Annotated in this window: 50 protein-coding genes (2 of these 50 cut by a window edge); 25 read left to right on the forward strand and 25 right to left on the reverse strand. The window is 38.0% G+C overall.

Features of this window, described 5'->3' with window-relative positions; genetic code table 11:
• Positions 1–136, forward strand: partial view of a GNAT family N-acetyltransferase gene (locus H4J76_RS02845; protein ID WP_182215734.1) — the 3' portion only. Its footprint begins 305 nt before the window's first position; only the last 136 of its 441 coding nucleotides appear in the window; the start codon falls outside the window, past its left edge; it ends in the stop codon at positions 134–136.
• A 4-nt stretch (positions 137–140) separates the two neighbouring features.
• On the opposite strand, the gene folD is transcribed toward H4J76_RS02845, so the two are convergent.
• From folD to H4J76_RS02895, 10 genes are all read right to left on the reverse strand, one after another.
• Complete coding sequence (gene folD / locus H4J76_RS02850; protein ID WP_182215732.1) at positions 141–1,001, reverse strand: bifunctional methylenetetrahydrofolate dehydrogenase/methenyltetrahydrofolate cyclohydrolase FolD; 861 nt, start codon at positions 999–1,001, stop codon at positions 141–143.
• A 141-nt stretch (positions 1,002–1,142) separates the two neighbouring features.
• Complete coding sequence (locus H4J76_RS02855) at positions 1,143–1,652, reverse strand: YcgN family cysteine cluster protein (protein WP_070373998.1); 510 nt, start codon at positions 1,650–1,652, stop codon at positions 1,143–1,145.
• 42 nt (positions 1,653–1,694) lie between these two features.
• Positions 1,695–2,750, reverse strand: coding sequence for a lytic transglycosylase domain-containing protein (locus H4J76_RS02860; protein WP_182230084.1), 1,056 nt, complete (start codon positions 2,748–2,750; stop codon positions 1,695–1,697).
• 10 nt (positions 2,751–2,760) lie between these two features.
• Positions 2,761–3,051 (reverse strand): YcgL domain-containing protein, encoded by a 291-nt coding sequence (locus tag H4J76_RS02865; protein ID WP_182215728.1) that lies wholly within the window; start codon positions 3,049–3,051, stop codon positions 2,761–2,763.
• Between the two features lie 52 nt (positions 3,052–3,103).
• Positions 3,104–4,243 (reverse strand): ribonuclease D, encoded by a 1,140-nt coding sequence (gene rnd, locus H4J76_RS02870; protein ID WP_182230085.1) that lies wholly within the window; start codon positions 4,241–4,243, stop codon positions 3,104–3,106.
• A gap of 52 nt (positions 4,244–4,295) precedes the next feature.
• Complete coding sequence (rluB, locus tag H4J76_RS02875; RefSeq protein ID WP_070374002.1) at positions 4,296–5,156, reverse strand: 23S rRNA pseudouridine(2605) synthase RluB; 861 nt, start codon at positions 5,154–5,156, stop codon at positions 4,296–4,298.
• 110 nt (positions 5,157–5,266) lie between these two features.
• A complete protein-coding gene (scpB, locus tag H4J76_RS02880) occupies positions 5,267–5,848 on the reverse strand; it encodes an SMC-Scp complex subunit ScpB (RefSeq protein WP_182230086.1) in 582 nt (193 codons plus the stop codon).
• A complete protein-coding gene (locus H4J76_RS02885) occupies positions 5,845–6,654 on the reverse strand; it encodes a ScpA family protein (protein ID WP_182230169.1) in 810 nt (269 codons plus the stop codon). The genes scpB and H4J76_RS02885 overlap by 4 nt, the downstream gene beginning before the upstream one ends.
• Positions 6,655–6,714: 60 nt before the next feature.
• Positions 6,715–7,335, reverse strand: a complete 621-nt coding sequence (locus H4J76_RS02890) for an L-threonylcarbamoyladenylate synthase (RefSeq protein ID WP_070374004.1) — start codon at positions 7,333–7,335, stop codon at positions 6,715–6,717.
• Between the two features lie 133 nt (positions 7,336–7,468).
• Positions 7,469–8,353 (reverse strand): RNase RNM, encoded by an 885-nt coding sequence (locus H4J76_RS02895; RefSeq protein ID WP_182215725.1) that lies wholly within the window; start codon positions 8,351–8,353, stop codon positions 7,469–7,471.
• A 329-nt stretch (positions 8,354–8,682) separates the two neighbouring features.
• Here H4J76_RS02895 and H4J76_RS02900 point away from each other — a divergent pair, with 329 nt between their 5' ends.
• The 6 genes from H4J76_RS02900 (at position 8,683) to trpA (ending at position 15,608) form a co-directional block, all read left to right on the forward strand.
• Positions 8,683–10,347, forward strand: a complete 1,665-nt coding sequence (locus tag H4J76_RS02900) for an anthranilate synthase component 1 (RefSeq protein WP_182215723.1) — start codon at positions 8,683–8,685, stop codon at positions 10,345–10,347.
• Positions 10,340–11,002 carry an aminodeoxychorismate/anthranilate synthase component II gene (locus H4J76_RS02905; protein ID WP_182230087.1) on the forward strand — a complete coding sequence of 221 codons (663 nt, stop codon included), beginning with the start codon at positions 10,340–10,342 and terminating at the stop codon, positions 11,000–11,002. Before H4J76_RS02900 ends, H4J76_RS02905 begins: the two co-directional genes overlap by 8 nt.
• On the forward strand, positions 10,995–12,026 hold the full coding sequence (trpD, locus tag H4J76_RS02910) for an anthranilate phosphoribosyltransferase (RefSeq protein ID WP_182230088.1): 1,032 nt from the start codon (positions 10,995–10,997) through the stop codon (positions 12,024–12,026). The genes H4J76_RS02905 and trpD overlap by 8 nt, the downstream gene beginning before the upstream one ends.
• A gap of 1 nt (position 12,027) precedes the next feature.
• On the forward strand, positions 12,028–13,416 hold the full coding sequence (trpCF, locus tag H4J76_RS02915) for a bifunctional indole-3-glycerol-phosphate synthase TrpC/phosphoribosylanthranilate isomerase TrpF (protein ID WP_182215718.1): 1,389 nt from the start codon (positions 12,028–12,030) through the stop codon (positions 13,414–13,416).
• A gap of 93 nt (positions 13,417–13,509) precedes the next feature.
• Positions 13,510–14,757, forward strand: coding sequence for a tryptophan synthase subunit beta (gene trpB, locus H4J76_RS02920; RefSeq protein WP_182215716.1), 1,248 nt, complete (start codon positions 13,510–13,512; stop codon positions 14,755–14,757).
• Positions 14,754–15,608 (forward strand): tryptophan synthase subunit alpha, encoded by an 855-nt coding sequence (gene trpA, locus H4J76_RS02925; RefSeq protein WP_404842392.1) that lies wholly within the window; start codon positions 14,754–14,756, stop codon positions 15,606–15,608. The genes trpB and trpA overlap by 4 nt, the downstream gene beginning before the upstream one ends.
• 369 nt (positions 15,609–15,977) lie before the next feature.
• Here the strand turns inward: trpA and glnS are convergent, their stop codons facing one another.
• From glnS to H4J76_RS02940, 3 genes are all read right to left on the reverse strand, one after another.
• Positions 15,978–17,648 carry a glutamine--tRNA ligase gene (gene glnS, locus H4J76_RS02930; protein ID WP_182215714.1) on the reverse strand — a complete coding sequence of 557 codons (1,671 nt, stop codon included), beginning with the start codon at positions 17,646–17,648 and terminating at the stop codon, positions 15,978–15,980.
• 291 nt (positions 17,649–17,939) lie between these two features.
• Positions 17,940–19,790 (reverse strand): DUF885 family protein, encoded by a 1,851-nt coding sequence (locus H4J76_RS02935; protein ID WP_182230089.1) that lies wholly within the window; start codon positions 19,788–19,790, stop codon positions 17,940–17,942.
• A gap of 297 nt (positions 19,791–20,087) precedes the next feature.
• Complete coding sequence (locus H4J76_RS02940) at positions 20,088–20,744, reverse strand: DUF1456 family protein (protein ID WP_182215710.1); 657 nt, start codon at positions 20,742–20,744, stop codon at positions 20,088–20,090.
• A 177-nt stretch (positions 20,745–20,921) separates the two neighbouring features.
• Here H4J76_RS02940 and mfd point away from each other — a divergent pair, with 177 nt between their 5' ends.
• The 3 genes from mfd to H4J76_RS02955 all read left to right on the forward strand — a co-directional run bounded on the left by mfd (position 20,922) and on the right by H4J76_RS02955 (position 26,360).
• On the forward strand, positions 20,922–24,461 hold the full coding sequence (gene mfd, locus H4J76_RS02945; RefSeq protein ID WP_182230090.1) for a transcription-repair coupling factor: 3,540 nt from the start codon (positions 20,922–20,924) through the stop codon (positions 24,459–24,461).
• A 73-nt stretch (positions 24,462–24,534) separates the two neighbouring features.
• On the forward strand, positions 24,535–26,058 hold the full coding sequence (locus tag H4J76_RS02950) for a CsiV family protein (RefSeq protein ID WP_182215707.1): 1,524 nt from the start codon (positions 24,535–24,537) through the stop codon (positions 26,056–26,058).
• Between the two features lie 14 nt (positions 26,059–26,072).
• Positions 26,073–26,360 (forward strand): DUF1244 domain-containing protein, encoded by a 288-nt coding sequence (locus H4J76_RS02955; RefSeq protein ID WP_182244405.1) that lies wholly within the window; start codon positions 26,073–26,075, stop codon positions 26,358–26,360.
• 14 nt (positions 26,361–26,374) lie between these two features.
• On the opposite strand, the gene H4J76_RS02960 is transcribed toward H4J76_RS02955, so the two are convergent.
• Positions 26,375–26,710, reverse strand: coding sequence for a hypothetical protein (locus H4J76_RS02960; RefSeq protein WP_182215703.1), 336 nt, complete (start codon positions 26,708–26,710; stop codon positions 26,375–26,377).
• Between the two features lie 180 nt (positions 26,711–26,890).
• Here H4J76_RS02960 and H4J76_RS02965 point away from each other — a divergent pair, with 180 nt between their 5' ends.
• The gene (locus H4J76_RS02965; RefSeq protein ID WP_182230091.1) at positions 26,891–27,640 is read left to right on the forward strand and encodes a DUF2189 domain-containing protein; all 750 of its coding nucleotides are present in this window, start codon (positions 26,891–26,893) and stop codon (positions 27,638–27,640) included.
• A gap of 524 nt (positions 27,641–28,164) precedes the next feature.
• Positions 28,165–31,866 carry a response regulator gene (locus H4J76_RS02970; protein ID WP_182230092.1) on the forward strand — a complete coding sequence of 1,234 codons (3,702 nt, stop codon included), beginning with the start codon at positions 28,165–28,167 and terminating at the stop codon, positions 31,864–31,866.
• A 363-nt stretch (positions 31,867–32,229) separates the two neighbouring features.
• On the opposite strand, the gene H4J76_RS02975 is transcribed toward H4J76_RS02970, so the two are convergent.
• From H4J76_RS02975 to H4J76_RS02985, 3 genes are all read right to left on the reverse strand, one after another.
• The gene (locus tag H4J76_RS02975) at positions 32,230–32,925 is read right to left on the reverse strand and encodes a pseudouridine synthase (RefSeq protein ID WP_182215698.1); all 696 of its coding nucleotides are present in this window, start codon (positions 32,923–32,925) and stop codon (positions 32,230–32,232) included.
• 243 nt (positions 32,926–33,168) lie between these two features.
• The gene (locus tag H4J76_RS02980; protein WP_182215696.1) at positions 33,169–34,050 is read right to left on the reverse strand and encodes a U32 family peptidase; all 882 of its coding nucleotides are present in this window, start codon (positions 34,048–34,050) and stop codon (positions 33,169–33,171) included.
• 141 nt (positions 34,051–34,191) lie between these two features.
• Positions 34,192–35,187, reverse strand: a complete 996-nt coding sequence (locus tag H4J76_RS02985) for a peptidase U32 family protein (protein ID WP_182215694.1) — start codon at positions 35,185–35,187, stop codon at positions 34,192–34,194.
• 289 nt (positions 35,188–35,476) lie between these two features.
• Here H4J76_RS02985 and H4J76_RS02990 point away from each other — a divergent pair, with 289 nt between their 5' ends.
• The 5 genes from H4J76_RS02990 (at position 35,477) to H4J76_RS03010 (ending at position 38,171) form a co-directional block, all read left to right on the forward strand.
• Positions 35,477–35,941 (forward strand): SCP2 domain-containing protein, encoded by a 465-nt coding sequence (locus H4J76_RS02990; RefSeq protein ID WP_182215692.1) that lies wholly within the window; start codon positions 35,477–35,479, stop codon positions 35,939–35,941.
• Between the two features lie 179 nt (positions 35,942–36,120).
• Complete coding sequence (locus tag H4J76_RS02995; protein WP_182230093.1) at positions 36,121–36,756, forward strand: LysE family translocator; 636 nt, start codon at positions 36,121–36,123, stop codon at positions 36,754–36,756.
• A 24-nt stretch (positions 36,757–36,780) separates the two neighbouring features.
• The gene (locus tag H4J76_RS03000) at positions 36,781–37,089 is read left to right on the forward strand and encodes a DUF962 domain-containing protein (protein WP_182215688.1); all 309 of its coding nucleotides are present in this window, start codon (positions 36,781–36,783) and stop codon (positions 37,087–37,089) included.
• Positions 37,090–37,495: 406 nt separating this feature from the next.
• Positions 37,496–37,954, forward strand: coding sequence for a hypothetical protein (locus H4J76_RS03005; protein ID WP_182230094.1), 459 nt, complete (start codon positions 37,496–37,498; stop codon positions 37,952–37,954).
• A 1-nt stretch (position 37,955) separates the two neighbouring features.
• A complete protein-coding gene (locus H4J76_RS03010) occupies positions 37,956–38,171 on the forward strand; it encodes a helix-turn-helix transcriptional regulator (protein WP_182221563.1) in 216 nt (71 codons plus the stop codon).
• A gap of 25 nt (positions 38,172–38,196) precedes the next feature.
• Here the strand turns inward: H4J76_RS03010 and H4J76_RS03015 are convergent, their stop codons facing one another.
• Entirely contained in the window at positions 38,197–41,064 is a 2,868-nt protein-coding gene (locus tag H4J76_RS03015; protein ID WP_182230095.1) for a response regulator, read from the reverse strand.
• 99 nt (positions 41,065–41,163) lie between these two features.
• Entirely contained in the window at positions 41,164–41,997 is an 834-nt protein-coding gene (locus H4J76_RS03020) for an ion transporter (RefSeq protein ID WP_182230096.1), read from the reverse strand.
• A gap of 338 nt (positions 41,998–42,335) precedes the next feature.
• On the opposite strand from H4J76_RS03020, the gene H4J76_RS03025 reads away from it, so the two are divergent.
• Positions 42,336–43,673, forward strand: a complete 1,338-nt coding sequence (locus H4J76_RS03025) for a sodium-dependent transporter (RefSeq protein ID WP_182215680.1) — start codon at positions 42,336–42,338, stop codon at positions 43,671–43,673.
• Between the two features lie 248 nt (positions 43,674–43,921).
• Here H4J76_RS03025 and H4J76_RS03030 read toward each other — a convergent pair whose 3' ends face one another.
• The 4 genes from H4J76_RS03030 to H4J76_RS03045 form a co-directional block, all read right to left on the reverse strand.
• The gene (locus H4J76_RS03030) at positions 43,922–45,121 is read right to left on the reverse strand and encodes a diguanylate cyclase (RefSeq protein WP_182230097.1); all 1,200 of its coding nucleotides are present in this window, start codon (positions 45,119–45,121) and stop codon (positions 43,922–43,924) included.
• Between the two features lie 50 nt (positions 45,122–45,171).
• On the reverse strand, positions 45,172–46,524 hold the full coding sequence (locus H4J76_RS03035) for a DNA recombination protein RmuC (RefSeq protein ID WP_259366327.1): 1,353 nt from the start codon (positions 46,522–46,524) through the stop codon (positions 45,172–45,174).
• Positions 46,525–46,749: 225 nt separating this feature from the next.
• On the reverse strand, positions 46,750–46,968 hold the full coding sequence (locus H4J76_RS03040) for a TIGR02922 family protein (RefSeq protein ID WP_070374026.1): 219 nt from the start codon (positions 46,966–46,968) through the stop codon (positions 46,750–46,752).
• A gap of 129 nt (positions 46,969–47,097) precedes the next feature.
• A complete protein-coding gene (locus tag H4J76_RS03045; RefSeq protein ID WP_182215677.1) occupies positions 47,098–48,621 on the reverse strand; it encodes a fumarate hydratase in 1,524 nt (507 codons plus the stop codon).
• 169 nt (positions 48,622–48,790) lie between these two features.
• On the opposite strand from H4J76_RS03045, the gene pabB reads away from it, so the two are divergent.
• From pabB to H4J76_RS03060, 3 genes are all read left to right on the forward strand, one after another.
• The gene (gene pabB / locus H4J76_RS03050) at positions 48,791–50,212 is read left to right on the forward strand and encodes an aminodeoxychorismate synthase component I (RefSeq protein ID WP_182230098.1); all 1,422 of its coding nucleotides are present in this window, start codon (positions 48,791–48,793) and stop codon (positions 50,210–50,212) included.
• A gap of 39 nt (positions 50,213–50,251) precedes the next feature.
• Positions 50,252–50,821 carry a CoA pyrophosphatase gene (locus H4J76_RS03055; protein WP_182215674.1) on the forward strand — a complete coding sequence of 190 codons (570 nt, stop codon included), beginning with the start codon at positions 50,252–50,254 and terminating at the stop codon, positions 50,819–50,821.
• Between the two features lie 132 nt (positions 50,822–50,953).
• On the forward strand, positions 50,954–52,345 hold the full coding sequence (locus H4J76_RS03060; RefSeq protein WP_182215672.1) for an L-serine ammonia-lyase: 1,392 nt from the start codon (positions 50,954–50,956) through the stop codon (positions 52,343–52,345).
• 556 nt (positions 52,346–52,901) lie between these two features.
• Here the strand turns inward: H4J76_RS03060 and cysB are convergent.
• On the reverse strand, positions 52,902–53,876 hold the full coding sequence (gene cysB, locus H4J76_RS03065) for an HTH-type transcriptional regulator CysB (protein WP_182215670.1): 975 nt from the start codon (positions 53,874–53,876) through the stop codon (positions 52,902–52,904).
• 326 nt (positions 53,877–54,202) lie between these two features.
• Between cysB and H4J76_RS03070 the strand changes: the two genes are divergently transcribed.
• The 4 genes from H4J76_RS03070 (at position 54,203) to H4J76_RS03085 (ending at position 57,430) form a co-directional block, all read left to right on the forward strand.
• Complete coding sequence (locus tag H4J76_RS03070) at positions 54,203–54,970, forward strand: hypothetical protein (protein ID WP_220465241.1); 768 nt, start codon at positions 54,203–54,205, stop codon at positions 54,968–54,970.
• Positions 54,971–55,043: 73 nt separating this feature from the next.
• Positions 55,044–55,427 carry a ribosome recycling factor family protein gene (locus H4J76_RS03075; RefSeq protein WP_182215669.1) on the forward strand — a complete coding sequence of 128 codons (384 nt, stop codon included), beginning with the start codon at positions 55,044–55,046 and terminating at the stop codon, positions 55,425–55,427.
• A 78-nt stretch (positions 55,428–55,505) separates the two neighbouring features.
• Entirely contained in the window at positions 55,506–56,039 is a 534-nt protein-coding gene (locus H4J76_RS03080; protein WP_182221566.1) for a YaeQ family protein, read from the forward strand.
• 32 nt (positions 56,040–56,071) lie between these two features.
• Positions 56,072–57,430 carry a M20/M25/M40 family metallo-hydrolase gene (locus H4J76_RS03085; RefSeq protein WP_182221567.1) on the forward strand — a complete coding sequence of 453 codons (1,359 nt, stop codon included), beginning with the start codon at positions 56,072–56,074 and terminating at the stop codon, positions 57,428–57,430.
• Between the two features lie 158 nt (positions 57,431–57,588).
• Here the strand turns inward: H4J76_RS03085 and H4J76_RS03090 are convergent, their stop codons facing one another.
• Positions 57,589–57,671: the end of a GNAT family N-acetyltransferase gene (locus H4J76_RS03090; protein WP_259366328.1), read on the reverse strand. The gene runs 367 nt beyond the window's last position; the window shows 83 of its 450 coding nt (coding positions 368–450); the start codon falls outside the window, past its right edge — the gene reads right to left on this strand; its stop codon occupies positions 57,589–57,591.

The following is a 57,671-nucleotide window of genomic DNA, read 5'->3' on the forward strand; positions in this document are numbered from 1 at the left end:
TCACTTTTATCTGCAAAATGGCTTTGAAAAAATATCTGAACAACAATTACCTGAGCCACTGCTAGGAAGATTTCTAAGAGTAAAGAAAGCTAAAAAAAATTTATTAGCTTTCACTTGTAAGCCGCTTATTTTATAGAAAATTAACCATTAGTGCTTGCGGCTATAAGGGTGTTTTTTAATAAGCAGGCAATGGTCATTGGGCCAACGCCACCCGGTACCGGTGTTATCGCACCACAAACCGGTGCAACATTAGCAAAGTCGACATCACCAACAAGTTTAGCTTTGCCGTTCTCATCTTCTATATGGTTAATACCGACATCAATAACAGTTGCGCCTGGTTTTACCCAACTGGCTTGAACAAAATTAGCTCGGCCAACCGCCGCAATTAAAATATCGGCTTGCTGACAAATACCTGCTAGGTTTTTAGTGCGGGAATGAGCAATGGTTACTGTGCAATTTTCTTGTAGAAGTAACAAAGCAACAGGCTTACCAACGATATTAGAGCGACCAATGACAACCGCATGCAATCCTGATAAGTCTTCGCCTAAATGTTGTTTAACCAATATAATGCAGCCTTGCGGCGTACAAGGCACTAATGCGCCTGGCTCGCCATTTAACAAGCGACCCGAGTTCATCGCATGAAAACCATCAACATCTTTATGTGGAGCAATAGCCGCAATAATAACGCTTTCATCAATGTGCTTTGGCAAGGGTAATTGTACTAAAATACCGTGCACCGCATCATCACTATTTAACTGTTGCAGCTCGGCTAATAATTGTATTTGGCTAGTGTCATGAGGCAATTTAATTTCGTTAGAAATCATGCCGACATCACGTGTCTGCTTTATTTTATTACGCACGTAAACTTCACTTGCTGAGTCTTCCCCAACGAGTACCACAGTTAAGCCTGGTACAATTCCCTTATCTTTTTTAAGGTGGGCGACTTGAAGCGTTAGTGTTTTTCGTAAATCAGCAGCTGCCTGCTTACCATCAATGATCATCTATATTTCACTTTATTAGAATTATAATTAGCGTTGGAACCATGGGCAACGAGTCACGACTCAATTAAGCGTTAGCCGTCAATCCTTGTTGCTATCACTCTTTGCACTTACCTTTTAGATAGAGGAAAGCAAAGCATAAAATTAATCGATATCATTTAGCGGCCATGAAACAATAAAATCTTCAAAATATTCTATCGCAACATCGTCATCTTTAACTATTTTTCCTCGAACCGACATCCCCGCTTTATGCATGGCTGTCTTTTTGCCGTTGTTAAGCAGTGGATGCCACGAAGGCATGCCACGTCCCTCTTTTAGACGACGATAGGTACAACTAGGCGGCATGAAAAAAACACCGTCTAAATTTTCTTGTGTTAAGCGCACACAATCAGGCACTAAAGTGGTACGTTGTTCGTATTTTGAACATTGACAACTTTTTTCATTCAGTAAATGGCAAGCAATATTGGTGTAATGAATCTGCTCACCTTCGTTGATATAAGTGGTTGGCAGTAACTCAGTTTCCTGGGTTGTTTCATCATCATCAATAAATTTGTTTAGACAGCATTTAGCACAACCATCGCAAAGAGACTCCCACTCAGGTCGACTCATTTCTTCTAATTTTTTGGTTTGCCAAAAAGGAGCTTGTTCGCTCATAAATATCTTCTCTTTTATTTTCTCTGGTGAATCGAATGAATTTTACTGAATAGGTGGAAATTTTATTCTGTCTGATAAATGACCGACCGAGCTAACAAAATAATAAGATAGATTCCAATGCATTAGACTCTTATAATTATTATAAGCTAAATAAACACGGCCATTTTCGTCATCAGGAAACACTAGTGCAGCCTTAATATCGACTTTAGGTAAGTGAGTACCATCGGCACGCCTAACACCTAAAGCTTGCCACTGTGCTAAGGTTTTTTCTGTTTTTTCCCAAGCTTTTAACCAGTTTGCTCGACTACCCGTATTTTTAGGAATAGCCAACGACTTATCGAAATCTGCTGGTAATTTAACCTGTCTACCCCAAGTTAATTCGTCGCTCCAACCTTCTTTTTTAAGATAGTTAGCCATAGACGAAAACACATCGTCTAAATTACCCCAGATATCTTTCTTGCCATCGCCATCTCCGTCGACCGCAAAAGCAACAAACGAGGTTGGCATAAACTGATTTTGCCCCATAGCACCCGCCCAAGAGCCTTTCATCTTTTCAACACTGATATGTCCTTGCTGAACAATAGTTAACGCAGCCCAAAGTTGTTTCTTAAAAAACACTTCACGGCGGCCTTCATACGCAAGCGTGGTTAATGCCGAAATAACATTATAATTACCCATGATTTTACCGAAGTTTGTTTCTAACCCCCATAACGCCACGATAAAACGGGGTTGAACGTTATATTCTTTACCAATTTTTGTTAACAAGGGTAAATGTTCTTTATACAGTGCACGCGCTTTATTAACTTTCCAGTCAGGAACACGTTTTGGTAAATAAGTATCTAAAGTTTCAACAGTTTCTGGCTGAGAACGATCGGCTTTTACCGCACGCTGGTGAAATTTGACCTGTGAAAAGGCGTTATTAACAAGTGCCGTGTCATAGCCCTTGTCCAGCGCTTCTACTTTGAGTGTGGCAACATATATCTCAAAACCCGCTGCGCTTAGATTTTTTTTTGCCGCTTGAGCAGAGCTAGTTAAACAAAGCAAAATACAACAACTCATTAGCACACTATATTTTTTAATATCAAAGCAAAACGACATGTAACACTCCTTAATCATCATTGTTATTTTTTATTTTCATTTCCGTTTTATGTTGGTCAAGTAAGTTTTCTACGGGTGGTGGAAGCTGTAAGTAAAACCCTTGCTCATTTAAATTTGCTTTTACTTTTTCAATGTCTGCTAGTGCCAGCTTTTCTTTTTTTGCTAAATTCATCACAGTAACAAGTGTTGGCGTACCAAAAATCGACATCAAGGGTGCCGGTACTGATGAGAAATCATTACGTTGTTTAACAAAAAGATATGTTTGCGCTTTTTTAGTACTTTTATAAATGGTACACAGCATAAAGTAGACCTATGTTTTTAGTTGTAGTGTTTTAAAATGCCTAATAGACAGTTTATTTAAAATCATTTTTAGCGAATAAATTTAATTGCTCACCGAACAAGGTTTTACGCCAGCCCGACAATATATCAATTGATTCACTATACTCGGGCGCATTATGTAATTTAAAATGCCATGACAAAAATTGATTAATTTGTTTTTTCGAGGCTAAATTTTCAGGGATAAGTTCAGCGTTTAGCGCTTGTTCAGCGACAAAGTTTTTCACTTTCTTAAAGATTTGTTTATAACCCGGATATTCATCAAGACGAAAAATTTTCTCTGGGTATTGACCACAATCTTCTTGCTCAGCCTTTTTTAAAACCATCAACATTGTTTTGCCCTTGTGGCGAACATCAAGCATTTCGACGCCTTCAAGGTTGGCCATAACCGCAACGTTATCAGGGTTATGAACCGCTAAAGCAAATAAGGTGTGATCTTTGGCAATGAAGCCTATCGGCATATCACGACTCTTCGCTTGCTGAAAACGCCAACTGGCTAAGTGTTGCAAGATGTACAGTTGCTTAGCGCTGAGTTTCCAGCTTAACTTGATATTACGATATAATTTACTTTCATCGATAGGCGTAAATTTTTTCTCTATCAGTAAATCACTTTCTTCCTGCGCAGCATCGAGCCAGCCTTTTTGCTCAAGTTCATCACGAATACGCGGGTAAAGTTGAAATAGATACTCGACGTCTGCTTGCGCATAATCAAGCTGTTTAGCACTTAAAGGACGCTTCATCCAATCGGTTCTAGACTCTGACTTATCAACTTCTATATCAAGATAATGGTTGACCATTGCGGCATAGCCCATTGATAAACCATGACCAAGAAACGACATCATTATTTGACTGTCAATTAAGTTAACCGGACGACAATTTGCCGCAGTCAGAAAAACTTCTAAGTCTTCTGAGCAAGCATGCAGTACCTTACAAATTTTTTCATCGGTTAGTAGCTGCCAAAAGGGTGATAAATCATCTATCGCAACGGGGTCAATTAACGCTAAATTTTCCCCGTCGTTCACTTGAATAAGACCTAATTTTGGATACAAGGTACGAGTACGAACAAATTCGGTATCTATTGCCAAAAAGTCTGCTTGCGCAAGTTTCTGACAAAGCACAACCAATGAGGCATGATCTTCTACGTAAGTTTTATTCAAGTTTATCCCTTAAAAAATTAATGACAGCTTATGCAACAATATCAACAAAAGACTAACGGCGACGACGCGTTGCTTGTTGACTTCTTTGTTGATGTTTTTTCACTGAGCGGCGAATACGACGGCTTTTGGCATTATCCATCACTTTTTCGTCCACTTTTACTTTGCTTTGTGTTTCAACAGGCAAACCCACTAATTTACGGTAGTAATTGACTTCAGGTAAAGCTAACTCAGTCCAACCACCATTAGGTAATTGTCGTTTCATTTCCATATCGCCATAGCGCACACGAATTAGACGGCTGACTTGAACTTCTTGGCTTTCCCATAAACGGCGAACTTCACGGTTACGCCCTTCAGAAAGTACCACATGAAACCAATGATTACGGCCTTCACCACCTTTGTAAGTGATCTTTTGAAACTTCGCCGGTCCATCTTCCAATTTAACACCCGCACGCAATGTTTGCAGCATGGCTTCATTGACTTCGCCAAAGACACGCACTGCATATTCACGTTCAACTTTTTGTGAAGGATGCATTAAGCGATTAGCAAGCTCACCATCTGTGGTAAATAACAGCATACCCGAGGTGTTAATATCTAATCGACCAACAGCAACCCAGCGACTATTCTCTAGTGGCGGTAAACGATCAAAAACCGTTGGACGGCCTTCAGGATCTTTACGGGTACACATTTCGCCTTCGGGCTTGTTGTACATAATGACACGACATAAATCGTCTTCTTTAGGTTTTAACTTAACGATGTGACCATCAAGACGAATTTGCTCACTTCCTTCGATGCGATCCCCTAAAAAAGCGGTTTTTCCATCAACACTGATACGACCAGCACTAATGAAGGTTTCCATTTCACGGCGTGAACCTTTACCGGCACGGGCAAGGACTTTTTGTAATTTTTCAGACATGGCTTTAACTCTCTTTACGTCAGTAACTTCACGGTATTTTCCGCTACGTTGCTGTCTCTAAAATAAATAGTGTTTGTATATTTTTATTAATACGGGTGCTGTTGCTATAACTAAACCAATGCTTGCAAAGGTTTATCTATAGCGCCTAAATCAGCCATAGGCAATAATTCGGGTAACTGGCTTAATGAAGTTAATGAAAAATAATCTAAAAATGCTTTTGTGGTCGCATATAACGATGGCCGCCCAGGCACTTCTTTATTACCAACCACTTTCACCCAGTTTCTTTCTAATAATGTTTTCATTATATAACTACTTACCGCTACTCCGCGAATCTCTTCAATTTCGCCGCGGGTTATTGGCTGTTTATAAGCAATAAGGGCAAGCGTTTCTAAAAGTGCTCGCGAATACTTAGGCGCTTTTTCTTTGGTGAGCTTAGCAACAAAAATAGCTAAGTCTTCATTAAGCTCACTAATCGTTTCAAATCGGTAACCTGAAGCAACCTGCACCAAGTTAACCCCTGAATTTTTATATTTTATCACCAATTCACCGATGACATCACGAATTTGCTGGTGATTTAGCTGATAATTAACTAATAACTCTGTTTTTATTTGCTTAACACTCAAAGGTCCATCACTAACAAAAAAAGCCGCTTCAATAAGTTTAGCTATTTTTATTTTTTCAACCGTTGTCATACTGGTAAACGCACTCTTAATTGACCAAAAATGGTAGTTTGTACACATTCTATCAAACTTTCTTTGATCAACTCTAAAATAGCTAAAAAAGTTACCACAACACCTTGTCTGCCCTCAATGACTGTAAACAAAGCGCTAAATTCAACAAAAGCTGAGCTATTTTCGGCAGCACACTTTAACTGCGCTAATATTGATGACATCCGCTCTCTGGTTGATAAAGATTCTTTTTCTATATGGTGATGTTCGAGTGCTTTGGTACGTTTAAGTACTCCTTGTAAAGCACTAACAAGTTCACTTAAGTCGACATCAGCCTGAAAAACGGCGGCTTGAAAATCTTCAGATAATTCAACATTCCCTTGAAAAAAATCACGTTCAAGACGAGGAATTTGATCAAGTTGTTGTGCAGCACTTTTGATCACCTCATATTCTTGTAAACGACGTACTAATTCGGCACGTGGGTCTTCATCCTCATCAGCTACCGCTTGTTTTGGTAATAACAAACGTGACTTTATTTCCATTAAAATGGCAGCCATGACTAGGTATTCGGCCGCTAATTCCATTTTAATTTCTTTCATCAATTCAATGTATTGCATATATTGTGTGGTAATGGGCGCAATAGGCATATCTAGAATATCAAATTTTTGCTTACGAATAAGGTAAAGCAATAAATCAAGTGGTCCTTCAAATGACTCTAAAATAACCTCTAAGGCATCAGGCGGAATAAATAAATCTTTTGGCTTATTAACCACCACTTCACCACGGATCAATGCCAGCGGTAATACTTGCTGAACCATCTCTCGTGGCATAGTTTTTTCTTTTGAATTAGCGGGCTGACTCACTCGTTATTAATCCATAATAAGTTGTAGTTATTCAAAAGGGCTTGGGTCGCCTTCACCGACTCGAATAACTTTCACTTCATCATCAGAAAAATCAATGACGGTGGTTGGGTGCTCACCCAAGTGCCCACCATTAATGATTAAATCAACTTGGTGCTCTAAAATATCGCGAATGTGCTCAGGGTCATACTCTGCTCGTTCTTCACCCGGCATAATTAGCGTTGTCGACATAATAGGCTCTTGCAGCTCAGCCAGTAAGGCTTGCACTATGGCATTATCAGGCACCCGAATACCTATGGTTTTTCTTTTCGGATTTAATAACCGTTTAGGTACTTCTTTTGACCCTTTAAAGATAAAGGTATAAGGACCTGGGGTATTACTTTTTAATAACCGATAGGCGCTGTTATCAACACGGGTATACTCAGATAATTCAGATAAATCTCGGCACACTAAGGTGAAATTATGATCTTTATCGATATTTCGGATATTACAAATACGTTCAAGCGCTTTTTTGTCGCCGATATGACAACCTAAAGCATAGCCTGAATCGGTAGGGTAAACGATGACACCACCTTGTTGAATAATAGCCGCCGCTTGCTTCATCAAACGACCTTGCGGATTATCTGGGTGTACATAAAAAAACTGACTCATAAATTTTCTCCACTAAGATGTTGATGTTAATTTCGGTGTTAATTTAAGTGTTACTTTAGGTGTTAATACGGTTGTTAAGCTTACTACTCACTTACGACTAGCTCGGGTATACCTATCTTGCTCAATTAGTAACTCACTTAACGGCGTTAGGCCAAAGATCCCAAATGGGTTTCACCTGATCGGGCATACGTAAATTACGTCCTAAATCACTCCATCGTGTTGGATAATGAAAGTCTGAGCCCATAGATGCATGTAAATCATATTCTAAACAAAAGCTTAGCATTAATTTTCGTTGTTCGTTAGCCATTTGCGGTAATACTATTTCTAAACCATCACCTTTTGCCGCTTTAAACTGCACCACTAAGCGGCGTAACCATTTGGTTGATAAGTCATATCTAACCGGATGGGCAATCACCGCATTACCACCGGCGTGATGAATCGCGGCAATCGCTTCTTCAATAGAACACCAGTTTGGCTTTACAAACGCGCGTTGGCCTTTGCCAATGTATTTATCAAAGGCTTTTTGCATATGATCAACATGGCCTTCTTGCAATAATATTTTAGCAAAGTGTGCCCGCGTTATAGAGCCTTGCCCTGCAAGCTCTTTCGCTTGCTCGTAGATGCCAGGGAAGCCACATTTGGTGAGTTTTTCACCCATGGTGGTGGCACGTAATTCTCTTGCTGCTTGCTGGCTGGCAATTAACGTTTGTAATTGTTCATTATTTTCATCGATGTTTAAGCCAACAATATGAATTTCAAAACCATGCCAGCTGGTTGATATTTCGATGCCATTGATGATGGTTAATGGATGATTTTTTTCTAGAATATAATCTTTAGCTATAGATAAACCTTTAAGCGTATCGTGATCGGTAATAGCTAAAACATTCAATTGGAAGTTAACCGCCCGTTCAACAAGCTCTTGCGGCGTCAGTGTTCCATCAGAACATTTGGTATGACTGTGCAAATCGACCCGTAGGCTATAATAATCAGCTAAATCAGAGGTTGACAATACAGTCATAATCGGTTCTTCTATAGGGGAATTAATTGCTAAGGCAATTTTACTGAGATGAAGACAATAATGATACAAGTAAAACAAACTATTTCGATGAATTGTTGGTGGCATAAATCTGCATAAGTGGGTTGTGATGTTTACTTGTACGTAAAAATTCAAAAAGCCTGCTTATTTCATAATGAGTGGGCTTTTTACTTTTTAGCTCAAAGCTAAAGTACTATGGCGAGAAAAACATGATTATTACGCGCGTTAAAAGTTGGTTTATATGGTGGCTATTGCCTATTTATGCAGGTTGACCATTAATTTAAATTAGACGTTAAAAGCTAGGAAAGAATATGAATCATCAGAATACGCTTACCATAGATAAGCAAACTGGCAGTGTTACCACACTATCAGAAACCGTTAAATATCAGACCGATCCCCTGGCGATATTTCACCAGTTAAGCCAAAACAGTGATAACAACTTATTATTAGAATCGGCTGAAATTGATAAAAAACATCAATTAAAAAGCTTATTACTTACCGATGCGGCATTAAAAATAACCTGTCATGGTAATCTTGTTACGTTTGAAGCGTTAACAAACAATGGTCAATCGGCCCTTGAGTTTGCTCAACAGCATTTAGCTGAACACGCTACGTTAAGCGTTAAAGATAAAACACTTAGCGCCATTTTCCCTGAACTGACTCAACAACTGGATGAAAAATCGCGCTTACTCGCTATTAATCCTTTTCAAAGTTTACGCTTATTTAATAAGCTTAAAAATAGCAATAATCACCCTTTTGCGATATTTTTAGGTGGTGTCTTCGCCTTTGATATGATGTCGATGACCGAGCAATTACCGACAGTAAGCCAAGGTGATAATACCTGCCCAGACTTCGTCTATTATTTGGCTGAAACTGTTGTGGTTATCGATCATGAAGCGCAATCAACTGAAGTTATTGGTAATATTTTTTCAGGAGAAGCGGCCAATCATAATCTAGTGACAATTCGTCAACGGTTAGCCGATATAAAAAATATTTTGGCCCAACAATATATTGCTCAAGAAAGACCTTATGACAAGCCGATTGAAAAAAGTGAAGTTAGTAGCGACATCTCAGATCAACAGTTCTGTGACACGGTTAATCAGTTAAAAGAAAATATTCGCGCCGGTGATATTTTTCAAGTGGTACCTTCTCGTACCTTTACGCTAAAGTGCTCAAATACCTTAAATGCTTACAAAGCGTTAAAGCAAAGCAACCCTAGCCCTTATATGTTTTACCTAAAAGACAGCGAATTTTGTATTTTTGGTGCTTCTCCAGAATCTGCATTAAAATATCAACATAAAAATCGTCAAGTAGAAATTTATCCCATTGCCGGAACTCGTCCGCGCGGACTTAATAAAGACGGTTCAATTTCACTTGATTTAGACAGTCGTATTGAACTTGAATTACGATTAGATAAAAAAGAATTAGCCGAGCACACTATGCTGGTTGATTTAGCCCGCAACGATATTGCCCGCGTTAGTCAAGCAGGTACTCGCTATGTTGCTGACTTATTAAAAGTTGACCGTTACTCTCATGTTATGCATTTGGTCTCTAGAGTTTGTGGCACCTTAGCGCTTGATCTTGATGCTCTGCACGCTTATCAGGCTTGTATGAATATGGGCACTTTATCGGGAGCCCCCAAAGTAAAAGCGACACAATTAATTCGAGAAGTAGAAGGCAAACGTCGAGGGAGTTATGGCGGCGCGGTTGGCTATTTAACCGGTGACGGTGAAATGGATACCTGTATTGTTATCCGCTCTGCTTTTGTTAAACACGGTATAGCGCATGTTCAAGCGGGTGCCGGTGTTGTTTACGACTCAGATCCTCAGTCAGAAGCCAATGAAACCAAGCAAAAAGCACAAGCGGTCATTAATGCCATTCAACATGCAGAACGGTTTACTGTTGAGATCACCGCCGCACCGAGTAGCGACAGCGCTAACCTAAACACCCCGTGCAAGGAGAGTAATCATGCATAGTCATCAAGAACCCGCTATTAATGGCAATGTTAGAATCTTCATGCTCGACAACCTCGATTCTTTTACTTACAACTTGGTCGATGAATTTCAATGTTTAGGATTTGAACCGACCATTTATCGAAACACTCTATCGGCAGATTTTATCTTTGAACAAATGCAAAAATCCACCGATCGAGTATTACTCGTATTATCGCCCGGCCCAGGAGAACCCAATAAAGCCGGCTGTTTAATGGCATTAATAGCCAAATGTGCCGGTAAATATCCAATCTTAGGCATTTGTTTAGGCCATCAAGCCTTAGTTGAGCACTATGGCGGTAAAGTTATCCGTGCACCTGAAATTGTCCATGGTAAAGCGTCGAGTATTACTCATCGTCAAACCGGTGTTTTTGACCAGATAAATCACCCCTTACCTGTGGCGCGCTATCATTCACTGATAGCAAGTGAAGTCCCTAATACCATTGATATTATTGCTGAATATATAACATCTGAACAAATCAGTTTACCAATGGCCATTGAGCATAAGACGGACGTAGCCTTAGGATTTCAATTTCATCCAGAGTCAATCCTAACGACTTATGGCGGCACGTTATTAGCGCAAACTATTGATTATTTACTGGCTTCACCACACAAAGCAGCGGAAGGTTCTTATGAGTAAAATTTTACAACAACTTGTTGATGGAAATGATATTAGTCAGACTGAAGCTGAAGATTTTTTTAAAAATATGATCAAAGGTGAAGTTGAGCCCGTACTGTTAGCAAGTGTATTAACTGCCTTAAAAATAAAAGGCGAAACGGCTAACGAAATTTCAGGTGCTGCCCTAGCTGTAAGAGGCTCAGCAACACCATTTCCACAGCAAGAGCATAACGTTGCTGACTGTGTAGGTACCGGTGGCGATGGCGCGAATACCATTAATATATCAACTACCGCGGCAATTTTAGCCGCGGCATGTGGCTTAAAAATGGCGAAACACGGTAACCGAAGTGTTTCTAGCATGTCTGGATCCGCAGATTTATTGGAAGCCTTTGGCGTCAATTTAATGATGTCGCCAACGACAGCAAGTGCGTGTTTAGCGCAAACAAATTTATGTTTCTTATATGCTCCGGCTTATCACCCGGGTTTTAAACATGCAGCTCCGGTTAGAAAATCTATGGGTGTGCGCACTTTATTTAATATATTAGGGCCATTAGTAAATCCTGCTTCACCGAGCACTATGTTACTCGGTGTTTATACACCAGCGCTTATCGATGTAATGGCAAAAAGTTTACTGTTAACTGGGGTTAAACGTGGTTGGGTCGTTCACGGTAGCGGTTTAGATGAAATTGCCTTACACGGCGAAACGCAAATTAGCGAGATAGCCAATGGTCAGTGTACAAGCCGAACCATTTCTCCCGCTGATTTTGGTTTACCCAGTTACACATTAGAAGATATTAAGGGCGGTACGCCACAAGAAAATGCTGAGTATATTCGCGCAATTCTTAGTGGTAATGGCAAGGCTGCTCATAATGCCGCCGTCATTATTAATTGTGCCGCATTATTGTACCTACATGATAAAGCAACTGATTTAAAAATAGCCGCTAACATGGCAAGAGAAGTATTAGCTTCAGGTAAAGCATTAACGACTTTAAAAAATATGGTCGTGATTTCAAACTCAAATTTAGACTCAAAGGCAATGGCATAACATGGCAAATGTATTAGAAAAAATTGTTGCTGATAAACGTATCGAAATAGCGCAACGTAAAATTGATTTTCCATTAAGTGAATTTATTGACACTTTAGTACCCACTCAAAAAGATATGTACGGTGCACTTGATAGAAAAAAAGGTCACGCGCATGCTGGCTTTATTTTAGAGTGTAAAAAGGCTTCGCCATCGAAAGGTTTAATACGCGAAAATTTTGACCCTAAGGCTATTTGCCAGATTTACGATAAATATGCTGCCGCTATTTCTGTTTTAACCGATGAAAAATACTTTCAAGGCACTTTTGAATATTTAAAAATAGTGACTGACTCGGTAAATTGTCCAGTACTTAATAAAGATTTCTTTGTTGATGCCTATCAAGTTTATTTGGCGCGATATTACGGTGCCGATGCGATTTTATTGATGCTAAGCGTTTTATCAGACCAAGAATATAAAGACTTATCTGCTATCGCTGAGCAATATAACTTAGCGGTCTTGACTGAAATATCTAATGATGAAGAGCGCGATCGAGCCATTGATTTAGGCGCTAAACTTATTGGCATTAACAACCGAGATTTACGCGACTTATCCACCGATATCGCTCGAACCTTTGACTATGCGCCGACACTGCCTGCTGATCGCATCGTTATATCTGAATCGGGTATTTATACCAACGAACAAGTTCGCGAGTTAGCGCCAGCAGTTGATGGCTTCTTAGTGGGTAGTTCAATCATGGCAGAAGATGATATTGATTTAGCTTGTCGTAAACTCATTTATGGCAATAATAAAGTCTGCGGCTTAACACAAGTTGACTATGCCCAAAGTGCTGTTGATGCCGGCGCACAATTTGGTGGCTTAATTTTCGCTGAAAAGTCGCCAAGGTATGTTAACGAACAACAAGCAAAAATGATTGTCGAGCAGGTTCCCTCTTTACGTTACGTTGGCGTGTTTGTTAATCATGCCATTGAAGAAGTGGCGAAACTTGCACACAAGCTAAACTTATTTGCGGTGCAACTTCATGGTAATGAAACTTCACAATATATCGCTTCATTGCAGCCATTACTTCCAAAAGGCTGCCAAAGTTGGAAAGCTTTGCCGGTCGAAAACGAAGTACCTGAGTTAATAAGTAATGCGCAGTTTTATGTCTTAGACGGCAAAAATGCCGGCAGTGGTGAAACCTTTAATTGGCGAGCGTTAGCCGATTCTGGGCAAGACTTAAGTCATTGTTTTCTAGCGGGCGGGTTGTCTATCGATAATATAGCGCAGGCGGTTAGCCAGAAAACAACACTAGATTTATTTGGCTTGGATCTCAACTCAGGCGTTGAAACAAGCCCCGGCGTTAAAAGCCGCGAAAAACTTCAACAAGTTTTCGCCGCCATTAGACACTATTAATAAGACCGAACACACAAATTAAGTGAATATTTATACGCTATAAATAACTCACTTAATTCATGTAACTCGTATAAAGCATTAGGAATAAAGAAAATGACAGATCAAACAATTAAACAAGAGACAACCCAAGTAAAAGCAACTTTACCAGCCTATTTTGGCGAATTTGGTGGTATGTTTGTTGGTGAATTATTAGTCCCTGCCCTTGAGCAGTTAGAGCAAGCATTTATTGACTCACAACAAGACGAGAGCTTTTTAACTGAGTTTAATGACCTACTAACAAATTACGCGGGACGTCCGACCCCCCTGACCTTAACCCGGAATTTATGTAAAAATCCATTAGCTAAAATATATTTAAAGCGCGAAGACTTATTACACGGTGGCGCGCATAAAACCAATCAAGTCCTTGGCCAAGCATTACTCGCTAAACGTATGGGTAAAACAGAAATTATTGCCGAAACAGGTGCTGGGCAACACGGCGTAGCTACAGCTATCGCTTGTTCACTATTAGGTTTGAAATGTCGAGTTTATATGGGCGCATTAGACTGTGAACGTCAACAACCCAATGTATTTCGCATGAAATTAATGGGAGCAGAAGTTATCCCTGTTACTGCAGGCTCCGGCACCTTAAAAGATGCCGTAAATGAAGCTTTGCGTGACTGGTCTGCAAACTATGAAAACGCTCATTACTTGTTAGGCACAGCCGCAGGTCCTCACCCGTTTCCAACTATCGTTCGTGAATTTCAAAAAATGATTGGCGAAGAAGCTAAACAGCAAATCCTTAAACAAGAAGGTCGCTTACCAGATTATGTCATTGCTTGTGTGGGTGGTGGTTCAAACGCCATTGGTATATTCCATGATTTTATTAAAGAGAGCAGTGTAAAATTAATTGGTGTGGAAGCAGGTGGCAAAGGTGTTAATACCAACCAACATGGTGCAACTTTAGTTGCCGGTACAAAAGGTATGTTACACGGTAACTACACTTATATTATGCAAGATAAATCAGGACAAATAGAGGAGTCGTACTCGGTTTCAGCCGGTCTAGACTACCCAGCTGTTGGTCCGCAACATGCCTTTTTAAAAGATACGGGTCGAGCTCAATATGTGCCTATTAATGACGACGAAGCGTTATCAGCTTTTAAACTGTTAGCAATGAATGAAGGTATTATTCCAGCACTTGAACCATCACATGCCCTTGCTCACACGATTAAAATGGCGGAAGCAGTTACTGAGGAAACCGTATTTCTTGTTAATTTATCAGGGCGCGGTGACAAAGATTTAGCGCATGTGCAAACAGTGTTACAAGCTGAAAATGAAGCAAAAATTCAAGGAGAAGCAAAATGAGCTTAGACACAACGTCAAACAAGCAGATGACCACACGTTATCAGCAAACTTTTGCTGAATTAGCAAAAAAGAATCAAGGCGCTTTTATTCCGTTTGTGACCGTAGGCGATCCAAGTATTGAGCAGTCATTTGAAATAATCAAAGCTTTAATCGATGCTGGCGCAGATGCATTAGAATTAGGTATTCCATTTTCAGACCCAAGTGCTGATGGTATTACTATTCAAATGGCGGCATTGCGTGCACTCAACGCTGGGGTAGACACTGATGTTTGCTTAACTATTTTAGCAAAAGTTCGTGCTTACGCGCCTGAAATCCCAATCGGTTTACTACTTTATGGAAATTTAGTTTTTGCTCGTGGTATTGATGATTTTTATAAAGATATGGCTGCTGCTGGTGTTGATTCAGTGTTAATTGCTGACTTACCTTTGCGTGAAAGTGCCCCGTTCCGTGCTGCTGCACTAAAGTATGGTGTTGCGCCAATATTTATTGCTCCGCCTAACGGCAGCGAAGAAACATTAAAGCAGGTTGCAAAATATAGCTACGGCTATACCTACGTATTAAGTCGTGCGGGTGTAACGGGTGTGGATACGCCTAAAAGTGCATCGGTAGAAGCCACTAATCCTGCTATTCACTTAATTGAAAAGCTAAAGGCAAATAATGCCTCACCTGGCGTGATAGGGTTTGGTATTTCTAACCCAGAACAAGTTAAAGCAGCACTTGCAACGGGTGCCGCTGGCGCAATAAGTGGTTCTGCCGTGGTTAAAATCATTGAAAATAATCTTGATGATAACCAAGCAATGTTGGCGGCATTAACACGTTTTGTTCAAGAAATGAAAGCAGCAACGCGTTAATAAAAAACGCCTGTTTATTACCTATAAAATTAAATAAAGCCAGCTGAATTAACATAAGCTGGCTTTATTTTTATCACTATGTTTTGTTAACTTGCTAATAAAATCTTATTAACTATCACGTTTAAATAATAAATATAACGCTATTGCATTATTTATCACTAGCGGACGTTTAACTTCGTTAGTTTTTCAAAAATAGCTCGTCTGTTATCTAAACTTTAAAATCACACACCTAAATATATTAAGAATTACGATACCATTCAAAACAAGCTATATGATGAAAAAATTAAAGTATAAATTTAGATAAAAAAAAACCTTTATATACCGGTGAGATTCCAGTAAATAAAGGTTTTAAACGTAATAGTAGGGTAATTAGTTACCCATTTTAGCCCAAGTATCGCGCAAACCTACCGTACGGTTAAATACTAACTTATCACCTTGTGAGTCTTTATTATCACGACAAAAATAACCTTGGCGTTCAAATTGAAAGGCTTGTTCAGGTTTAGCATTGACCAATGATGGTTCTACTTTAGCGTGACTAATGGTAATTAACGAATCTTCATTCATCACACTCTGAAAATTTTCTGCAGCAGCAGGATTTGGTACATTAAATAAACGGTCGTATAAACGAATTTCTGCATCAATAGATTGCTGAGCAGCAACCCAATGAATTACACCTTTTGGTTTAGTACCATCTTCAGGGTTTTTACCTAAGGTATCGGCATTATAATTACAATAAACGGTCGTAACATTGCCTTCGCTGTCTTTGTCACAACGTGTGGCGGTAACAACATAAGCTCCACGTAAACGCACGGCTTTATCAAGTACTAAACGTTTATATTTTTTATTAGCTTCTTCACGAAAGTCTTCCGCTTCAATATAAAGTTCTGCGGCGAAAGGAACAATGCGAGTACCTTGTTCATCATCACTTGGATGATTTTTTACTGTTAATTCTTCTACTTGATCTGCTGGATAGTTTTCTATTACCAATTTAATCGGGTCAAGTACCGCCATAGCACGAGGTGCATTGTCATTGAGGTCTTCACGAATACAAGCTTCTAAAACTCCAATTTCAACGGTATTGTCCATTTTAGTAACGCCAATACGTTTAGCAAACTCACGTAATGAGCTCGGAGTGTAACCGCGACGACGAAAAGCAGCAATCGTTGGCATACGCGGATCGTCCCAACCATTTACAAGCTTTTCATCAACTAACGTATGAAGTTTACGTTTACTCATCACCGTATATTCAAGGTTTAAACGTGAAAATTCATATTGATGTGGTACAACATCAATCGATACATTTTCAAGTACCCAGTCATATAAACGACGGTTATCTTGAAATTCTAATGTACAAAGTGAATGGGTAATACCTTCAATAGCATCAGATAAACAATGGGTAAAATCGTACATCGGGTAAATGCACCATTTGTCGGCTGTTTGATGATGATGAGCAAAACGAACGCGATAAAGAATCGGGTCACGCAAACACATAAAGCTTGATGTCATATCAATTTTAGCGCGAAGAACACATTCGCCTTCTTTACATTTACCGTCTTTCATTTTGGCAAAAAGTGCTAAGTTATCTTCAACACTCGTATCACGATACGGGCTATTTTTCCCTGGCGCTTTGAGCGAACCACGATGTTCGCGTGCTTCATCCGCATTTAAGAAACAAACGTATGCCAAGCCTTTTTCAATTAATTCAACAGCAAAACCATGCAATTGATCAAAGTAATCAGAGGAGTAATGAACCTTACCCGCCCAATCAAACCCTAACCATTTTACGTCTTCTTGAATTGAGTTAACGTAATCAATGTCTTCTTTTTCAGGGTTGGTATCATCGAAACGTAAATTACATAAGCCTAGGTAATCTTGAGCAATGCCAAAATTTAAACAAATTGCTTTCGCATGGCCAATATGTAAAAAACCATTGGGCTCAGGTGGGAAACGAGTTTGTACACTCGAATGTTTACCACTTTCAAGATCCGCATCGATAATTTGACGAATAAAATTTGTTGGGCGTTTTTCAGCTTCCGACATCCACAAAACCTCTAAAAAGAATTTAAACTACGTTATTTTTCGGCATTATAACAACTGTTAATCAAAGGGAATAGCGCTTATCTCGGCAAATTATAAATTTTACGCATTAAGGGCAAAAGTTGCTTAAGAATTAAATAAATATCGGCTTATTCCTAGAAAAATCAATTAACGTCTGATTATCATCAATAGGTATTTACCTAATCCCCATAAAAAAGAGAAGTACCGAACGGCACTTCTCTTTTATAAAGATTTTTTACTGCAATAAGACTTTAGCTTAAGCTTTTTTATTCGCTATTTTTTATTCGCTATATAGGTATCAACTAATTGCGCTAAAACATTTAAGGGTACTGGACCATTACGAAGTACCACATCATGAAACTCACGAATATCAAATTTCTCAGCAAGTTCGACTTTAGCGTGTTCACGTAGCTCAATAATTTTTAACATGCCAATTTTATATGCGGTTGCTTGTGACGGCATAACAACATGGCGCTCTACCATTTTTACAGCGTCAGACTTAGCATTTGGCGTATTTGCTACATAATATTCAATACCTTGAGCTCGCGTCCATTTTTGTGTATGGATACCGGTGTCAACCACTAAACGACAAGCTCTCCATAACTCCATAGCTAAACGACCAAAATCAGAATAAGGGTCTTGGTATAAACCAATTTCCTTCGGGATCATTTCTGAGTACAAACCCCAACCTTCGGTGTGTGCGGTATAACCACCAAATTTACGAAATTTTGGAATATTTGTTAGCTCTTGTTTTATCGCTATTTGCATATGATGACCAGGGATCCCTTCGTGATACGCAAGCGCTGCCATTTGATAAGTTGGCATCGCTTGCATATCGTAAAGGTTAGCGTAATAAACTCCTGGACGAGAGCCATCAGGTGCAGGCTGTTGATAAAAAGCTTTACCTGAAGATTGTTCTCTAAAAGCTTCAACCGCTTTAACCTTTAGCTTAGCTTTAGGTTTGGTTAAAAATAAACTGTCTAAACGTCCTTCCATATCATCAATTAAAGCAACAGCTTCATCTAAGTAACGTTGTTTACCCGCGTCATCAGCAGCGTAATAAAATTGTTTGTCATTTCGCATGAATTCAAAAAACTCACCAAGTTCGCCTTCAAAGCCAACCTTTTCCATAATTACGCGCATTTCACCGTGAATTCGAGCCACCTCACTTAAGCCAGTTTGGTGAATTTGGTTAGCGGTTAAATCTGTTGTGGTGGTGCGTTGTAATGCATTATTAAAGAATGCTTCACCTTCTGGAAATTTCCATGCGCCATCTCTATTGTCTGCTTTTTTTTCTAGCGTTTCTAAATAATTGACTAATTGTTGATAGCCAGGCTTTATGCTGGTTATTAATGCGGTATTAACCTCTGCTAAGAGCGTGCTTTTTTCAGCGGTACTGATCTCAAGTTTATTCACCTTTTTAGTGAAGTCAGCTAAAATCGTACTGTCTTTTCCGTCTTCAAATGGAGCACCTGCAAGAATATTTTGTGAGTCACGAATAACGTGAGGAAAAACAAACTTAGGGGCGATAATACCTAAGTCTTCACGCAATTTTAGTTGTGTCGTTAATTGTTCTAAAAGTACTTTAGCACCCTGCACTCGAGCAATATAATCTTGTGCTTCTTTGACATTGCTAATGGAATGCTGATTAATTAAAAATGCAGGTAAACTCGAGTGTAAGCCACGCATTTGATTTACAGGATAGTTATGAAAACGCCACTTATGGTCAGCAATTGTATTTTCTAATTTTTGTACCAATAAGTGATAGCTGATCATTGTCTGCTCATCGAGTTTTTGACTATCGATGGCTTTAACACGTTGGAGGTTTTCATGAGTAATCGCTAATTCTTTTAGCGTGTTTTCTTCTGAAATATCATCCCATTTATCATAATCTGTTTTTATGCCTAAATAAGTTTGCATCATCGGACTTCGTGCAACACCTTCATCAAAAATAGCATCAAATATTTGGTTAGCTTTTTCTGATTCAGACAGTGCTTTAATCGCACTTTTTTTCTCAGCTTCCTTTGAGCTTGTTTGTGGTGTATCAATACCTTTTTGTTCTGTGCAAGCGGCAAGTAATGAGCTAGAAATAGCCACTACCAGTAATGTACTTTTGAAAGTCATAAGTATCTCTTTTTATAGGAATATATAGTTACATTACAATAACTGTAAATGTTCTGAATTTAAAATGCTTTTATCTAGTCTTGATCAAAAATGATAGTGTTGGCAATAGCTGTTCGACAAATCGCATTGTAATTACGATAAAAGGAACTTTACCTTTTTTATTTTTTATAAGACATAAAAAAGAGCTTATACCGAGGTAAAAGCTCTTTTCAATTAGAGTAGAATTTATATTTTTATGATTAACAAAGGAAAATTTATTCTCAAGAATTACTGAATATAAATAACCACGCCTAAAACCTAATTTTTATAAATATCTGAAGGCTTAAGTTTTAACACTGTTCTTTTAGGTTTATCATCGTTATCTGTTGCTTTAGTGGCATTGGGGTTTATGTATATTTTGCTCACTTTAGGCTTAGCTGTTTGATAGTCTTTTTTTGGTAACTCAGGTTTTTTTACCGTTTCAACTTCACGCTTTGGGGTGAATTTTTCAGGTCGATTAACATGATATTTGGTATCAATGGCTTGAATAAAGTTTCTCAAAAACTGATCTTTACACTCGCGGTAATGTTTGTGATCGGGCTTACGAAAAAATGCACTTAATTCAGGTTTAGTCATACGTATACCTGAGGTAGACATCATATCGAGAACATCTTCTGCGCGCAGCGCTAATGCTATTTTTAATTTGTTGAGCACAAGATTGTTATTCATTCGTTTTTCAGCTGGCGGTGTTTCACCATCACGGGCGCCACGTTTGTCAATAATTAAACCGTTCAAAAAAGTTGCTAGCTGAACATCGGTGCAGTTAACAACTTGTGGATCATCTTCTTTTTTCAACCAATAACTGATTTGTTCACGACTTACCGTTAACTTTGCTAAATTAAATAGGTCGATCATCTTTTGATCATTAAAATTAAAGGTATATCTTAAACGACGTAAAACATCATTATTGGTCACGAAACTCTCCAAAAAACACAGCAGGCTCTACCCAATGTAAAGCTGGGCCTTATTATATCACTATAGTTTTTTAAACAAAAAAGTATTTACTCGTTCTTAAAATTTAACCATAACTCATGTTAAGATAATGCGCTGTTTTAGACGCCTTATTAACAATCATTATTTGATAGAGAAATCATGAGTAAAACTGCTAGCTTATTTGAACCTGTATTAACTAAACGTCGTGGCAAACATGCTGATAAAAAGCATTGGACTAATTTACTAGGTAGTAGTGACACGCTAGCTATATACCATGGCGCCCTCAATGCCGACGCTCCGATGTTGTTATTAACCAATGACACCCAGTCAGCATTGCGTTTCGAGCAAGAATTAAAAAGTTTAAATAAAAAGCGGCAACTGCCTATTTGCTTATTTCCTGATTGGGAAACATTGCCCTATGATACCTTTTCACCGCATCAAGATATTATTTCCCAGCGACTAGCAACGCTTTACCAATTATCAAATATGAAAAGTGGCATTATTATTGTGCCGGTTTCAACATTATTACAACGCCTTGCGCCAACGCAGTATTTGCGTACGAATAGTTTGATCGTAAAAGTAGGTGATAAAAAAGACTTACATCAAATGCGACAAAATCTTGAAGCCAGTGGTTATCGCTGCGTAGAACAAGTGATGGAGCATGGTGAATTCTCGGCACGTGGTGCAATTCTCGACATATTCCCTATGGGCTGTAAAACTCCGTTTCGCTTAGATTTTTTTGATGATGAAATTGATGATATTCGCTTGTTCGATCCTGAAAACCAGCGTTCAAGTGATAAAATAGATGAAATAAATTTATTACCCGCACACGAATTTCCGACCGACGAAGCAGCAATAAATTTATTTCGTCGTCAATACCGAGAAGAATTCCCTAACACCATTCATAAAGAGTCAATATATCATCAGGTCAGTGATGGTATTTTGCCGGCAGGTATTGAATATTACCTCCCCTTGTTCTTTGAAGAAACGAGCACTTTGTGTGACTATTTAGGCGAAAACACACGGATAATGCTCAGTGGCGATATTGATAAAGCTATTGAACAGTACTGGCTTGATATTGATTACCGATTTGAAGAACGTCGTTATGATCTGACTCGGCCATTATTACCCCCCAAGAAACTCTTTTTAAATAGTGAAGAGTTTTATCGTGCCTTAAAACCTTTTGACCGAATTTCAATAGAAAAAGTGCCGGTAATAAACGCGTTACAAGAAACTGACAGTGACGACATTGAAAAGTCAAAAGCCGGTCATATCCGTTTTGATGTCACTCCCTTACCTGATGTTACGGTTAATCATCAACTGAAACAGCCTTTTGAATTAATCAATAATTTTATTCGCGACAAAGAAACCCCAGATAAAATTTTATTTGTTGCCGAAAGCCAAGGCCGTCGAGAAAGCGTTTTAGAGTTATTAGAGCGTAACCATATCAAGCCACAATATTTTGACGATATTGAAAGCTTTGTCGCAAGCCCGGACAAACTTGGCATCACAGTGAATACCCTCAACAGTGGTTTTATCTTTCAAAGTAGAGGCACCGCTAAGAAAAATGCGATAGCCCTAATCACCGAAGATGAACTTTTAGGAGAGCGGATAAAACAAAGTCGCCGCCGTACCAAACAACAAACTATTCAAGCGGATGCTATTTTTAAAAACTTAGCCGAGCTTTCAATGGGACAACCTGTTGTCCATTTTGAGCATGGTATTGGTCGCTACATGGGCTTACAAACCATTGAAAATAGTGGCATAACCACTGAGTTTCTAGTTTTAATTTACGCAGGTGAATCAAAGCTTTATGTACCGGTTGGCTCATTGCATTTAATCAGCCGTTATTCGGGCGCCGACGCAGAAAGTGCACCGTTACATAAATTAGGTAACGATACTTGGAGTAAAGCAAAACAAAAGGCCGCTGAAAAAGTGCGTGACGTGGCGGCTGAACTACTCGATATATACGCCAGCAGAGCCAGTAATAAAGGTTATCAATTCAAACGTGACAAAGCTGAGTATCAAGCTTTTTCAGACAGTTTCCCGTTTGAAGAAACCTTTGATCAAGAGCAAGCCATTAAAGCAGTAGTGTCTGATATGCTCAGCGATAAGGCCATGGACAGACTCGTTTGTGGAGATGTCGGTTTTGGTAAAACTGAAGTTGCGATGCGTGCCGCTTTTGTTGCCGTTAACGACGGCAAGCAAGTGGCTATCTTAGTGCCAACAACCTTGCTTGCCCAACAACATTATGAAAACTTTCGCGACCGTTTTGCTAATTTACCGGTTGCTATAGAAGTATTATCACGTTTTAAAACAGCCAAAGAGCAAAACGTTGTTATTGCCGATGTTGAATCAGGCCAAATAGACATTCTGATCGGCACCCATAAGTTATTGCAAAATAGTATTAAATATAAAGACCTAGGTTTATTAGTGGTCGATGAAGAACATAGATTTGGTGTAAAGCAAAAAGAAAAAATCAAACAATTACGCAGCAATGTTGATATTTTAACATTGACCGCAACCCCTATTCCACGGACCTTGAATATGGCGATGGGCGGCATGCGCGATTTATCGATTATTGCCACACCGCCGGCAAAACGCTTAGCGGTAAAAACCTTTGTTCGCGAACGTGACGACGCCCTTATTCGTGAATCTATTTTACGTGAAATCCTTCGTGGTGGTCAGGTTTACTTTTTACATAACAACGTTGATACTATCGATAAAACCGCTGCAGATATTCAAAAACTGCTGCCAGAAGCAAAAGTAACCACCGCCCATGGGCAAATGCGCGAACGTGAACTTGAACGCATTATGGGCGACTTTTATCACCAACGTTACAATGTATTAGTTTGTACAACGATTATAGAAACAGGTATCGATGTGCCAACAGCTAATACCATTATTATGGACAGAGCCGACCATTTAGGTCTAGCGCAACTCCATCAATTACGAGGCCGAGTGGGTCGTTCACATCATCAAGCTTATGCTTATTTATTAACACCACATGTTAAACGTATTACTAAAGATGCGAAGAAACGTCTTGAAGCTATTGCGTCTCTTGAAGATTTAGGCGCTGGTTTTACCTTGGCCACACACGATCTCGAAATTCGTGGCGCAGGTGAATTATTAGGTGAGGGACAAAGTGGTTCGATGAGCCAAATCGGCTTTACCCTTTATATGGAAATGCTCGATCAAGCTGTTTCAGCGTTGAAGCAAGGCAAACAGCTTTCGCTTGAAAATATGACCGCTAAGCAAACTGAAATTGAATTGCGGGTACCGGCGTTACTACCAGACGATTATATTTTTGATGTCAGCTTACGGTTAAGTATTTATAAACGTATCGCCAGTTGCGGCAATAAAAATGAACTTGACGAAATTCAAGTAGAATTAATTGACCGTTTTGGCTTATTACCGCAGGCTGCTAAAAATCTAGTCCATATTGCGAAGTTACGTTTAAAGGCCCAAAAAATAGGGGTTTCTCGTATCGAAGCAGGTCCAGCAGGTGGCTCTATTGAGTTTAGCGATGAGACAAAAGTTGATCCTATGCTTATTATTGGTCTTATTCAGCAACAGCCAAAAGTTTATAAATTAGTTGGCGCTAATAAACTCCAATTTAAAATTGCCACTGAAGACAGTAAATCACGCTTTATTTTAGTGACATCTATGTTAAATGATTTAGTAAAAACAAAAAAATAACCGTAAGATAACAGAGTAGACTCAATGCCTTAGTTTACAATAACAAGGCAGGTTATAACTCTTTGGATGATTAATGAATTTAAAACATTTAGCGCTGCTCTGTGCAGCCTTAATATTTTCACAACAAACCAGTGCCGCTGATAAAGATAATGACGACCGCTGGTTTGAAGTGGAAGTGATCCTGTTTAGTCAACTGGGCGATAAAGCGCAATTAAAAGAGAAGTTTCCAAATAATACGCTTTTACCCCAATACCGAAATATTATTGACTTGTTAGGCCCCTACCTTAACCCTGATATCGCCAGCTTAAAACAGCAATTACCCCGTTGTGATAATCCTACTTATGCTCAATCACTCCTTGAGCAAGCTATAACGGCCATAAAAGAACAGCCTTACTATGTTGCTAAAAGCTTAGCTGAATTACAAACGCTTTCAGCCCAAACGATAGACGAGTCGTTAACCGATCCATCAATATCAAAATTTAGCGATGGCACACATAGACAAGTGGCTTTAGACAATATCGATGATAGCCCAGCGTCGATAAATAATTCATTAAAAGCGTATGACAACAGCAGCTTAGCTATGCCATTACCAAAACAAGTGATGAGTGAAAAAGAATTAACGCAACGCTTAATGTTACTTGAGCAAGCAGCGGCTGAATTTTCAACTTTGCCCTTAACTTATACCAACGAAACTGCCTCATTTACCGACGGTATTTGTACTATTTCTGTAGAGGAATTTCAGCACTTTAATCAATCAACCGATGCTTATGCTTATCAAAGTTATAACGCTTTTAATATTGAGCAAGTACCGCCTACTATTAATAATATTGAAAATATCTATAGTGATGAAGACTACTTACTTAATAAAGAATCATTACAACTTGACGATATTGTTAAAGAAATAGCCCGCAGTCGAAATTTCAAACCATTACTGCATTTTGGCTGGCGTCAAAAGACAAAAACTAAACAATTAGCTGTGCCACTGAAAGTTATTGCCGGTGAAAATTTTGCTGAACAATACCAAAAAGAATTGCAACAATTTCAACAGCAACGCAAACAAGCACAAAGGCAAGAAGAGGCCCTGCATAGCGTATTATACAAAGATACTTCGGCCCAAATAGAAGGGTCAGATGAAACAGTAAAAGAAAAAATAATGGCAGAACGTTTACAAGAGCTGCTGATAAAACTACCCAATTTACCTACTGAGACAAAAAGTTTACTCGCTGAAATAGAGCAAGATATAAACGACACAGCGGTAATATTGAATACTAACACAATGCAGGCAGCCCCAATAAAGCCTCCTCAAAATTGGACAGTAGAGGGTTTTATCAAGGTAGAAGTTGACTTTTATTTACATATTACCGCTGATCTTAATGTAATGAATATGTCGTTAGCCGAACAAGCAACGCAAAAGTTATTACCTGGTGATAAACAAAAGTCATCGGCAATTTTAAAAACGATAAACTTTAAACAAGACAGACGAGTCAGAAGCACAGAAATACACTATTTTGATCATCCTTATATCGGTATGATTATTCGTATTCTGCCTTATGACAAACCCACTAAGGAAGTTGAACAGTCAACTCCACTTAACTAAATAAAGAGATGAATATGGACAAAGAAATAGAAATACAAGCTGCTGTTTTTCGTCGATTACTGGCTCACTTAGACAGTAGAAAAGATGTACAAAATATTGAGTTAATGAATTTAGCGAGTTTTTGTCGTAATTGTTTTTCTAAATGGACCGTTGCTGAGGCTGAGAAGTTAGGTGTTGAAGTAGATATCGAGACCGCTCGTCAGCAAATTTATGGTATGCCCTATAGCGAATGGAAAGAAAAACATCAATTGCCAGCAACAGCAGAGCAAATGGAAAAATTTAATCAGTTACAAAAGAAGTAAACAATTTAGCGCAATTAAATTTTCACTGATATTGCATATTGAGTCGTTCGGCGATCATTTCTGTCGCGTGACTCTAACCAACGTCCGCGTTTATTTTTTAAATGACGTCGATCAGCAGATGAGCGGCGTTCAGGTCCTGTCCAAAGCACTTTTTTTATTCCCACTCCATTTTTCACATCATCTGCTACATCGGGCAGACTTGCTGCTGAGTTCATTTGACGATTATATTTATTAGCTTGGCGCTTATCTTTTTTTGATTGAGCGATTTTTACTTGATTGGCCGCAGGCAATAAATCTATCAGTACATCCACTTTACTTGTCCGTTCATCAGTAATTGTCTTGTTGTACATTTAATCGGCAACTAAGAATAAAAGTTTAATCTTTTATATAAATAGTACTGCTAGGCTAACTGACGATTATTTTCAGCCATGGTTTTGATACAAATCAAATAGATGTTCTTCAGCAAGCCATTTAAAAATATGCTCAGGTAAAATGCTGTTATCGTTATAAATAAGTAAAGACTCAGTATTATGGATAAAGCCACGCCATCAATAAAAAAATGGTTAGCATTTGGTTGGTCAAGTTTCATCAAAACTAAAACCATCAGTATAGTATTTAGCAGCTTTTTTTGCATTATCGCCGGTCTACTCTATTGGTTATTATTACGCATTGGTGCCGATTTAGTTATCTTTCCTTTTATCGCCGGTTTTTTCATTGTTGCTCCTATTCTTATTATTGGTTTTCAGCAAGTTGCAGGTCTATTAGAAAAAAATAAAATACCTACATTTAAAGACTTAATTACGATTAAGGGACAAAAAAATAAAGGCATTTGGTTTTTAATCTTTATTCTATCCTTGTGTTATTTTATTTGGATAACCGATGCTTTAGTGATTTACGGACTGTATTTTGGCATAGAGCCCTTACCTTTAGACCACACTTTCATTACTGATCCAGCGTTAAGAGAATCATTACTTTGGTTTTTACTTTACAGCGGTTTAATCGGCTGGGTAACTGCAGTGATTGGCTTTTTACTCGGTGTGTTTTCTATACCCTTGATTATTCACCAACAGTTAAATTTTGTTGATGCGGTAAGTATCAGTGTTAAAACCGTATTTAAACATAAAAAATTAATGTTTAAATGGGCGCTAACCTTAGTCATGATAACGTCTTTAACTTTAGTGGTAGCACTACCGCTATTAATTATTGTCTTTCCTGTGTTGGGTTATGCAAGTTATGCGGTTTATGCTGACTTGTTAATCAACAAGGATAATAGCCCGTAATATTGTCAACACTCGAAAACAATACCTTGATAATTCAAGTAAAGCTATTTACCTCAGCATTCGCTAAATAGCGCCACTTGCCCACTTCAATACTCAATTAATTTTACCTGTTAATTGACGAACTAAACCAACCCCTTTATTAGCAACACCGGCAAATATTTGTTTAAGCTAATGGTGTTTACCTTCGGTGATAGTCGTTAATACTTATTTTTCATTTCCCCTTTATAGCTCGACATCTAAGTTAGTTGCTCATGTTTTTCAAGAGGCTTCAAGGTAAAGTGGTTAATTGGCTAAGCTGACTTGTCTGACCATATGGCCTTACGTAAATTGTTTGTCTTATAGTGAATAAGTAAAATAACGATGCTGCAGTTAATTGTTGATGCTAGGATATATGACACCCCATCAGAATTGTTTAATATAAAATAAAAATTCATAAAAATTAAATATTTTAAGTGTTTATTATGAAAGACTTAAAATTGTGTCTATACTTCTCAGGACATTAACTAACGGCGCGGTAATATCACTTGAGTCTCCTATCAAAGAATAAGAATCAAACTCATATTTTAATTATTCTCATTCTTATCTTCGTTGCCATTGGCTTTACCCAATTTTTAATTATGCAGTTCTTGCCTTGGATACAAACCTTATTTCCATTTTTACCTGAAGCGTTATTGAACGCTATATTACTGAGCCTATCGATTACACCGATTATTTATTTATTAATTAGAAAGCATATTATCGATGTATCATCTGACGAATCAAACATTCGTAAAAAGCTTATAATTTCTGCCGGCTTACCTCTTATTATTGCTATTACATTAATGCTAAATATTGTTCACAATAAACAACAAGATATTTCAATTTTACACAATACTGAAAGCATAATAGCGTTGGATAGTAATATTGCTAAGCTCATTGATGCCCTCAACAAAGAATTAGAACTCAGTGCGCTTTTTTTAATTAGTCTTGATGAAAAATCAGCAAAAATTTCGTCAAATACTCGATCACTAGATGACTTGAAAGTACTCCGTATCGCTGTTGATACATTGCTGTTGTCAATAAAGAAAAGCATGACATCTGAAGACATTGTTGTTGGCGAATTTAATCAACAATATGTTGCTGAGCTAAAGTCAGCGTTAATAACTCTTAGAGAAGGGATTGATGCTAACAATATATCTTGGCAGCAAATCATTGATTTTCATATTGATTGGAAAAATGATTTTTTATCAAAATTACAATCATTTTCAGATCAAATAAGAAATAAAAATATTGCAAAGATGCACAGTAATTTCCTTATTTTATTGAAGTTGAAATCTTTAAACCTGCTCAATAGTACTATTTTAACAGTGACCCTTGAAAATGAAGAAACAAATGATAATACCATTGACATACGTCCACTTAAGCTAAGTATCCGCCAACAAAATAGTCAAGAAAGACTGTATAATAATATATTTATCTCTTCACTATTTAAAGACAACGAAAGCCATGTAATTCAATTACTTGATAATAAAACAATAAGTGAAGCTAATCGACTTCAAAATGTTTTGCTCGAACGGAATACTGAGGAGCTTGTCGCTCAACTAAAAACTTCTATAGGCTATAATGGACTGATACATCAATTTAAAAATTATCTACTGCGTGATGATGAAAAATATCGAATCGCTTTTTTAACGCTTCATAGTGATGTAGAACAACTTATCAGTAAGTTACGAACGCTTAAACAATATAATCGTAAAGCCTTGTATCAGCTTGACAGTTTTTCAGCTGTATTGAATCAATATAAACAAACGTTGTCAGATATTTCTCAATATAGACAGCAAGGAAAATCGGCATCAGAGATTGACCAATTGGTTATTATTAATGATGACCCCGCCAATGAAGCATTAGAGTATTTGCAAAACCATTTATGGGAGAATGATCCTTTATACACCTTAGGGGTGCTTAAAAATAAAAACCTAATATTACAAAGTATTGAAAATCATTTCTCTGCACAAATACAAAAAACGCTCACCCATTTGTTGGTAGAAAAGCGAAATGATTCTTACATATCCGCAGTAACTGCACTTTTACTCAGCCTTTTCGTTATTGCACTTTTATTGCTTATTAGCCGAAATATTAATGACTCATATCAAGAAAGAATTGCTGCACTTAATAAAGCGGAAGAAGGCGCGAAATTAAAGTCAGAGTTTTTAGCAAATATGAGCCATGAAATACGCACCCCCATGAACGGTGTATTAGGCATGCTAGGTTTATTACTTAATAGTAAACTTGATGATGAACAAAAACACCGAGTTAATATCGCAAAATCTAGTGCTGACTCCTTATTAACTTTAATTAATGACATTCTAGATTTTTCAAAAGTTGATGCGGGTAAACTCGAACTTGAATACTTAGATTTTAATTTAAGAAACTTATTAGGTGACTTTGCTGAAGCTATGGCCTTACCTGCTCAAGATAAAGGTTTAGAAATAATCCTAGATCTTACGGGTATAAAAGAATCGATGATCAAATCAGATCCGGGCAGAATTAGACAAATACTGACGAATCTTGTCGGCAATGCAATAAAGTTCACAAATCATGGAGAGATAGTTATTACCGTAAAACTCATCACTAAAAAGAGTAATTATGGTGATGAATTAATATTACATTGTCAGATATCTGATACAGGAATCGGCATTCCGGCAGATAAAAAAGAAGGGCTTTTTTCAGCATTTAGTCAAGTAGACTCATCGACGACACGTAAATATGGGGGCACAGGGCTTGGGTTAACAATAACGAAAAAACTCTGTAATTTAATGCACGGCGATATTAATGTAGTTGATAAAATGGGTGAAGGTAGTTGTTTTGAATTTAGCTTATTAGTTGAGAAAAGTAAAAATTCGACCCTAGTTATACCCGAAATAGATATTTCGGCATTGCACATTTTAATTGTTGATGACAATAAAACCAATCGCGATGTCCTTCGCTCACAGTTACAGCTGTGGGGGGCAAATATTGAAGAAGCTGATAGCGGTGATGCAGCATTGGCTCTATGTAAAAAGCGATATGAAGATACCGGCACACCCTTTTTTGATATTGCCATACTTGATATGCAAATGCCTAATATGTCAGGAGAAACCTTAGCGAAAAAATTAAAAAACCAACAAGAATTTAAAGCAATGAAACTCGTTATGATGACCTCTATGGGTGAAAGAGGTGACGCAAAACATTTTGCAGATATTGGTTTTAGTGCTTATTTCCCTAAGCCAACAACAACATCAAATCTATTTAAAGCCTTATCTGTAGTTGCTCATGGCGGAGAAATACTAAAGCAAGCGTCACCATTAGTTACTCATGATTATGTTAATGCAATGAAAATAGTAACAACAGAGGATAAAAAACCATTATTCGTTTCATCTGCCAAAAATATAAGAATATTAATTGTTGAAGACAATCGCATAAACCAAATGGTCGCTTTGGGTGTTTTAGAAGAATTAGGATTCACAGCTGACGCAGTAGCAAACGGCTTAGAAGCACTGATAAGCTTAAAAGAGTCATTAAAAAGCCACCCTTACTCTTTGGTCATAATGGATTGCCAAATGCCAGAAATGGATGGCTATGAAGCAACACGACTTATTCGCAAAGGAGATGCAGGCCAAAAGAATAAAGTTATTCCTATCATTGCGATGACAGCAAATGCAATGCAAGGAGATAAAGAGAAATGTTTAATAGCAGGCATGGATGACTACTTAACAAAACCTATAGAAATAAATAAAGTTAAAGCTAAATTAAAGTTATGGCTTGGAGTAACAGCTGATAAAGAAGAGCGTTTCGATACTGATACCTTAAATTCAGACCACCTCACCTTAAGTAGTCAATCAATTGAAAAATCTAAAAGTGAGCATGATAGCCCTTGGCACAAAGCTCATTTATTAAAACGGCTGGGTGGAAACCCTAAAAAAATGACATTATTGGTAAAATGTTACCTAGATGATAGCGAAGAAAAAACACGCGAACTGCAAGAGTCAATAAAGGCAGAAAATTGGCAAAAGATAAATTATAACCTGCATTCAATTAAAGGTGCAGCAGGTAACTTAGGTGGAGCTCAAGTACAAAACTTAGTCACTAAGATAGAAATACTATCAAAAGAAAAGAATATAACGGCATTGAATGAGAGCATAAGTGAATTATATACCGCATTGGAGACGTTTAATTCATTACTTGCTGACCACTTAAAAGCGCATTAAATTTTCATCACTTAACTTGGTGAGAAGCACCATGAAAACTTTATCAGCTTGACTATTAATCAGAACAATTGATTACTGAGTTTCTGTATCACTAGTGGCTAAATCCGCTTTTTATGTCTCAATAAATATTAAGCCAAGATAAGTCACTGTTTTATATAAATATATAAAAATCAGTTGCAGCCCTGATAGATAATTAATATGGAAAACGCTCAAAAAACGCCTAGATATCTTATTGCATTCTTATACTGTAAAACTTCCGGTGATGGCTATTTGGCTGACTTTTTCTTCATTTGAGATAGCTTTGTTACTCGAGGCAAAGACAAAGATAACAGTCAGTGAGGGTCACAACACCAAAGTAGCCAACTAAAAGCTATTTACCTCGGCATCCGTTAAGTAGCGCCACATGCCTAATTCAACATCTAAGTTAATTTCGCCGATTTGCTGGCGATGTAAACCAATAACTTTATTACCAACAGCAGCAAACATTCGCTTAACTTGATGGTACTTACCTTCAGTGATGGTCAGTAATACTTCTTTTTCATTGAGTATTTCTAATTTAGCTGGCAGAGTCAGTTGATCTTCTCCTTGTAACTGTAAGCCAGCTGTAAAGCGCTCAATTAGCTCCGCTGACTTTTCAGATAATATTGCATTACGTAAATTAACGCGGTAAACCTTGGCGCAGTTTTTTTTGGGTGAAATAATATTATGCGACCAACGGCCATCATCGGTAACTAATACTAAACCTGTGGTATCTGCATCTAAACGTCCAGCAATGTGAAGATCAAACACTTTATCCACTTCAATATAATTGAGTAAAGACGGATAAACTTCATCGATATTACTGCAAATAGTATCTAAGGGTTTATGCATCATGATATAACGAGAAGTGCGCGCCGTGAGCGCTTCACCGTTAACAGTAACGCTGTTATTTTCATGCACTTGTGTTGCTGCGTTCTTAATCACCTCACCATTAACTAGAACATCCCCCATTTTTAGCAGTTTCTTCGCTTCACTTCGGGTCAGTTCAGTGCTCTTACATATAAATTTATCAATACGCATGGTTAATTAGGTCAGTGTTTAGTCATTATAAGTATCGCTATTATCCTTCATAGTCAGTAAGAATCAACAAAGAAAAATAAAAAGCCAGTAAGCGAAATCAATTTAACCAATTTTAAAAAGCACTTGTCAGGTTAATAAATCAATATTGCTTTTTTATAAGCTTAAAAAGTGAGCTCAACTCATTAAACACTTACCCTTTTTTATCAGTATTGAAAGTTACGATTTACAGCATAAGATCAGATATCATGCTAACGACATGCCTGCAATTTTATGCCAGTAACCATTACATTCTTCAACACCATTTAGTGGATAATGTTTAGCTTGATTAAGCTGTTCTCTAAAGGTAGATATTTTAGTAAAGGCGTTCACACTGTCTGCACTTATACGGACAATATCGACGCCTATTTCCGCCATATTCGGTACTTCATTTATTAAGTTATATTGATAGCCCGACATTGTCTGTATGCCATTTAGTACAAAAACACGTTCACCTTCACGACTGTTCATTTTCCTGCCTAATGGGTATTTAATACAACAGAGCTCGCAATTGTCTTTAGCTTTGTCTTCAGAACGAGCGGTAAAACAACGAGCAGAATAAGCCAATGGCATATAACCCCAAGCAAAGACTTCACACTCAAATTGTGAACGAACATTATCTTCCTCTGCCTGTAGTAATAATGTTTTTAGCCAATCACCTGATAACTCAACAGGCATAACCCAACGACTCATCCCTTGCTTAATTAAGACTTTCAATGTTGATAAGTTATAACAATTGATTGCTGGACCCACAACAAATGGCATTTTCAACTGATGCATAATTTGTACAGCGCTAAGGTCATTCGCTTCAATAAGCAGGTCGCCATTATCACAAAGTTTTCGCATGGTTTGGATTTCAGCAGGTGATTCAAGTAGGGTCATGGTTGATAGAACGATTTCTTTATCAAGGTCACACGCCAAGTCTTTTGCTAAGCCAATCCAATCTTTAGCACGCAACTGGCGGCGTTTAGAACAGACTGTTTCACCTAAATAAATAATATCCGCTGCGCTATCTTTAGCTTGTTGATAATAAGTTTCAACTTCAGCTTTGGGCCAAAAAAACTGACTAGGTCCAAGAGAAAATTTCATAGTATTTCCAATTTTTATTATGCTGTTTAAAATAAGGCTATCGTGCAAAGTAAGTTCGTTTAACTGCCGTCATTAATGCCTATGCAAATAATGGCAAGCTACGAGCATGGATAAACAAATATTTAGCGCTAAGCGCTTACCTTATTGCCATTTACGATGGTAAGCGCCAAGTGTCGTCTGCGTGCCTTCTGAAAGGTTCGCTAAGGTGTTCATCCACGCACCTTCAACGGCAAAATTGTCTGGGTTTTGTTTAAATCGGTCAATGGCACTACGCCATGTTTTAGTAACCTGTTCAACATATGCAGGGCTTCGCTGTCGTCCTTCAATTTTAACTGAAGCGATCCCCATTTTACTGAGATCAGGAATAAGCGCTAAAGTGTTCAAACTGGTTGGCTCTTCAAGCGCATGATAAATATTATTATCAACCTCAAAACGTCCTTTACACAATGTTGGATATCCTGCTTTTTCATTGGGTTGATAACGGTCTATTAGCACACCATTTAAACGACTCTCTAAACCTTTTGTTGTTTCTTGCCAGCGAACATATTTTGCTGGTGAGCAAGCGCCCGCAGTATTTGGTGACTCACCCGTCATATAAGAAGACAAATAGCAGCGCCCTTCCGACATAATACATAAGCTACCAAAAGCAAAGACTTCAAGCTTTACCGGGCTTATTTTTGCTAATTGTCTAACTTGCCCAATCGAGAGTACGCGTGGCAAGACCACGCGTTCAACGGCGAAGTTATTGGCAAAAAAGTTTATTGCTTCAATGTTAGTGGTTGAGGCTTGCACAGAAACATGACGTTCAACATCAGGGTACTTATTCGCAGCATAATCAAGCACGCCCAAATCGGCGATAATCAAAGCATCCGTTCCAATAGCCACGGCGTTATCAACAGCTTTTCGCCATCGATGTTCACCGCCAGCATGAGCAAAAGTATTGATGGCAACGTGTAATTTTTTACCATGACGATGTACATAATCAGCAGCTTTTTCAAGCTTGCCATCATTAAAGTTTAATCCAGCAAAATGACGGGCATTGGTATCATCTTTCATCCCAATATAAACGGCATCAGCGCCATTATCTATGGCAGTTTTAAGTGCAGGCAGGTTACCTGCTGGGCATAAGAGTTCCATAAGGTAGACAATATAATTAATAAGAATAAATGTACGCGAAGTGTAGCGCTAAAAAATTTGTACTTTTTTGACCTGAAATAACTTCTTTGTTTTTAATGCTGTTTGATAATATTTGTCCCTAAACTTGATCTACCCCCAAATAATAAATAAACAATTAGGTAAACTTCTCTTATGACTCCTTTTAAATGTTGCCTCAATTTTGCTTAATATTACTGAATGTTCAAACTTACTTAGCGCTGTAAATATTAAAAGAATCCCGCTAGCCTTTAGGGCTACTGTAGTTACTTTAGTGCCTAAAATATTAAAACCAACGTTAAGTGTCGTACCTTACAGCCTTCAAAAAAAGTTATTGTTGACCGCACTACAATCGGTATTTAAAGAAGCCTTAGCCGACAATGACTTTGCGTTTTTAGAAGATAAATGGCTACATATTTCAGTAACCGACTTGGCATTAAATTGGTTACTCAGCTGTAACAATGGTCAATTAATTATGACCGAAGATAACCAAAGACAAACAGCTGACGTAAGCTTTTCAGCCAGTAGTGATGACTTACTATTAATTGCTGGGCGTAAAGAGGATCCCGATACCTTATTCTTTCAACGACGATTAAAAATTGTCGGTGACACTGAGCTAGGGCTTGAAATAAAAAATTTGATTGATGCGCTTGATCTTGAACATTTGCCCAGTATCGTTCATAACGTGGTTAACCGCCTTGCTATTATTGTCCAACAGACAAACAATAAAGTGATTTAATATAAAGACAAAAACATCACGTCAATGCCGAATACTCAAATACAGATCCAAGAGTAACTTTAAAGATACGGGTAAGTTTTTTCAGAAACTAAATAAACCTTAGTTACTCGGCAATTCATTACTTGCTGAACACGTCAAAGAACATTAAAGTTTCACTAATCATATCAATGAGAAACACTATGGAACTTTTACAAGGTTTACTGTTAATTAGTTCAATTCATTTATTAGCTGCCGCTTCACCTGGGCCTGATTTTGTTTTGGTGTCTCAACAAACACTAAGCCATGGCAAAAAAGCCGGTTTTATGTGCAGTATTGGCATTGCACTCGGTTTATCGATACACATAATTTATTCTGCTTTAGGCTTAGCTGCTGTTATCGCTAACTCAGCAACAACGCTATGGGTAATTAAGATCTTGGGGGGCTGTTACTTATTATATTTAGGTATTCAGGGACTCCGTGCAAAAGCCTCGACACAAATCAGTAACAAAGCGGATTCAAAACCCTCGATGAAACGTTCATCCCTCAAAAATATCGGTGTTGGTTTTCTATGTAATGCTTTAAACCCAAAAGCACCGATTTATTTTGTCGCGCTTTTTACCGTGGTACTTTCTCCTGATTTACCGTTATTACACTTAGTTATTTATGGACTTTGGATGATGACTATTCAACTCGCTTGGTTTTCGTCTGTGGTCGTTTTGCTATCTCAGCCAATAATAAACGAAAAATTTCAACGTTTGGGTCATTGGATAGACCGAATTTTAGGCGGAGCAATGATACTTATTGGCTTAAAAATATTGACCAGTAAAATTAATTAACATCACTGACGAGAGGAATAACTGATGGCGGTAAAAAAATACCAGACCTTTAGCGAGTTTTATCCATTTTATTTAAGCCAACACCAAAATATTATCTGTCGACGCTTACATTTTATCGGTTCGTCGTTAATAATATTACTGATTATTTATTGTATTAGCTATGCGCTATGGCAAGGCTTATGGTTTATTCCCGTGATAGGTTATGGATTTGCTTGGCTGGGACATGTTTTCTTTGAAAAAAACAAACCTGCCACATTTACCTATCCTTTCTATAGTTTACTCGGCGACTGGGTGATGTTTAAGGATATGTTGACAAGAAAAATTAAATTTTAACTGAATTAAGGCATAACGATAAACACTTGCATTCAAAAAATGCGATAACAAAACCTTAACAATCAGTTAAAACAGCGATCTAGCTATTTTAACTTTAATGTTTACTCCATATTAACCAAGAGTGAAATAGCCAATAACACTAATAACCTGCCTTTTATCGATATTGAACGAGAAGGCAGAAAGTTTTTTGAATGCACTTTATTATATCGCTAACTACCCTATATAATTATCAAAAAATTAAATTAAGATCCGCTAAGATCATTGCTGCCCTTCTCTGTATATAACAAAATGTAAAAAAAACCAATCATGATGTACAAAATATTTGACACTGAGTATGTTAAGTCTTATGCTAACTCATGTCAAATATAGTAGACACAGTGTCAAAATTATCAACCTAGGAAAGCTCATGTCTTACAGAGAAACCAGTATTTTAGTATCACTTTTAATTACCCTCGGTATTTGGAGCAATTATGCATTGGGTGTCGTCAATTTATATCAGCGGCAATTATTCTCGGTAGAGGCTATGTATGGTTTATTGTTTACTGCAGTAATTTATACGATTTTTTTAGAAGTTGTTTTACAAACTATTCTCGCTATTTTTAAGTATAGAGAAGCAAATGATAAAAGTGATGAGCGTGATAAAATAATTTCAAGGCGGGCAAACTCATATGCTTATAAGATATTGTCCTTGGGTGTTTTCTGTGTGACCTTCTATATTCTATTCCCCGCACTATCAAAGTTTACTTTTTCAATGCCTGGTTTAGCTAAAGAGTATGAAGTTATGCATTTAATTATTGCCTTTTCTTTGCTTGCCGAAATTGTTTGTTCGTCAGTTAAATTAGTTTCTTATCGTCGAGGCTATTAATATGGCTAAAGTTATTACCAATAACATTAGAAAATTGCGCTTTGAACATCAAGAAATGACTCAGCAAAAACTTGCTGATAGCGTTTCAGTCTCTAGGCAAACCATAGTAGCCATTGAAAAAGGAAAATATTCTCCCTCTTTAGAAGTTGCTTTTAAAATTGCAGATATATTTGAACAACCGATAAACCAAGTGTTTATATATCAAGAGCAGCGTTAGCGGATGAAGACTAAGTGGAATAATCTTACCAAAGCACTTGGTCTATTTCATTAAGTAGGTTTTGCGCCGCTTCACTGATCAGCTGAGAAGAGCCAGTTTTAATATGTTTTTCTAATTTTATCGCACTCACTGAAACCAGTGAAAAACCAAACATTTGTGCGGCGCCAGCAATACGATGAGCCAATTCAGCAAGCTTCTCTAATTCATTATTTTTAATATGAAGAATGATATCTTGCTGCTCTAACACTAAATTCGATTTAAATTCTGTCACTAAATCGGACATATCTACGCTTGAAATGGCTTGTTCAGCTGCGCTTTCATCCATTTGTTCACCAAAATATTTAGCTATGGTCGCAATAAATAATTTTCGCTCAATAGGCTTTTTTAAATGTCCATCGAAACCAAGCGCTAAATATTTGTCGACTTCATGAGACATGGCATTGGCAGTTAATGCGACTATTGGGCTAGCGCATCCTTTTTGTCGCAATACTTTAAAAGCCTCAATACCATCCATTTCTGGCATTTGTATATCCATAAGAATGAGTTTAGGTTTGTTTTTTAAACAAAGCTCAACTGCTTCTCGACCATTTTTAGCTGACAATACCTCTAAGCCTAGCGATGTTAATAAACGAGCGATTAACCGGCGATTATCATCATGGTCATCGGCCAGTAATACTTGCCCTTCAAACTTAATATCACTAGCATCTGCAGTGAATGCAGAGGCGATAATTTTAGTGGGAGGAAACTTGGCTAATTGAATCGATTCGAGTTGCTTGCAAGGTAAGACTAAAGTAAAAATACTGCCCTTATTTAGCGTACTGATAACGGTGATTTTTCCTGACATTAATTTGGCCAATTGCTCTGATAGACATAGACCTAAACCTGATCCACCAAATCGTCGGCTAATGCTGCTGTCGCCTTGAGTAAAGCTGCTAAAGACTTCCTGCAATTGTGTTTCACTCATACCAATACCGGTATCGCTAACCGCAATAGTTAACGCGGCGTTTTTGACCGATATATCAAGAGTAACTGAGCCTTTACTGGTAAATTTAATGGCATTGGAGCATAAGTTAATTAAGATTTGTTTTAAGCGAAAGCCATCAATGGTCAGCATAAACTTGTTTGGCAAGGTGTGTACTATCTGAAATTGTAATCCTTTGACTGTCGCTGATTTAATAAAAATATTAGCAATGTCATGCAAAATAACGTGTAAGTCTTGCTCGACAAGTTCTAACTCTAACTTATTGGCCTCAACGCGACTTAAATCTAAAATATTATTAATAAGCTCTAATAAATGCAAACTATTACCGTGAATTATTTTAACTTCTTTTTGCAGGTAACTTTCATCAACATCACCATTTATTATTGCCTCTGCTTGGCCAATAATTGACGTTAAAGGGGTTCTTATTTCATGGCTCATATTGGCAAGAAATTGACTTTTAATGGCATTAGCTTTGACCAACTCGCTGGTTAGAAGTTCTAACTCTTGAGTGCGGTTTTTAACTCGCTCAGATAACTTTAATTTAGCGCGTTTTTCAACATTTCGGTTGAAAATAAATAAGGCCAAAACAATGATAAAACAAGCAGCCACTAAGCTAAAATTACGTTGTTGATTGGCTTGCTCTGTCTCTAATGCCTGAAGTTGCTCATTTTGCTTGAGCTGGCTAACTTCTTGTCTTAATTTGTTAGATTCAAAGTCTGACAATTGACTATTGAGCTGATTGTTCGCTATTCTTCTTGTTCTTTTAATATATTTTTGATGTGTTTCAAAGGCCGCACTTTGCTTGTTTTGTGCCGAATAAATCAACGCCAGCAGCGCCATATTATTCGTCATTTGTTCTTCATGACCAGATTTTTTAGCTATTTCATCAGAGAGCTGTAAGCTTTCATAGGCTTTTTCAACATAGCCCAACGAAAACTCTGCTTGCGCTAGACTATACAAGCCACCCGCATAAGCGGTGTTATGATTTGAAGCTTTAGCCAAATTTATCGCTTGTGTTGCATACTTAATTGCATTTATTGGCTGGTTCATCATATTATAAAGACCGGCAATATTATGACTAAAAGCCGCTAAATAATAGTCGTTATTAGATTGTTCAAAATACGCTATTGCCTGTAACAGCAATTTAAGAGATTGCTGATACTCTCCTGAATATTTATAAACAGTGCCCAATTCTCCCTTGGCTTTAGCTAAGGTGAGCTTGTCATCGACAAAAGCAAGCTGTGCAATAATATCGAGATAGAGTTCAATCGCGATATCGTATCTTTTTAAAATTAAATATAAACCGGCAATGTTATAACGCACATCTATTTTATCTTGCTCACTACCCAATTTATTGTAGATACTTTCGGCTAGTTGAAAATTGACTAAGGTTTTACTGGTATTACCCAGATCAATATAAGCCAAGGCAATATTATTGTATAGCCCAGCCAATGTAAGCGGCTCAGGTGAGTTTATATAATAACTTAATGCGGCTTGAGAAGCGGCTACAGACTCTGGATTATCACCAATTAAATAGTGATATATACCGATCATTTTATTAGCATCTGCCGCTATTTTTTTAAAGTTATTTTCAGTGGCAATTAATTGTATTCGTTGAGCGCTAGCTAATCCTAATCGAAGCTCGGTTAACTGATAGTAACGTTTTTGTTGAATATCTAAGATGTCAATTATTTGCTTGGGAATTAAAGCTGAGCGCGTTAATAATAATATTGAGTAATCAACCGCTTGCTGGTCATCTTCAATTTTTTTAAGAATTTCAATTTCTTGTGATATCTTTTGCTCATCACTGGGCAGGGTATTTTGATCCGCGGCAAGCGTCGCAGACGAAAAAAATGAAGCTTGAACAATAATAACGATAAAAAAGTACACAATTCGCTTGAAAGCAATCATTAAGAATAACCAAAACACTTGAATTAAATATGATTTTTATTTTATACCATCTTATTTAATTAAATCCCACAAGTGTTCGGTTATCTATAAAAATTAATCTCAGCGATGGTTGAGTTTTTCTTTGAGTAAAGTCTTAATTTCGGCAAGCTCACGCTCAAGGTTTTCAATTTGTGCTCGGCTAGCCGGCTCTCCACCTTCACCTGATTCGCCATGTTGTTCGGCGCGATAAATTTCATTTTCTTTGCCCATAACTTCTAGAATAGTACCGACCATCATGTTTAAAAAGATAAAAGCCGTTAAGAAAATAAAGGTCAGGTAAAAAATCCAGCTAAGCGGATAAATCGCCATCGTTTCATACATCACATCGGTCCAATCTTCAAAAGTGGCTATACGAAAAAGGGTCAACATCGATATTGAAACATCGCCCCAAAGCTCTTTATTAATATTATTAAAAACCATACTGCCAACTGCAGCATAAATATAAAAAATAACAAACATGAGTAAGGCGATATAGCCCATACGAGGAATAGCTTTGAGCAGCGAATTAATCAGCAGGCGTAATTCAGGTACCATAGAAACTAGACGTAACACCCGAAACACTCTCAACAGCCGTGCTAATAAGACACCTGAGCCACCTGTTGGTATTAAACTACCAATAACAATTAAGGTATCAAAAATATTCCAACCACTTTTGAAGAAATTCTTTTTATCTTGAAAAGCCATAAAACGTATTGATAATTCGATGACAAAAAATACCGTGATAACACTGTCTAAAAAAACCAATATTCTTAATGCTTGCGGGGGCAAGTTATGGGTTTTTGCGCCAATAAGTAATGCTGACATAATAATAACGGCAATAATTGACCATTGAAAAAACGGGCTAGCGTCAATTTTTTTTAGCCGTTCTTGGATACGCACCACATAGGAATTCATAAATAAAGTTCTCTCAAAATAACATTCAACCGTGTTAACGCCGACAAACGGGTTATTACAACGTTCTTATTAAAATAAACGTAGCTTCGGGGGATAATGTCCAAGCTTATCTTGATAACTTTAACAACACCCACACTTTTCATACGTATTTATAATGACATTAATTTAACTTCAACCTATATAGGGGTAATATTTTTGAAAGCAAGTTTATCAGCCATTAGTTGCTAGGTTTACAGTGTTTATATTTTATCAGAAACAAATTTTTAAAAAACCGTTGCTATATGATCTGAACTCGGTAAGCTCATCACCAAATAAAAATAATTTGCATTCAATACTATATGACACACACTAGAGATTCTTTTCATTCCCGTATCGGGTTTGTCTTGGCCGCTGCAGGATCAGCCATTGGTTTAGGCAATATTTGGGGATTTCCAACCCAAGCCGCTAATAATGGCGGTGGTGCTTTTTTATTCGTCTATTTACTCGTGACACTTTTACTCGCCCTCCCCGCTTTGTATGCAGAAATATATATTGGTAACCAGGCGCAAAAAAATCCGGTAGCCGCATTAAAAGAGGCCTGTAAAGACACTTGGCCCAATGTAGGTAAGTATGCCGGCATAATAGGCCTATGTGGCGCTATAATGATGTTAAGCTTTTACACTATCGTCGCTGGTTGGATGTTAGCGCATGCTCTATCAGCATTTACTGAGCTGTTAGGCCTAACTAATATTTCACAGTGGTTAGCCACATCAAGCACCGAACGTAATTTATTATTTACGCCACTTTTTATCTTACTCGGCGCCGCCATTATACATCAGGGCGTTAATGCCGGCATTGAAAAATGGTCAGGGCGTTTAATGCCGTTATTGTTAGTGATGCTAATTGGTTTAATCATTTATATTTTACGCCAACCCGGTGCAGAAAAAGGCTTAGCGTTATATTTAATTCCTGACTTTTCACAGGTGACTAACCCTAAACTCATCATATCAGCAATGGGACAAGCCTTCTTTTCATTGTCTATTGGCGTAGGCGGTATGATGGTGTACGGCTCGTACATGCAAAAAGGTAAAGATATCGGTAAATTAGCCATTTCTATCACCGCACTTGATACTTTTATCGCTTTTATGGCCGGTCTGTTAATCATACCGGCACTTTTTGTTGCTCAAGAAGCCGGAGTTGAAGTTTTCAGTAATAACGAGTTGATTGGTGAAGGACAGTTAATCTTTAAGATATTACCTGAGCTGTTCAATTCAATGGGTAATGTCGGCTTGATTGTCTCAAGCTGTTTCTTCTTGTTGTTATCCATTGCGGCATTAACTTCAACTATTTCTTCAACTGAAGTACCTGTATCTTATTTAATGGAAGACAAAAGCTTTACTCGTTCAAAAGCGACATGGCTAGTCTCCTTCGTGGTGCTTTGTGCTAGCATGTTGTTAATTGCTTTTTTTGACGAATTATTTGGTTTAGTGATTCGAGCATTAACAACCATATTGCAGCCATTAAGTTGTTTATTCTACTTTATTGTGGTCGGTTGGTTATGGAATAGAGGTAATAAATTACGTGATAAAGCGCTACAAGAAGGCAGGAAGTGGCTACCCATTTGGGGAAATTACCTTCGTTTTGTCTGCCCACTATTGTTAAGTGTGGTTTTTGTTAACGTTGCGATATTAAATTAAGCGTTAATAACTGGCTTACCCAGCATTATTACAGCCTTTTAACATCAGCCCCTGAAGCAAGTTCAGGGGAGCCGGTAATTTGTGCTCGGTGGCGATTAATAATATCACTGGTCACGTTAACGTCAATAAACAATGCAAGGCTTGCTCAATAATGATGCTTTGCATGAGCGTGGTTCACCTTGCTTGTGAACGATGATTTTTGCTGGTCCAGTCTTATACTTGCAAACAATCATCATATTTAGCCCGCTTTAAACACTAACGTTGTTTCGCCCTTTGTTCTTAGCTTTGTATAACGCTTGATCCGCGCACTTTAACGCTTGTTCAAAGCTTTGTTTACTTTCCCGTACTGCAACGCCAATTGAAATAGTGACATTGACCGTTTTAAACTCACTATTTTTACTTACTTTTTTAGCGTTTCGTTGTTGTTTTGTTTTTCTTTGTGGCTGACGAATGACAATTTTATAGGTTTCAATAGCTTGACGTACCGCTTCTAACTCAGTTAAGGCTTGCTCAATAGTTTTACCAGTAAATACGATGGTAAACTCTTCTCCGCCATAGCGAAATGCTTTCCCTCCCCCTTTAACGTTGCCAATTTTTTTTGCCACTAGTTTTAATACTTGGTCGCCAATATCATGGCCATAGGTATCATTAAACTTTTTAAAATGATCAATGTCTAGCATAGCAAGGGTGTAGTTTCGTCCAAGTGATAAGGCTAACTGATTGAGCGCCCGACGCGATGGTAAGCCCGTTAAGTCATCTCGATAGGCAAGAAAATAAGCGTCGACAACAATGACTAACACGAAATACAAACTGAGTAATGCCAGCGTTAAACTTAGCGGTAGCTCAATTAATTGATATTGATAACATAGCCAAAACAGTAAAGAAAGCGCAACCGCTGAAGTCACTAAATCCGCTTTAATCACTGCTCGCCAAACAATAACCATAGTGCATAAAGCTAGTGGTAACTCTAAACGAATAACCTTACTAAAGCCTGCAATATGGGGAAAGGTTTGTACAAAAATGATAATTGGCTCACTCATCGTTAACCAAGCATAACTAATGATAGCCACTAAGGCGATAGCGACTAATCGATAAAGACCATGAATTGAGATGACGCCACGGTCTTTTATCAAAGACAATAAAAGTAAAACACTACAGCCAAATAACGTTAACCAATCCCCCTGCTGCAGTAACCAAGTTGACCAATGCGGTGAAAAAGTAATACTGGCGTAATATAAAAGCCACAATAATGATAAGTAGGCTAACCTGCTACGATTAAAATAACTGGCAAAGACGATCACAACAGCCAAGAACACCACTAATAATTGTTCGACAATCACTACTTGCTTTAGCCAAAAAGCTTGGCTTTTCATCATCAAAAAATAAACTAAAGCAACTGTGCCTAAACTAATAAACAGAGTTTTTAGTCCTTTAATTCTTTGCAACAAGATTAACTCCTTAGATTAAGTTATCGCTAAAGGGTAGAGAAGCAATCAGGTTAAACAACAGGTAGAGCTTGCTCATTATCTATTTTACTGTCTGTACCAGTGGGCTTTTCATCACTTTCATTTTTCAACTCAACCTGTTCAATTTTATCAAAGCGTGACGATATTTTATCTGCAGAGGTATGGATTTGTTTTACGTCACTCGCCGCTTGGTCTATGTGCTTTGCTAAATTGGCAAAACGAGATTTAAAACGACTAAAGTCCTGAGATAAGTGTGAGAGATGCGCTTGAATAACATGTATTTGCTTACGGGTTGCTTCATCTTTTAGTACCGAGCGTGACGTTGTTAATATAGCCATTAACGTGGTTGGCGATGCCAGCCATACTCGTTTTTTATTGGCGTAATCAACTAAATCACCTTGATGTGCATGAATTTCAGCAAAGATAGCTTCTGCAGGAATAAACATAATAGCGCCGTCGGCGGTTTCTTTTTCAATTAAGTATTTAGAACTAATATCGTTAATATGTTTTTTTATGTCGAGTTTAAATTGACGCTCTGCCGATTTTCGATCATGTTCCCCTAATTGGTTATCCAGCATTTTCTTATAGTTTTCTAAAGGGAACTTAGAGTCAATAACGACATTACCGGTTGGCTCAGGTAAAAATAAAATACAATCAGCAATTTTTCCATTTGATAAAGTGTGCTGTAAAGAAAAGTTTTGCTCGGGGATCACGTTGCGAATTAAACTGTTAAGCTGAACTTCGCCAAAAGCCCCCCGCGAACGCTTATCACTTAATACTTCTTGTAAGCTGACGACGTTTGAGGAAAGTTCCGTTATCTTCTTTTGCGCGTCATCAATCAAGGCAAGGCGTTGCAAAATATCATTAAAGGTTTTTGTTGTTTTCTCAAACCCTTCCGCTAAACGTTTCTCTACTTGCCCGCTAATTTCTTTCAAGCGGTTATCGGTAGAGACGGTTAATCCATCAATACGTTTAGCCATTTGCTCACTCGATGCTTGCAATGACTTAGTTAACTCTTCGCGGCTAATGTGCGTCACTCGATTTAGGTGTTCAACAAGTTGATCAACCGATTTTAGCTGATTCTGATTAAAAACGACTTGGTGCTCGTGTAATGCGCGGTGTAACTTTTCACTACTTGCATGTAAACTCGATGACTGCTTCTCACCTTGCTCAGCATGTTGATACAACAGCTTAATTTTAAAGTCAGAGATTTGTTGTTCAAAATAAGTCTTTAACTCAACTTGTTGGTTTGCCAATTGTTGATGATTAAAGCTAGTTTGCTGCTGTTGTTGCTGTTGATATTTATTTGAGACTTCACTATCAACGGTTAATTTTTCAAACAATAGCTGTAACTTTTCATGTTGCAAAGACAACTGTAGTGACATTTTTTTTATTTTAAAAAACACTATAAAGCTGATTAAAAAACACAATACCAATAGAATAACGCTAAACAGCATAAAAATTTCGGTAGGGATTTTCTCTAAAAAAACAAGGAGTTCATCGATAGGCATAAAGTCACATCAGTAACACTGTAAATATTATCAGTATTAAACCATAGAAATATACTCAGGTTAAGTTTATTCTAAGCTTGTTCATTAACAAGTCCATATTTAATAATCATTGATAAGATGAATGCGATCGCCAACTTTATTAAGAATGGTTATTTCTCCATCACACACAGCAACAATCGATTTATCTTCTTTAAATTTTTCCGGAATAATGACCCGCCCACTGGCATTTTCTGCAAATTGTCCAACAAAGTGCATTAACTCAAGTGAATCTTCAATATAATAAATAATAGTAACAGTGCGCAGGTTAGTGTTAGTCATAGTTAATGTTTTCAAAACTTAATTTTAATAATGTTCTTTTAGTATAGACAATATTCTCAACTTATTATCGTCAATAAAAAAGCGCCCTAAGGCGCTTGTTTTAAAATTATTTGCTTACACAAGCATCAATTAATTTTTTGATTTGGCATCTTGCACTTCAATCTTAGCTTTCCAAATAGCAGGACCCGTGACATGAGCCGACTCTCCTTGGCTATCAACAGCTACAGTGACTGGCATATCTTCAACTTCGAATTCGTAAATAGCTTCCATCCCCATATCTTCAAAAGCAACAACTCTTGCTTTTTTAATAGCTTTTGATACTAAGTATGCAGCACCACCGACGGCCATTAGATAAACTGACTTATGGTTTTTGATGGTTTCAACGGTCTCGGCACCACGTTCAGCCTTGCCAATAGTGCCAAGTAACCCTGTTTCAGAGAGCATCATTTCTGTAAATTTATCCATGCGTGTTGCTGTCGTTGGGCCAGCTGGGCCAACTGCTTCATCGCCAATAGCATCGACAGGACCTACGTAGTAAATAAACTTGTCAGTAAAGTCTACTGGTAACTTTTCGCCCTTGGCTAGCATATCTTGAATACGTTTATGGGCAGCATCACGTCCGGTTAAGATAGTCCCGCTCAGTAATACAGTTTCACCGGTTTTCCAGCTACTGATATCGGATTTTTTCAAGGTATCAACATTAACACGACGCACGTTTTCACCGACTTCCCAGGTTATTTCTGGCCAGTCTTCTAATTTTGGTGGTGTTAAGTTAGCCGGACCAGAACCATCTAAGTGAAAATGGACATGACGCGTTGCCGCACAATTGGGTATCATCACCACAGGTTTTGATGCCGCGTGGGTGGGTGCTGACATAATTTTAATGTCTACAACTGTCGTTAAACCGCCGAGACCTTGTGCGCCAATACCTAATTTATTAACACGTTCGAAAATTTCTAGACGCAGTTTTTCTTCGGCTGTTTCAGCACCACGGTCAATAAGGTCTTGAATATCTACCGGTTCCATTAAACTTTCTTTGGCAAGTACCCCTGCTTTTTCTGCTGTTCCGCCGATACCTATGCCTAACATTCCCGGTGGACACCAACCTGCGCCCATTGATGGTAGTGTTTTAACTACCCAGTCAGCGATTGAATCACTAGGATTTAACATCACCATTTTAGATTTGTTTTCACTACCGCCGCCTTTCGCTGCGATCATGATATCGACGCCACCACCGGCAACCATATCAATATGAACAACCGATGGTGTATTATCTTTAGTATTAATACGCGCGCCAGCGGGGTCTTTTACAATAGAAGCGCGCAATGGGTTGTCTGGATTTAAGTAAGCTCTGCGAGTACCTTCATCAACCATTTGCTGAACTGTTAAATCAGTTTTGTCCCACTGAACATCCATACCCACTTTAACAAAGCAAGTCACTATGCCGGTATCTTGACAAATAGGACGCTGGCCATGGGCTGACATTCTAGAATTAATTAAGATCTGAGCAATAGCGTCTTTAGCTGCGCTGCTTTCTTCTTTATGATAGGCTTTTTCAAGCGCTTGAATAAAGTCTAAAGGGTGATAATAAGAAATGTACTGTAATGCATCGGCAATACTTTCAATTAAATCTTGTTGTTTAATGATAGTCATGAGGGTCTCTTTTTATGCAGATCGACAGATGTAGTTCAACGGCATTTACCTACTTACCTGAAATTATAGATAAACTAGGGAAGCTGAAAATGGTTGAAAGTTATAAATTTGCAGATATCATACCCTTCTTGTTAACGAGCTTCCACAATATTATCGAGTAAAACCTGTCATGTTCACTATTTCTGCCCAGCATTTTACTGTAGAAAAATCTATCGATGTAAAAGCTTTATTTTCAGCTTTTAGTCATCAACCTTGGGCGATGTGGCTTGACTCTTGTGGTGAACAACAGTCACCTGCCCACGTTGATAGCAACTTTGATATTCTGGTTTGGCAACCCGAAATTACGCTAACTACTCGCGGCGATCAAACTGAAGTACGGTGGTTAAAAGAGGACAAAAAACAAATCAGTCATCAAAATCCTTTAACGCTGTTAAAAGAAATTCAACAACAATGCTTCAACAACATAACCGTTGCCACCAGCCACTTACCTTTTAATGGCGGCAGTGTCGGTTACTTTTCTTACGATTTAGGTAGACGTTTTGAGAACTTGCCTCATCAAACAACGCAAGATATAGATTTAGCCGACATGTCGATAGGGCTTTATTTTCAGGCATTAATCTTTGATCACCAAGCTCAACAGTTTTGGTTGGTTTGCCCGCAACCACAACGAGAAAGCCTAACAATAGCAATAAATCAGCAGTTAGCTTTGATAAAGAAAGCCACACAAATAAAAGAAAAGTTTTCATTAATAACCGACTGGCAGTCGAATATGAGTAAAGCGCGTTATGATGAAAAATTTAAGCGCATACAAGACTACTTATTGTCTGGAGATTGCTACCAAATTAATTTAGCACAACGCTTTAGTGCCCAGTATCAAGGTGATGAATTCGAAGCTTATTGCGCGTTACGTGATAAAAATAAAGCACCGTTTTCTGCTTTTTTACGTTTTGAAAAAGCCAGTATTCTCAGTATTTCTCCTGAACGATTTTTACAAAAAGCAGGCCGTAAAGTACAAAGTAAGCCGATAAAAGGCACTAAACCACGCAGTGATGATGCCGTCATAGACCAACAAAACTCAGTTGATTTACAGCACTCAGAAAAAGACCGTGCCGAAAACTTAATGATTGTTGATTTACTGAGAAATGATATCAGTAAAGTCTGTATTGCTGGCTCGGTAAAAGTTCCTAAGTTGTTTAATATTGAAAGTTTTCCTGCCGTTCATCACTTAGTCAGCACCGTTGAAGGTGAGTTAGCACAACCTTATCAAGCGACTGATTTATTAGCGGCTTCATTTCCTGGCGGTTCAATTACTGGCGCTCCAAAAATAAGAGCCATGGAAATAATTGATGAATTAGAGCCTCATCAACGAAGTATTTATTGTGGTTCTATTGGTTATATTTCTGCTTGTGGCAATATGGACACTAGCATTACTATACGTACCCTACTGTGCGAAAAAAATAACGCGACCAAAGCGAGTATCATTTATTGCTGGGCCGGTGGTGGCGTAGTAGCTGATTCAAAAGTTGACGCTGAATATCAAGAAACCTTTGATAAAGTAAACAAAATATTACCTGTGTTATCAGCGCTTTAACTTATTGTAGTTTTGGCTTTCGCCATTGATGGATTTATAATGAACAAGCATGATTTTTTACAAAACTTTCAATTTTCAACACTTGATGTTTCCCTCCATCAATACCAGCACCTTGGCGCACTAAAACCTGCAGCCGTGTTAATCGCGCTAATAGAAGAGAATAAACAACTCTCTGTTGTGTTAACAAAACGTGCTAGTCATTTAAAACATCATCCTGGGCAAATCAGTTTTCCCGGTGGAAAAATGGAAGACTTTGATACAAGCTTTATTAGCACCGCCATAAGAGAAGCTGAAGAAGAGATTGGTTTAAATAGTAACAACATTAATATTGTTGGCCAATTACTTCCTTATGAAACAATCAGTGGTTATGTGGTTACGCCCATCATTGCTTTTATTGATAAAAAACAAAATTATGTGATCGATAAAAATGAAGTTGCTGAAATATTTCAGGTGCCATTACAACATTTTCTAGATTTTAATAATCACTACATGGTGACCATTGAGCGTCATCGCAAACCCTTTTCAATTCACTTTATGCCTTTCGAACACCATAATATATGGGGCGCAACCGCGGTAATGCTGAAAGATTTGGCCATTCAATTATCTTGAACCTTTAGGTTTTTAATTAATATCAACTATAATTAAACTATTATTGTTTTTCATGGTGGTAGCTTTCAGTTACAATTACCGAAGATAATTCCATCTTTTGATAATTTTATCAAAATAAATTCAGGTTTTAGTATGATTAGTGTATTTGATATGTTTTCTATTGGCATTGGCCCGTCAAGCTCTCACACTGTAGGTCCAATGAAAGCAGCGAAATTGTTTGTTGAACAACTTAAAGATGAGCATAAATTAACCCAAACAACGCGGGTAAAATGTGAACTTTTTGGTTCGTTAGGGCAAACAGGTATTGGCCATGGTACCGGCAAAGCGGTAATTTTAGGTCTGTCTGGCGAAAATCCGGATACGATTGCCGTCGACGCTATTGATTCAATTCTAGAAGCCGTAGTGGCTAGTCAAAAAATTTCGCTTAATGGCGAGCACTTAGTATCATTCCCTAAAAATGATGCAATTATTTATCATCGCCGTAAAACGTTACCTGCTCATTCAAATGCCATGACTATTTTTGCCTTTGAAGATATCCCAGGAAAAGAAAGTACGTTATTACTAGAGCAAACATATTATTCAATCGGTGGCGGCTTTATTGTTAACGCCCGCGACTTTGAAAAAGAAAAAGATAAAGCATTATCTCTGCACAACAATATCAAACGTCCTCATTATTTCTCATCAGCGACTGAGCTTATCAACGAAGCTAATGAGAAAAATCTCAGGATCAGTACCATCATGATGAATAATGAGAAGTGCTTAGCCGATGAAGCCACGGTTAGGGCTAAACTAGTTAATATCTGGCAAGCAATGAAAGATTGTGTTGACCGTGGTATTAAAACAGAAGGTATTTTACCCGGTGGCTTAAAAGTTGCGCGCAGAGCCCCTGCCCTTTATAAAGCATTATCAGTTGAAAATAACAACGATCCGCTTATAGCGATGGACTGGGTTAACTTATTTGCTCTTGCAGTTAATGAAGAAAATGCCGCAGGTAGTCGTGTTGTAACGGCGCCAACCAATGGTGCAGCCGGTATTATACCTGCCGTATTATGCTACTACGATAAGTTTGTTAGACCTGTTGATGAAGATACCTGTGTACGCTATTTATTAACTGCCGCAGCCATTGGTATTTTATATAAAACTAACGCGTCAATTTCTGGTGCTGAAGTGGGCTGTCAAGGTGAGGTTGGCGTAGCTTGTTCTATGGCAGCTGGCGCATTAACTGAAATTATGGGTGGTTCGCCAAGTAAAGTAGAAAACGCGGCAGAAATCGGTATGGAGCACAATTTAGGATTAACCTGTGACCCTGTTGGTGGCTTAGTTCAAGTTCCTTGTATCGAACGTAACGCTATGGGCTCGGTAAAAGCGATCAACGCATCGCGTTTAGCTTTACGCGGCACCGGTAATCAAAAAGTCCCGCTGGATAAAGTGATTAAAACCATGTGGGAAACCGGCAACGATATGAAAACCAAATATAAAGAAACTTCTCGTGGCGGCTTAGCGGTCAACATTACTGAATGTTAAGACGTTTTTAATCCCAAAGCTGCAACGGACAAAGGGTTAATGGCTGAACATTTGTCGTTCCTTGCTATCGCCGTGCAGCGAAACACTTATGCTTTGAAATACAGGATGTCTGAGAAAGGCCATCCTGAACATTCGTCGTTCCTTGCCATACTTTACATAATTGCCACCACGACATACCCTTCATCCTGAACATTCGTCGTTCCTTGCCATACTTTACATAATTGCCACCACGACATACCCTTCGTCCTGAACATTCGTCGTTCCTTGCCATACTTTACATAATTGGCATCACGACATCCCCTTCATCCTGAACATTCGTTGTTCCTTGCCATACTTTGCATAATTGGCATCACGACATCCCCTTCATCCTGAACATTCGTCGTTCCTTGCCATACTTGCCATAATTACCATAATTGCCACCACGACATACCCTTCATCCTGAACATTCGTCGTTCCTTGCCATCCATGGCATCAGGACATACCGTTCATCCTGAACATAAAAAAGCGACTGATATCAGTCGCTTTTATGTGTTTATTGATTTATATCGCAGCTGCTTTAACGAACAGGCAATTTAATATTTGCAAACATCTCATCTATTTCAGCATTATTTTTCAATAAAACAGCTTTAGTGACTAAATCACGATTTAAATGAGGAGCAAAACGCTCAATAAAATCAAACATGTAACCACGTAAGAAAGTACCGCGTCTAAAGCCTATTTTAGTGGTACTTGAATTAAATAAATGACTGGCATCAATAGCCACTAAATCACTATCAATTCTAGGGTCGATAGCCATAGTAGCAATTACACCAACGCCAACACCTAAACGCACATATGTTTTAATTACATCAGCATCGGTGGCAGTAAAAGCAATTTTAGGCTCTACTCCAAGACTATTAAAAGCAATATCAAGCTCTGAACGTCCAGTAAAACCGAACACATAAGTCACTAATGAATACTTGGCTAAGTCTTCAATAGTAATGCCTTGTTTTTTAGCTAAGGGATGATCGGGTCGCACTATTATACTGCGATTCCAGTGATAACAAGGTAACATCACTAAATCGTTATATAAGTGTAATGATTCCGTCGCAATGGCAAAATCTGCGTCACCTTTGCCTGCGGCATCACTAATTTGCGCTGGCGTTCCCTGAGACATTTGCAAAGAAACTTTTGAATACTTTTTCATAAAGCCTTTGATCACTTCAGGCAATGCATATCGCGCTTGGGTATGCGTGGTTGATATACGTAATTTACCTTCATCGGGTTGAGTATGCTCACGCGCAACCGCTTTAATCGCTTCAACTTTGGAGAGAATTTCTGTGGCAATATTAATAACTTCATTGCCAGGGGCAGTAACATGCGTTAAATGTTTGCCACTGCGGCCGAATATTTGAATACCGAGTTCATCTTCTAGCATGCGAACTTGCTTGCTTATGCCCGGTTGAGAGGTGAATAAACTTTCTGCTGTTGCAGAGACATTTAAATTATTGTTGAGTACTTCAACAATATAGCGCAGTTGTTGCAGTTTCATAATTATACTTCAAAATTTTTTATGCTGATTGCTTATGCAAAAAATATATACTTAAATGAAGACTTATTCCATATTAATTTTCATTATTCTGCTTATATGCGAGATTTAATTTAAAAATGTAGGATTATTACAACAAAAACCACATAACTAAGTTAAAAATGACTTTTATAGGATAAAATGAAGTTTTTTACTCAAAATAAAAAGTTATATAAATAGCCTTCATTAGTATCAGAGATAAAAGGTTGATATAAGGCTATGCTAATGTGTCCATTTTTTGTAGACTGCATAAAAGATATTTCTATTTTAACAGACGAGTAGTTAACATTATGGGCATTATCATTGCTTTAATTATCGCATTAATCATTATAGTTGTGAGTGTTGGCGCAATTCAACAGCACAAAGAAAAACAAGAAAAAGACAAACGCACAAAAGCGGCTAAGCAAAAAGCAATTATAGATGAAAGTGAAGACCTTATTCTTCATCTTGCTAACCTGCCCAGTAATCCTGGCATCGTCAACATTCTTAATCGACGCAGTTTAACCGCAGCAAAAGCGATGAGATCAATTTTACCTGATTCAAAACAAATTAAAGGTAAAGTGAATGAAATTGAGGCAAGGTTGAAGGCGTCACAAGAACTTGCGGCTTCAACTTCAGGACAAGAGGAACCATTCCTTCTCCCTGATAATGAACAACAACTCGTCAGTATTTTGCAATGTATTAAAAAATTACGAGCTACACTTAAGTCAGAGCAAGTAAAAGGAGCTTTAGACGCACAAACATTTACCCATGAAGATAAAAAGCTTGATGCTATGCAACTACAGATTGGTGTTGAAAGCCTGCTAAAACGTGGCAATATGGCTTACCAAAAAGAAATGTTAGGTTCAGCGCGCCAATATTTTGAGAAAGCTTTGCAAACATTGTCCGCTCATCCTTCGCAAACAGAATATACCGTCAGTAAAAAAGCTGAGGTTGAGATCCAACTTGAAGAAATAACCGATGCACTTAAAAGCACTAATGCTAAAGATGCGGCGAAAAAAGCCAAAGATCAAGAAGATGATTTAGACTTATTATTTCAACCGAAGAAAAAATGGTAATCAACTATTATTAGTAAACTGAAACCAGCATTTTGCTGGTTTTTTTATTCTATGTTAACGTTACTCGCTCCTTATGAAAACATCGCCAAATCATATACCTGTCATTAATCTGCCCTCATTGCTTAGAAAAGTAATAAAAGCTTATGCGTTAAAAGCAGGAATAAGAGCTAGTGGCTGTGAACTTTATAGAATTGGCCGTTCACGCAATTGGCAGCTCAAAGCTAGCTTTGAACAACTAGAACACGTTGTCGCTTTTATACAAGACTCAGAAGAGCCGAGTTGGCAGTGGCTAGTTAATTACTTAATGAGTCAAAGGCAGGCACTTAGTCACGATGAACTTATGCGTATTGCTAAATTAAAGTCAGACATTACTGTTAACCAATTGATGGCTCGCACTGATTGTACGATTGCTGAAGCCAGAAAAGTCATTGATGAATTAGAGTGGTTGGTCGAATAAAAGCACTTACCTGCTGTATTCCTTGATGTTATACGAGTATTATAAGCTTAATTAGCATTTCTTACTTTACGGATAATCATGGCACTAAAAGCAACAATAAATAAAGCCAGTATACAACTGTCAGATATGGACAGAAATTACTACGATACCCTCAATTTAACCATCGCCCAACATCCTTCAGAAACAGATATTCGTATGATGGTGCGCTTGTTAGCTTTTATTTTAAATGCAAATGAACATTTGCAGTTTGGTAAAGGTGTGAGTGACGAAGAAGAAGCGGCTCTGTGGCAAATTAATTACTCTGAAGTGATTGAGCTATGGATAGAGCTTGGGCAACTGGATGAAAAACGTCTCAAAAAAGCCTGTAATCGTGCCCAAAAAGTGATTCTTTATGCTTATGGCAGCAGTGCTGAAACCTGGTGGAAACAGTCGCAAAACAAATTACGTCTACTCAATAAACTTTCCATTGAGCTCATTAGCCAAGAAACCTGTGATGCATTAGCAAAACTTGCTAGTCGCTCTATGGACTTTCAGTGCAGTATCCAAGATGGCCAATTATGGTTAACTGCCGGTGATGAAACACTGTTAATTGAGACAACAAAATTACAATAATTAATACCAACATGGATAGGGAAATAATAAGCATGAAAAGTCACCTTACTAAAAGCCGCTTAACTTTAGCTCTTTTTACTGGCATTACACTCCTTTCTGCATGCAGTGAGCCTGAAGCACCTAAAGCCAAAATTGCTGAAATGTCATCGGAACAAGTTATTAAAGATATTACTTATCTCGCAAGTGACGATTTAAAAGGCCGAGCCAGCTTCTCTGTTGGTATTGACCAAGCGGGTGATTATATTAGCCAAAGGTTTACCGAAATTGGACTAAGCCCAATGGTAGGCAATAAAGATTTCAAACAAACATTTAATGTAACCAGTATTATGCCAACAGCATTAACGGTGACCTTAAATGGTAAGACTATTGCTGACGCTAACTTAGGCATGGCAAGTACTATGGCCACGCTTTCATGGCAGAGCCTTGAAAATGTTAACACCCATATTATTGCTGAAGCGGATGATATGCGCGCGGCCCTTGGTAAAATGAATAATGACGGTGGCCAGCATCTGGTTATTATCCATAGCGCTCACGCTAAAACCTTTGCCGGTTACCGAGGTTACTTTCAACGAGGCTTAACTAAGCTTAACCTTGAGCACCAAGGGGCTATTGTTATGGTTTTAGCCGATGATAATGAAATTACCACGGTAGACGTTAACGCGAGTACTTCGATAACTGAAAAAACCTTAACCAATATTGTTGCGATACTACCGGGTAAAGATAAAAATCCAGCGACAGCAAAAGAAGTGGTTTTATATTCATCACACTATGATCATTTAGGTGTAACGGCTGATGGTAAAGAGGTTTTTAATGGTGCTGATGACGATGCGTCGGGCACCTCTGCTGTTATTAATCTGGCACAACACTATGCCCATCAAGGTGAGAACAAAAGAACCTTAATGTTTAGTGCTTTTACCGCCGAAGAAATTGGTGGCTTTGGCTCTAAATATTTTTCACAACAATTAGATCCTAACAACGTTGTGGCAATGATAAACATTGAGATGATAGGTAAACCTTCAAAATTTGGCGCTGGTTCAGTTTGGATGACAGGAATGGAGCGTTCAAATTTAGGTGAATTACTTAACGTCAGCTTAGCGGCTAAAAACAGTGAGATTTACCAAGACCCTTACCCTGAACAGGGTTTATTTTATCGTTCAGACAATGCAACACTTGCGCGTTTAGGTGTTCCAGCTCACAGTTTTAGTAGTACCCAACTTGATAAAGACCAGCATTATCATAAAACGTCTGATGATATTAGCAGCCTAGACTTAGCGTCGATGTATCAGGTTATTGAGTCGTTATCAGTCGCTACGCAAGGACTAGTTGATGGCAGTATTACCCCAACACGTATTGATGTAAACACCGTTCGAGCGAGTGGTAAAATCTATTAAGTTTGATCGTTCATCCTGAACATCGTCACTCCTTGCCATCCGTGGCATCGTGACATACCGTTCATCCTGAACATCGTCACTCCTTGCCATCCATGGCATCGTGACATACCGTTCATCCTGAACATAAGGTCAGTGATTTGTTAATTACTGGCCTTATTTTATTGTAACCAGCACATTTGATATTCAACTTCATTCTGGCCAGTGACAACAAAACCATGGCGTAAATATAAAGAAATAACCG

Origin of the sequence: Colwellia sp. BRX9-1 (assembly GCF_014077195.1) — a bacterium.
Lineage (GTDB): Bacteria > Pseudomonadota > Gammaproteobacteria > Enterobacterales > Alteromonadaceae > Colwellia_A.

Excerpts from the sequence above, each read along its gene's own strand:
- folD (WP_182215732.1), bottom strand. The coding sequence starts at position 1,001 with ATGATCATTGATGGTAAGCAGGCAGCTGCTGATTTACGAAAAACACTA.
- H4J76_RS02855 (WP_070373998.1), bottom strand. The coding sequence starts at position 1,652 with ATGAGCGAACAAGCTCCTTTTTGGCAAACCAAAAAATTAGAAGAAATG.
- H4J76_RS02860 (WP_182230084.1), bottom strand. The coding sequence starts at position 2,750 with ATGTCGTTTTGCTTTGATATTAAAAAATATAGTGTGCTAATGAGTTGT.
- H4J76_RS02865 (WP_182215728.1), bottom strand. The coding sequence starts at position 3,051 with ATGCTGTGTACCATTTATAAAAGTACTAAAAAAGCGCAAACATATCTT.
- rluB (WP_070374002.1), bottom strand. The coding sequence starts at position 5,156 with ATGTCTGAAAAATTACAAAAAGTCCTTGCCCGTGCCGGTAAAGGTTCA.
- scpB (WP_182230086.1), bottom strand. The coding sequence starts at position 5,848 with ATGACAACGGTTGAAAAAATAAAAATAGCTAAACTTATTGAAGCGGCT.
- H4J76_RS02885 (WP_182230169.1), bottom strand. The coding sequence starts at position 6,654 with ATGCCACGAGAGATGGTTCAGCAAGTATTACCGCTGGCATTGATCCGT.
- H4J76_RS02890 (WP_070374004.1), bottom strand. The coding sequence starts at position 7,335 with ATGAGTCAGTTTTTTTATGTACACCCAGATAATCCGCAAGGTCGTTTG.
- H4J76_RS02895 (WP_182215725.1), bottom strand. The coding sequence starts at position 8,353 with ATGACTGTATTGTCAACCTCTGATTTAGCTGATTATTATAGCCTACGG.
- H4J76_RS02900 (WP_182215723.1), top strand. The coding sequence starts at position 8,683 with ATGAATCATCAGAATACGCTTACCATAGATAAGCAAACTGGCAGTGTT.
- H4J76_RS02905 (WP_182230087.1), top strand. The coding sequence starts at position 10,340 with ATGCATAGTCATCAAGAACCCGCTATTAATGGCAATGTTAGAATCTTC.
- trpD (WP_182230088.1), top strand. The coding sequence starts at position 10,995 with ATGAGTAAAATTTTACAACAACTTGTTGATGGAAATGATATTAGTCAG.
- trpCF (WP_182215718.1), top strand. The coding sequence starts at position 12,028 with ATGGCAAATGTATTAGAAAAAATTGTTGCTGATAAACGTATCGAAATA.
- trpB (WP_182215716.1), top strand. The coding sequence starts at position 13,510 with ATGACAGATCAAACAATTAAACAAGAGACAACCCAAGTAAAAGCAACT.
- trpA (WP_404842392.1), top strand. The coding sequence starts at position 14,754 with ATGAGCTTAGACACAACGTCAAACAAGCAGATGACCACACGTTATCAG.
- glnS (WP_182215714.1), bottom strand. The coding sequence starts at position 17,648 with ATGTCGGAAGCTGAAAAACGCCCAACAAATTTTATTCGTCAAATTATC.
- H4J76_RS02935 (WP_182230089.1), bottom strand. The coding sequence starts at position 19,790 with ATGACTTTCAAAAGTACATTACTGGTAGTGGCTATTTCTAGCTCATTA.
- mfd (WP_182230090.1), top strand. The coding sequence starts at position 20,922 with ATGAGTAAAACTGCTAGCTTATTTGAACCTGTATTAACTAAACGTCGT.
- H4J76_RS02950 (WP_182215707.1), top strand. The coding sequence starts at position 24,535 with ATGAATTTAAAACATTTAGCGCTGCTCTGTGCAGCCTTAATATTTTCA.
- H4J76_RS02955 (WP_182244405.1), top strand. The coding sequence starts at position 26,073 with ATGGACAAAGAAATAGAAATACAAGCTGCTGTTTTTCGTCGATTACTG.
- H4J76_RS02960 (WP_182215703.1), bottom strand. The coding sequence starts at position 26,710 with ATGTACAACAAGACAATTACTGATGAACGGACAAGTAAAGTGGATGTA.
- H4J76_RS02965 (WP_182230091.1), top strand. The coding sequence starts at position 26,891 with ATGGATAAAGCCACGCCATCAATAAAAAAATGGTTAGCATTTGGTTGG.
- H4J76_RS02975 (WP_182215698.1), bottom strand. The coding sequence starts at position 32,925 with ATGCGTATTGATAAATTTATATGTAAGAGCACTGAACTGACCCGAAGT.
- H4J76_RS02980 (WP_182215696.1), bottom strand. The coding sequence starts at position 34,050 with ATGAAATTTTCTCTTGGACCTAGTCAGTTTTTTTGGCCCAAAGCTGAA.
- H4J76_RS02985 (WP_182215694.1), bottom strand. The coding sequence starts at position 35,187 with ATGGAACTCTTATGCCCAGCAGGTAACCTGCCTGCACTTAAAACTGCC.
- H4J76_RS02995 (WP_182230093.1), top strand. The coding sequence starts at position 36,121 with ATGGAACTTTTACAAGGTTTACTGTTAATTAGTTCAATTCATTTATTA.
- H4J76_RS03000 (WP_182215688.1), top strand. The coding sequence starts at position 36,781 with ATGGCGGTAAAAAAATACCAGACCTTTAGCGAGTTTTATCCATTTTAT.
- H4J76_RS03005 (WP_182230094.1), top strand. The coding sequence starts at position 37,496 with ATGTCTTACAGAGAAACCAGTATTTTAGTATCACTTTTAATTACCCTC.
- H4J76_RS03010 (WP_182221563.1), top strand. The coding sequence starts at position 37,956 with ATGGCTAAAGTTATTACCAATAACATTAGAAAATTGCGCTTTGAACAT.
- H4J76_RS03015 (WP_182230095.1), bottom strand. The coding sequence starts at position 41,064 with ATGATTGCTTTCAAGCGAATTGTGTACTTTTTTATCGTTATTATTGTT.
- H4J76_RS03020 (WP_182230096.1), bottom strand. The coding sequence starts at position 41,997 with ATGAATTCCTATGTGGTGCGTATCCAAGAACGGCTAAAAAAAATTGAC.
- H4J76_RS03025 (WP_182215680.1), top strand. The coding sequence starts at position 42,336 with ATGACACACACTAGAGATTCTTTTCATTCCCGTATCGGGTTTGTCTTG.
- H4J76_RS03035 (WP_259366327.1), bottom strand. The coding sequence starts at position 46,524 with ATGTCACTACAGTTGTCTTTGCAACATGAAAAGTTACAGCTATTGTTT.
- H4J76_RS03040 (WP_070374026.1), bottom strand. The coding sequence starts at position 46,968 with ATGACTAACACTAACCTGCGCACTGTTACTATTATTTATTATATTGAA.
- H4J76_RS03045 (WP_182215677.1), bottom strand. The coding sequence starts at position 48,621 with ATGACTATCATTAAACAACAAGATTTAATTGAAAGTATTGCCGATGCA.
- pabB (WP_182230098.1), top strand. The coding sequence starts at position 48,791 with ATGTTCACTATTTCTGCCCAGCATTTTACTGTAGAAAAATCTATCGAT.
- H4J76_RS03055 (WP_182215674.1), top strand. The coding sequence starts at position 50,252 with ATGAACAAGCATGATTTTTTACAAAACTTTCAATTTTCAACACTTGAT.
- H4J76_RS03060 (WP_182215672.1), top strand. The coding sequence starts at position 50,954 with ATGATTAGTGTATTTGATATGTTTTCTATTGGCATTGGCCCGTCAAGC.
- cysB (WP_182215670.1), bottom strand. The coding sequence starts at position 53,876 with ATGAAACTGCAACAACTGCGCTATATTGTTGAAGTACTCAACAATAAT.
- H4J76_RS03070 (WP_220465241.1), top strand. The coding sequence starts at position 54,203 with ATGGGCATTATCATTGCTTTAATTATCGCATTAATCATTATAGTTGTG.
- H4J76_RS03075 (WP_182215669.1), top strand. The coding sequence starts at position 55,044 with ATGAAAACATCGCCAAATCATATACCTGTCATTAATCTGCCCTCATTG.
- H4J76_RS03080 (WP_182221566.1), top strand. The coding sequence starts at position 55,506 with ATGGCACTAAAAGCAACAATAAATAAAGCCAGTATACAACTGTCAGAT.
- H4J76_RS03085 (WP_182221567.1), top strand. The coding sequence starts at position 56,072 with ATGAAAAGTCACCTTACTAAAAGCCGCTTAACTTTAGCTCTTTTTACT.